This is a genomic window from Aquabacter sediminis (assembly GCF_028863665.1).
Lineage (GTDB): Bacteria > Pseudomonadota > Alphaproteobacteria > Rhizobiales > Xanthobacteraceae > L1I39.
The window spans coordinates 1-57671 of sequence record NZ_JARBFX010000011.1; the positions used below are offsets into that span (position 1 = coordinate 1).

Annotated in this window: 47 protein-coding genes and 1 pseudogene (1 of these 48 running past the window's edge); 22 read left to right on the forward strand and 26 right to left on the reverse strand. The window is 69.0% G+C overall.

Translation table 11 applies throughout. The annotated features are described in order from the left end of the window. Window positions 1-122: 122 nt before the first annotated feature. From PV781_RS24135 to PV781_RS19610, 16 genes are all read right to left on the reverse strand, one after another. Complete coding sequence (locus tag PV781_RS24135; RefSeq protein ID WP_274777306.1) at window positions 123-3011, reverse strand: Y-family DNA polymerase; 2889 nt, start codon at window positions 3009-3011, stop codon at window positions 123-125. Beyond that, window positions 2914-3792: an ImuA family protein gene (locus PV781_RS19540; RefSeq protein WP_274777307.1), complete on the reverse strand. Its 879-nt coding sequence runs from the start codon at window positions 3790-3792 to the stop codon at window positions 2914-2916. The genes PV781_RS24135 and PV781_RS19540 overlap by 98 nt, the downstream gene beginning before the upstream one ends. A 63-nt stretch (window positions 3793-3855) precedes the next feature. Then, a complete protein-coding gene (locus tag PV781_RS19545) occupies window positions 3856-5133 on the reverse strand; it encodes an MFS transporter (protein WP_274777308.1) in 1278 nt (425 codons plus the stop codon). A gap of 117 nt (window positions 5134-5250) precedes the next feature. Then, entirely contained in the window at window positions 5251-5538 is a 288-nt protein-coding gene (locus PV781_RS19550) for a hypothetical protein (protein ID WP_274777309.1), read from the reverse strand. A gap of 8 nt (window positions 5539-5546) precedes the next feature. Further along, entirely contained in the window at window positions 5547-6092 is a 546-nt protein-coding gene (locus PV781_RS19555; RefSeq protein ID WP_274777310.1) for an ADP-ribosyltransferase domain-containing protein, read from the reverse strand. A gap of 62 nt (window positions 6093-6154) precedes the next feature. Next, complete coding sequence (locus PV781_RS19560) at window positions 6155-7174, reverse strand: peptidoglycan -binding protein (protein ID WP_274777311.1); 1020 nt, start codon at window positions 7172-7174, stop codon at window positions 6155-6157. A gap of 3 nt (window positions 7175-7177) precedes the next feature. Next, the gene (locus PV781_RS19565) at window positions 7178-8263 is read right to left on the reverse strand and encodes a flagellar motor protein MotA (protein ID WP_274777312.1); all 1086 of its coding nucleotides are present in this window, start codon (window positions 8261-8263) and stop codon (window positions 7178-7180) included. A 282-nt stretch (window positions 8264-8545) separates the two neighbouring features. Beyond that, window positions 8546-9334 carry an inositol monophosphatase family protein gene (locus PV781_RS19570; protein ID WP_274777313.1) on the reverse strand — a complete coding sequence of 263 codons (789 nt, stop codon included), beginning with the start codon at window positions 9332-9334 and terminating at the stop codon, window positions 8546-8548. Between the two features lie 186 nt (window positions 9335-9520). Then, entirely contained in the window at window positions 9521-11881 is a 2361-nt protein-coding gene (locus PV781_RS19575; protein ID WP_274777314.1) for a Tex family protein, read from the reverse strand. A 96-nt stretch (window positions 11882-11977) separates the two neighbouring features. Next, window positions 11978-13183, reverse strand: a complete 1206-nt coding sequence (gene gltS, locus PV781_RS19580; protein ID WP_274777315.1) for a sodium/glutamate symporter — start codon at window positions 13181-13183, stop codon at window positions 11978-11980. Between the two features lie 33 nt (window positions 13184-13216). Beyond that, window positions 13217-13849, reverse strand: coding sequence for an alpha/beta fold hydrolase (locus PV781_RS19585; protein ID WP_274777316.1), 633 nt, complete (start codon window positions 13847-13849; stop codon window positions 13217-13219). Continuing rightward, on the reverse strand, window positions 13846-14364 hold the full coding sequence (locus PV781_RS19590; RefSeq protein ID WP_274777317.1) for a YqhA family protein: 519 nt from the start codon (window positions 14362-14364) through the stop codon (window positions 13846-13848). Before PV781_RS19590 ends, PV781_RS19585 begins: the two co-directional genes overlap by 4 nt. A gap of 19 nt (window positions 14365-14383) precedes the next feature. Next, on the reverse strand, window positions 14384-15850 hold the full coding sequence (locus tag PV781_RS19595; RefSeq protein WP_274777402.1) for a GntP family permease: 1467 nt from the start codon (window positions 15848-15850) through the stop codon (window positions 14384-14386). A 2-nt stretch (window positions 15851-15852) separates the two neighbouring features. Continuing rightward, window positions 15853-16902 carry a patatin-like phospholipase family protein gene (locus PV781_RS19600; RefSeq protein WP_274777318.1) on the reverse strand — a complete coding sequence of 350 codons (1050 nt, stop codon included), beginning with the start codon at window positions 16900-16902 and terminating at the stop codon, window positions 15853-15855. A 111-nt stretch (window positions 16903-17013) separates the two neighbouring features. Further along, a complete protein-coding gene (locus PV781_RS19605; RefSeq protein WP_274777319.1) occupies window positions 17014-20103 on the reverse strand; it encodes an efflux RND transporter permease subunit in 3090 nt (1029 codons plus the stop codon). After that, window positions 20100-21170, reverse strand: a complete 1071-nt coding sequence (locus PV781_RS19610; protein WP_274777320.1) for an efflux RND transporter periplasmic adaptor subunit — start codon at window positions 21168-21170, stop codon at window positions 20100-20102. Before PV781_RS19610 ends, PV781_RS19605 begins: the two co-directional genes overlap by 4 nt. Window positions 21171-21673: 503 nt before the next feature. Here PV781_RS19610 and PV781_RS19615 point away from each other — a divergent pair. The 10 genes and pseudogenes from PV781_RS19615 (at window position 21674) to PV781_RS19655 (ending at window position 36168) form a co-directional block, all read left to right on the forward strand. Then, on the forward strand, window positions 21674-24232 hold the full coding sequence (locus PV781_RS19615) for an alpha/beta hydrolase (protein ID WP_274777321.1): 2559 nt from the start codon (window positions 21674-21676) through the stop codon (window positions 24230-24232). Window positions 24233-24488: 256 nt separating this feature from the next. Continuing rightward, window positions 24489-25349, forward strand: a complete 861-nt coding sequence (locus PV781_RS19620) for an alpha/beta fold hydrolase (protein ID WP_274777322.1) — start codon at window positions 24489-24491, stop codon at window positions 25347-25349. 682 nt (window positions 25350-26031) lie between these two features. Continuing rightward, complete coding sequence (locus PV781_RS19625) at window positions 26032-26778, forward strand: ABC transporter ATP-binding protein (protein WP_274777323.1); 747 nt, start codon at window positions 26032-26034, stop codon at window positions 26776-26778. Next, window positions 26771-27472: an ABC transporter ATP-binding protein gene (locus PV781_RS19630; RefSeq protein WP_274777324.1), complete on the forward strand. Its 702-nt coding sequence runs from the start codon at window positions 26771-26773 to the stop codon at window positions 27470-27472. Before PV781_RS19625 ends, PV781_RS19630 begins: the two co-directional genes overlap by 8 nt. Window positions 27473-27482: 10 nt before the next feature. Continuing rightward, window positions 27483-28358 (forward strand): annotated as a pseudogene (locus PV781_RS24065) (branched-chain amino acid ABC transporter permease); the annotation flags it as partial. A gap of 150 nt (window positions 28359-28508) precedes the next feature. After that, window positions 28509-29375 carry a branched-chain amino acid ABC transporter permease gene (locus PV781_RS24070; protein WP_425532437.1) on the forward strand — a complete coding sequence of 289 codons (867 nt, stop codon included), beginning with the start codon at window positions 28509-28511 and terminating at the stop codon, window positions 29373-29375. 98 nt (window positions 29376-29473) lie between these two features. Next, on the forward strand, window positions 29474-30685 hold the full coding sequence (locus tag PV781_RS19640) for an ABC transporter substrate-binding protein (protein ID WP_425532438.1): 1212 nt from the start codon (window positions 29474-29476) through the stop codon (window positions 30683-30685). A 336-nt stretch (window positions 30686-31021) separates the two neighbouring features. Further along, on the forward strand, window positions 31022-31798 hold the full coding sequence (locus PV781_RS19645) for a helix-turn-helix domain-containing protein (RefSeq protein WP_274777326.1): 777 nt from the start codon (window positions 31022-31024) through the stop codon (window positions 31796-31798). A gap of 36 nt (window positions 31799-31834) precedes the next feature. Further along, entirely contained in the window at window positions 31835-32800 is a 966-nt protein-coding gene (lhpI, locus tag PV781_RS19650; protein ID WP_274777327.1) for a bifunctional Delta(1)-pyrroline-2-carboxylate/Delta(1)-piperideine-2-carboxylate reductase, read from the forward strand. A 44-nt stretch (window positions 32801-32844) separates the two neighbouring features. After that, a complete protein-coding gene (locus tag PV781_RS19655) occupies window positions 32845-36168 on the forward strand; it encodes a molybdopterin-dependent oxidoreductase (RefSeq protein WP_274777328.1) in 3324 nt (1107 codons plus the stop codon). Between the two features lie 41 nt (window positions 36169-36209). On the opposite strand, the gene PV781_RS19660 is transcribed toward PV781_RS19655, so the two are convergent. The 3 genes from PV781_RS19660 to kdsA are packed head-to-tail and all read right to left on the reverse strand — an operon-like array spanning window position 36210 to window position 38827. Beyond that, a complete protein-coding gene (locus PV781_RS19660) occupies window positions 36210-37202 on the reverse strand; it encodes a KpsF/GutQ family sugar-phosphate isomerase (protein WP_274777329.1) in 993 nt (330 codons plus the stop codon). Continuing rightward, window positions 37203-37940 carry a 3-deoxy-manno-octulosonate cytidylyltransferase gene (locus tag PV781_RS19665; RefSeq protein WP_274777330.1) on the reverse strand — a complete coding sequence of 246 codons (738 nt, stop codon included), beginning with the start codon at window positions 37938-37940 and terminating at the stop codon, window positions 37203-37205. Beyond that, entirely contained in the window at window positions 37937-38827 is an 891-nt protein-coding gene (kdsA, locus tag PV781_RS19670) for a 3-deoxy-8-phosphooctulonate synthase (protein WP_425532429.1), read from the reverse strand. The genes PV781_RS19665 and kdsA overlap by 4 nt, the downstream gene beginning before the upstream one ends. Before the next feature lie 246 nt (window positions 38828-39073). Here kdsA and PV781_RS19675 point away from each other — a divergent pair, with 246 nt between their 5' ends. After that, window positions 39074-39901, forward strand: coding sequence for a glutaminyl-peptide cyclotransferase (locus PV781_RS19675; protein ID WP_274777332.1), 828 nt, complete (start codon window positions 39074-39076; stop codon window positions 39899-39901). A 15-nt stretch (window positions 39902-39916) separates the two neighbouring features. On the opposite strand, the gene PV781_RS19680 is transcribed toward PV781_RS19675, so the two are convergent. Continuing rightward, the gene (locus PV781_RS19680; RefSeq protein WP_274777333.1) at window positions 39917-40576 is read right to left on the reverse strand and encodes a GntR family transcriptional regulator; all 660 of its coding nucleotides are present in this window, start codon (window positions 40574-40576) and stop codon (window positions 39917-39919) included. A 111-nt stretch (window positions 40577-40687) separates the two neighbouring features. On the opposite strand from PV781_RS19680, the gene PV781_RS19685 reads away from it, so the two are divergent. From PV781_RS19685 to PV781_RS19700, 4 genes are read left to right on the forward strand one after another with little or no spacing between them, the layout of a single operon-like run. Beyond that, window positions 40688-41308 carry a TRAP transporter small permease gene (locus PV781_RS19685; RefSeq protein WP_425532430.1) on the forward strand — a complete coding sequence of 207 codons (621 nt, stop codon included), beginning with the start codon at window positions 40688-40690 and terminating at the stop codon, window positions 41306-41308. Window position 41309: 1 nt separating this feature from the next. Then, window positions 41310-42575, forward strand: a complete 1266-nt coding sequence (locus PV781_RS19690; protein WP_274777334.1) for a TRAP transporter large permease — start codon at window positions 41310-41312, stop codon at window positions 42573-42575. Between the two features lie 28 nt (window positions 42576-42603). Then, window positions 42604-43602, forward strand: a complete 999-nt coding sequence (locus PV781_RS19695; RefSeq protein WP_209104080.1) for a TRAP transporter substrate-binding protein — start codon at window positions 42604-42606, stop codon at window positions 43600-43602. A 56-nt stretch (window positions 43603-43658) separates the two neighbouring features. Further along, window positions 43659-44588: a dihydrodipicolinate synthase family protein gene (locus PV781_RS19700; protein ID WP_274777335.1), complete on the forward strand. Its 930-nt coding sequence runs from the start codon at window positions 43659-43661 to the stop codon at window positions 44586-44588. A 63-nt stretch (window positions 44589-44651) separates the two neighbouring features. Here the strand turns inward: PV781_RS19700 and PV781_RS19705 are convergent, their stop codons facing one another. Then, window positions 44652-45623, reverse strand: a complete 972-nt coding sequence (locus tag PV781_RS19705; RefSeq protein ID WP_274777336.1) for a tripartite tricarboxylate transporter substrate-binding protein — start codon at window positions 45621-45623, stop codon at window positions 44652-44654. A 337-nt stretch (window positions 45624-45960) separates the two neighbouring features. On the opposite strand from PV781_RS19705, the gene PV781_RS19710 reads away from it, so the two are divergent. Together PV781_RS19710 and PV781_RS19715 are read left to right on the forward strand one after the other, a co-directional pair. Further along, window positions 45961-46248 (forward strand): UxaA family hydrolase, encoded by a 288-nt coding sequence (locus PV781_RS19710; RefSeq protein ID WP_209104083.1) that lies wholly within the window; start codon window positions 45961-45963, stop codon window positions 46246-46248. A 7-nt stretch (window positions 46249-46255) separates the two neighbouring features. Continuing rightward, window positions 46256-47530 (forward strand): UxaA family hydrolase, encoded by a 1275-nt coding sequence (locus PV781_RS19715; protein ID WP_247658150.1) that lies wholly within the window; start codon window positions 46256-46258, stop codon window positions 47528-47530. Between the two features lie 64 nt (window positions 47531-47594). On the opposite strand, the gene PV781_RS19720 is transcribed toward PV781_RS19715, so the two are convergent. The 4 genes from PV781_RS19720 to PV781_RS19735 all read right to left on the reverse strand — a co-directional run bounded on the left by PV781_RS19720 (window position 47595) and on the right by PV781_RS19735 (window position 50572). Continuing rightward, a complete protein-coding gene (locus PV781_RS19720) occupies window positions 47595-48077 on the reverse strand; it encodes an RES family NAD+ phosphorylase (protein ID WP_274777337.1) in 483 nt (160 codons plus the stop codon). After that, window positions 48074-48517 carry an antitoxin Xre-like helix-turn-helix domain-containing protein gene (locus tag PV781_RS19725; protein WP_274777405.1) on the reverse strand — a complete coding sequence of 148 codons (444 nt, stop codon included), beginning with the start codon at window positions 48515-48517 and terminating at the stop codon, window positions 48074-48076. Before PV781_RS19725 ends, PV781_RS19720 begins: the two co-directional genes overlap by 4 nt. Window positions 48518-48635: 118 nt before the next feature. After that, window positions 48636-49640 carry an Ldh family oxidoreductase gene (locus PV781_RS19730; protein ID WP_274777338.1) on the reverse strand — a complete coding sequence of 335 codons (1005 nt, stop codon included), beginning with the start codon at window positions 49638-49640 and terminating at the stop codon, window positions 48636-48638. Next, window positions 49637-50572: a hydroxyacid dehydrogenase gene (locus PV781_RS19735; protein WP_274777339.1), complete on the reverse strand. Its 936-nt coding sequence runs from the start codon at window positions 50570-50572 to the stop codon at window positions 49637-49639. Before PV781_RS19735 ends, PV781_RS19730 begins: the two co-directional genes overlap by 4 nt. A 248-nt stretch (window positions 50573-50820) precedes the next feature. Here PV781_RS19735 and PV781_RS19740 point away from each other — a divergent pair, with 248 nt between their 5' ends. From PV781_RS19740 to PV781_RS19760, 5 genes are all read left to right on the forward strand, one after another. Next, window positions 50821-51579: a GntR family transcriptional regulator gene (locus PV781_RS19740; RefSeq protein WP_274777340.1), complete on the forward strand. Its 759-nt coding sequence runs from the start codon at window positions 50821-50823 to the stop codon at window positions 51577-51579. 95 nt (window positions 51580-51674) lie between these two features. Then, window positions 51675-53177 (forward strand): carboxypeptidase M32, encoded by a 1503-nt coding sequence (locus tag PV781_RS19745; RefSeq protein WP_274777341.1) that lies wholly within the window; start codon window positions 51675-51677, stop codon window positions 53175-53177. A gap of 178 nt (window positions 53178-53355) precedes the next feature. After that, entirely contained in the window at window positions 53356-54150 is a 795-nt protein-coding gene (locus tag PV781_RS19750) for an SDR family NAD(P)-dependent oxidoreductase (protein ID WP_274777342.1), read from the forward strand. Window positions 54151-54294: 144 nt separating this feature from the next. Beyond that, window positions 54295-55524: an MFS transporter gene (locus tag PV781_RS19755; RefSeq protein WP_274777343.1), complete on the forward strand. Its 1230-nt coding sequence runs from the start codon at window positions 54295-54297 to the stop codon at window positions 55522-55524. 191 nt (window positions 55525-55715) lie between these two features. Next, on the forward strand, window positions 55716-56861 hold the full coding sequence (locus PV781_RS19760; RefSeq protein ID WP_274777344.1) for a DUF2778 domain-containing protein: 1146 nt from the start codon (window positions 55716-55718) through the stop codon (window positions 56859-56861). A gap of 19 nt (window positions 56862-56880) precedes the next feature. Here the strand turns inward: PV781_RS19760 and PV781_RS19765 are convergent, their stop codons facing one another. Beyond that, on the reverse strand, window positions 56881-57671 hold the 3' portion of the coding sequence (locus PV781_RS19765; RefSeq protein ID WP_274777345.1) for an HpcH/HpaI aldolase/citrate lyase family protein. Its footprint extends 127 nt past the window's final position; the window shows 791 of its 918 coding nt (coding positions 128-918); its start codon lies off the right edge, out of view; it ends in the stop codon at window positions 56881-56883.

A 57671-nucleotide genomic window follows, 5' to 3' on the forward strand; every position in this document is an offset into this window, starting at 1 on the left:
CGGGCGCGGGCGCGGGCGTGGCGGGGGTGGGGGTGGGGGTGGGGGTGGGGGCCCCTTGAGGTCGGACAGCGACGCCGGGCGCCCGGCACGCGAGGCGAGGGAACAGGTCCATGGCCGCCGCCTCAGCCGAACTGGCCGTGCACATACCAGGCCGGCAGATGGGGGCCGGTGCCGTAGAGGCCGGCGCGGAACAGCCAGAAGCGGTGGCCCTCCACCGTCTCCACGCGGAAATAGTCGCGGGTGGGGGAGAGGCCATCCTCCCGCCACCAGGGGGCGGCGATGCGCTCGGGGCCTTCCGCCCGCAGCACCAGATGCGTCACCCGGCGCCAGCGGAAGCGCAAGGGCGGCCCATCCGGCACCTCCGCCACAGCTTCCGCCGGCTCGGGATAATCGAGCAGCCGCAAGGGACGGGCGGGGCCGGTAAGATCGGCGCGGGAGGCATCCGGCGGACCCTCCGCACGCGCCGCCGCCGCATGAGCCCCACCGCGAGGCGGGGCGCTGGATGCTCTGCCGTTGCTCGTGGGAGGCCGAGGGCCGGTGCTGGATGCAAGAGGAGAAGCCCTCTCCTCCCGCCCGGACGGCGGGGTCACCGCAGGAGCGGACGGGGAATTCTCCAGGCGCGGATGCACCGCCCCTTCGCCAGCGGCGGACGGGCCTCCCTTCAGGCTTTCCTGCTCCCGCCCGGCGCGCCCGGCCGCAAGAGGAGAGGGCACCTCACCCGACCCGGACAGTGGGGTGAAGGCGAGAGGAGAAGGCACCTCTCCCAGCCCGGAAGAAGGGTGAAGGAAAAAAGGAGATAGCGCCCCTGCCCGGCTGGGCGGAGAGGGGACGGCGAGAGCGGAAAGAGTCTTCTCCGAGCAAAGGGGCGGCGCCCCCTGTCCTTCCCCCTGCAGCGCGCCCTGCACCGCCCTTTCCCGAGCGGCGGACGGGGCGCCAGTTGCCTCCGCCCTCCCCTGCGCGCGCCCCTGCGCGCACGCCTGCGCCTGCCCGGCGAGCCCGGCCGCGAGAGGGGAGGGCGTCTCCTCCCGGTTGGACGGCGAGCAGAAGGCAAAAGGAGAGGCAGTCCCTTCCCGCCCGGAGGAAGGGGGGACAGCGGGAGCGGACGCCACCTCTTCCGGGCGCCCCGTCAGCCCGACCTGAAGGTCCGGGAAAGACGGGGCGATCACCCGTGTTCCCTCGCGGCGGCTGGCACCCGGCAAGCCGGCGGTGGCGGCAAGGGAAGAGGACCTTTCTCCAGGTCCGGGGGGCAGGCGGAGGGCGGGGGGAGAGGCCGCGCCGGCCTGTTCGGACGGTGAGGGGACGGCAGAAGCGGACGCCACCTCTTCCGGCCCCCCCGTCAGCCCGGCCTGAAAGCCCGGAAGAAGGGGGGCGATCACCGGCGCTCCCTCGTTGCCCACCTGGCCCGACAGGCTCGCGCGAGACGCGACAGAAGAGGCCGCCTCTTCCGGCTCGGACGGCGGGCGGAGGGAGAAAGGAGAGGCCGTCCCTGCCCGCCCGGACGGAGGGGGGACGGCGGGAGCAGGCGGGATATTCTCCGGGCGCGCGTGCTGCGCCCCTTGCTGCGCCCCTTGCTGCGCCCCTTGGAGCCTCCCTGCAGCTTGCAGCCTCCCTTGCCCTGCCCCTGCCCCTTGTTCTGCCCCTTGTTCTGCCCCTTCGCCAGCGGCGGAGGGGGCGGCCCTTCCCGCCGCCCTCCCCTGCGCCGGGGCGGCGCGTTCGGCCGCGTGCGCTGGCTCAGCCGGCACGGGCGGAGCGCGGAAGGCGCGGGCGGCGCCGGCCTGCCGGGCATAGTCCTGGGCGGGGACGAGGCGGCCGGCGGCCTCGGGCATGTGGGCGTCGGCGCAGGCGGGCACCAGCACCTGCCCCCGGCCGAAACGGGCGGCGAGGCGATCCAGCAGCCGGTCCACCGCCTCCTCCGCCTCCCGCTGCGCATCGAACCCGTCCTGCCGGGCGTCCATGGGCTCGGCCAGCGGCGCGGACAGGCGGATGAGGTCGAAGCCGAAGCCGGCATCCAGGCTGGAAAGCTGCGCCACCTTCTCGGCGAACAGGCGCTGGACGAGGGCGGGGTCGCGCAGCGGCCGGCCGGTGCCCACATGGAGGCGCGTCACCTTGCCGTCCACGCGGAACAAGGCAAGGTCCAGCCGCCGGGCGCCGAGGCCGTGGCGCTCCATGAGGCCGGCGAGCGAGCCGGCCAGATGCCGGGCAAGGCCCAGCACGTCCTCCACCCGCTCCACCGGCTCGGCCAGCGCCTTGTCCACGCTGAAGCGCGGCGGGGGAAAGCGATAGGTGAGCGCCGCCCGCCCGCTGACGAGCGCGCCATCCAGCCGGTCCATCATGTCGGCGCCGAAGCGGGCGGCAAGCGGAGCGCGGGGCTTGTCCAGGAGGTCGCCAATGCGGGCAAGGCCGAGGCGCGCCAGGCTTGCCAGCAAAGCCGGCGCCAGGCGCAAGGCGGCCAGCGGCAAGGGCGCGAGGAGGGGGCCCAGCTCCGTTCCCTCCGGCACGATGAGGCTGCGGCGGCCGCCGAACCGGGCGAGCGCGGCGGCGCCACCGGGCGTGGCGACGATGGCAGCGCGGGCGGAAAGGCCCACGCCCGCCACGCGGGCGAGCAGGTCCCGCGCCAGCCCCGCCTCGCCGCCAAACAGATGGGCGCAGCCGGAAATATCCAGGATCAGCCCGTCCGGCCCGTCCAGCGCCACCAAAGGCGTATAGCGGGCGCAGGCCTCGGCAAGGTCCTCCAGCAACCTCTGGTCGGCCTCCGGGTCGTGCGGTTCCACCACGAGGGCGGGATAGCGGGCGCGGGCATCGGCCAGGGAGAGGCCGGCGCCAAGGCCAAGCGCGGCGGCCGGCGCATTAAGGGCGGCCAGGCGCAGGGCGCTTTTTTCCACGCTCACGGTGACCCGTGGCAAGGCGCGCTGGTCAGGCGACAGAGGCCGTTCCAGTCGGTCCGTGGGCAGGCGCTCCAGCCAGAGCGCCAGATAGCGCCGGCCGGGGGAGGGGTTCGCGCTGGAGGTCATGCCGCACCTCCCCCTCCGGCCCGGCGAGGCGGAAGCCGGCGGCATTCAGTTCCAGCGTCCAGGCGCCGGGCGGGCCCAGGCGATTGCGCACCAAGGCGGCGGAAAGGCAGGGCGGCCCAAGCCCGCCATAGGCATCCGGCCGGCTGGGGGCGGGGGCGAGCGTCCAGCGGGTGCGGGCGGCGCAGGGCTCCGTGGTGCGCACGGGGCGCAGCAGCAGGCCGAGCGTGCCTCCCGCCTGCGCGGCGAGCGCCAGGCGCCGGGTGGCGGTGAGGGCCTCCGGCAGGGGGGAGGCCACCTCGCCCAGAATGGCTGACAATCCCGCGCATTTCAGAGCCTCCTCCATCACCAGCAAGGCATCCTGCGCCTTGCGCACGCGCACCAGGATGAGGCTGCCTTCCGGCAGCCCCCGTTCGGCAAGGCCGGGCCCGTAGAGGGTGCCGGCCTCGAGCATGGCAAGGTCCTGCTGGACCACCAGGACCGGCCGCCGCAGCTGCCGCCCGGCCCGGGCGGCCACCGCCAGGGCAAAAGCCATGAGCGCCCCCTCCCCGCGCGGCGCGCGGACGGAGGCCTCGTGCAGGGCGCCGAGCGTGAGCCCGCCGCCGAGGCACGCATCCACCTCCGGCACGCCCAGCGGCAGGCATGCCTCCCCGGCCGGGGCGCACAGCCCCTCCCGGGAGGGGGAGGGGCCGGACCCCGGGCGTGTCAGGGTGCCACCCCGCTCGAGCGCGGCAATGCGCTGCCGCAGGCCCGCAATCTCCATTGCGTCCGAAGGAGCCATCATCCGGCCAGTGCTGTTTGCGTGTTCTCTATTTGTTCTTATAGATTCCGAAAGCCGGCGCGGGAGTCAAGCCGCTCCCGCCGCCCCCGTCCCCTCCCGGTGGGCCACGTCCTCCATGCGATCCAGGCGCCGCAAGGGCGGGCACAGGAGAAAGCCGGCCGCCGTCACACCCAGGATAAAGAGCCCGCCCGCCGCCACCGCCGGCACCGCGCCCATCAGCCCACCCATGAGGCCGGCGCGGAAATCGCCCAACTCATTGGAGGCGCTGATGATCACCTGATTCACCGCATTCACGCGGCCCTGCATGGCGTTGGGGGTGGCCAATTGGACCACGGTGGTGCGCACCACCACGCTCACCATGTCGGTCGCCCCCGCCACCGCCAGAGCGAGGCAGGAGAGCGCCAGATTCGTCGACAGGCCGAAGGCCAGGATCGCCACGCCATGCAGCGCCACCGCCGCGAAGAAGATCGGCCCCGCATGGCGCGCCAGCGGCCGGCGGGCGAGCAGCAGCGCCACCAGAACCGCCCCCACGGCGGGCGCCGCCCGCAGCAGGCCGAGCCCCACCGGGCCGGCATGGAGGATGTCCTTGGCGAAGACCGGCAGCAGGGCAACCACCCCGCCCAGCAGCACCGCGAACAGATCCAGCAGGATGGCGCCGAGAATCAGCGGCTGGCTGCGCACGAAGGCGATGCCGGCGAGGACGCGGGAGGCCATGGTGACGCCATGGAGGCCGGTCTCGCTGGGAATAGCAGGGGGAATGTGCATGCGCGCCCACACCAGCGCCGAGCCAAGGCCGAGGAGCGCCACCGTGCCATAGGCCACGTCCCGGCCGGCCAGCAGCAGCAGCCCCGCCGCCGCCGGCCCGGCGATCACCGCGAACTGGCTGATGGTGGAGGCCCAGGCCACCCCGCCCGCCAATTGCTCGGGCGGCAGGATCTGCGGCAGCAAAGCCGGCAGCGCCACCCGGTTGAAGGCCACGCCCACGCCGAACAAAGCGGTGAGCCCGATATAGGGCGCCACCCGCTCCACCCCTTGAAGCCCCAGCAGCAGGAAGCCGAAGGAGGCGCCGCACATGATGATGGAGGAGACGGTGAGCAGGCGCGCGCGGCTCACCCGGTCCGCCCAATCGCCGATGACGAGGCCCAGCAGCACCATGGGCACGAACATGGCGAGGCCCACATAGCCGAGCGCCACCGGGTCGCCGGAAAACTCATAAATGTGCCAGCCCACCACCACCGCCTGCATGCGGGTGACCAGATTGCTGCCGAGCCGCCCCGCCAGATAGGCGCGAAACCGCGCATCACGCAGCGCATCGGGGCGGGCGGGGGCGGGATCGGCGCTCAAGGGGAAACCTGCGAGACGGTGGGCGGCACGGGGCCGTGCCCTCGCGTTTACGCCCTTCTGGGGCCGGGCACAATTTGGGGGAGGGGCGCGCGCCAAGCGCCTGTGATGGCGGGCGGCTCAGAAGCCGCTTTGCATCTTCTTGTGAAGGCGCGTCTTGGCCTCGCCCCCGCCTTCGGCCAGGAAACGGCGGGCGATGGCTTCTTCCTCTGGCGTGAGGGTGGGAGGAGAAGAAGGGGCGTGGCGGGGCGTGCCGGTGGCAAACACCTTGCGATAAAGCAAAACCAATTCCTGGTATGTGGCGGTTTCCATGCCCGCCACAGCATGGCCAGCCTTCACGCGGCCCTGAGAGGTGGCTTCCTCTCCCACGCCCCCTACCTTCCAGGTCTGCTGACGATGCGGCTCCATGCGCGCCTTCATAGCACTTCTCGCAAAAGTATCACATAGCCCTTCTCACCGACCCAGCCACCATCGCTGACGAAAGGTGTGCCCGGCAGAAAGAGGACTTTCTGCTCCAAGGGATCATCCGAGTACATCATGATCGGTCGACCTGTCAGGGACGACATCAGCATCAAAACGTTGCCAGCATAGGCCGCCTGGATATCCAAAGACGTGCTGGTGAACGATTCTAGTCTATGCACGGTTCCTTGTGCGAACCGCTCCGGCACTGGCCCCAAGCCTCCATCGTCCCGCACACCGCGATAGACGCGCTGTTGAATGGGAGGGATCTTCTCAAGAGCGTCCGTCAGGAGCCGGCAGAACCCGCGCTCCGCCTCCGTGATCGGCACTCCCTTGCGCAAGCGCGCATTCATTTCTCCGACAGGATAGGCGGACACGGACCAAACCCATACCGCGAGCCGCTCATAGGGCGTGAGACCATAAGGATCAGACGGGCGATCAAAGCCGCACCGCTGCTTCGCGGCGCTCAGGTCGTCCACCAGCCCGACGAACAGATGATCCACCGCCCAACCCAGGATTGCGCCAAGCCCAAGCTAAGCGCACCACGTCGCCTGCGGCAATCCCCTCACCGCTCCGTCAGCTTCAACTCAATGCGCCGGTTCCGCGAGAGCGCGTCGTCGGTGGTGCCGCTGTCGAGGGGCTGGTATTCGCCGAAGCCGGCGGCGATGAGGTGCTGGGGCTGCACGCCCTTGGCGATGAGATATTGCACCACCGCGATGGCGCGGGCGGCGGACAATTCCCAGTTGGAGGGGAATTGCGGGGTGGAGATGGGGCGGCTGTCGGTGTGGCCATCCACCCGCAGGGCCCAGTTGATGTCCGGCGGGATCTTCTTTTCCAGCTCCAGAATGGCCGAGGCCAATTGGTCGAGGGCGGCGAGCGCCTCGGGACGGGGGGTGGCCGAGCCGCGGTCGAAGAAGATTTCCGACTGGAACACGAAGCGGTCGCCGACGATGCGCACGTCCGGCCGGTTGCCCAATATCTCCCGCAGCCGGCCGAAGAATTCCGAGCGGAAGCGGCCGAGTTCCTGCACGCGCTGGGCCAGCGCCACGTTCAGGCGGCGGCCGAGATCGGCAATCTTGGTCTGGCTTTCCTGGTCGCGCTTCTCGGAGACGTTGAGCGCCTCCTCCAGCGCCGCCATCTGCCGGCGCAAGGCGGCGATCTGCTGGTTGAGAAGCTCCACCTGGGAGAGCGCGCGCGCCGCCGCGTCGCGCTGCATGTCCACCTCGCGGGAGAGCGCCTGCTCGCGGGAGGGGTCGGGCGCGCCGGGGGCGGTGGCGATCTGGCCGCGCAGCCGGTCGCGTTCCGCCTCGGTGGCGGCAAGGCTGGCGCGCAGCGTGCTCAATTCCCCTTCCGCGCCCTGGCTGGCGGCCCGCTCCAGGGACAAAAGCTCGGTCAATTGCCGGATCTGGGATTGCAGGCGCTGGAGCACCGTGTCCTTGCCCGACATTTCCTGCGTCAGGAAGAACTGGGTGATCATGAAGACGGAGAGCAGGAAGATGAAGACCAGCAGCAGGGTGGACAAGGCGTCCACGAAGCCGGGCCAATAATCGATGGTGCGGTCGCGGCCGCGCCGTCCGAGCGCCATGGCTCAGGCCCCCCTCTTGCCCTGCGTCTCGTTCTCGAACGCCTCCATGCTCTGGTCCAGCCGGTCCACCACCCGGCGCAATTCCTGCTGCTGGGCGCCTTGTACCTCGATCATCTGCTTGAGCAGCGCCTGTTCGGAGCGCATGTGGGTGACAAGGCCCTGGAGGCTCTCGGCCAGATGCGCCATGGCGGTGGTGACGCGCTGGGAGCCGGCTTCCGTCATGGTGCGCTCCAGCCGCTCGATGGCCACCACGAGCGGCTCCACATCAAGGGCGGGCGGCGGCGGCAAAGCAAGGGTGGGCAGTTCGGGATGGGCGAGCACCGCCTCGCGCACCATGGGCACGGGAACGGGCGGGCCGGCCGGGCCATCGCCAATGTCGCGCACGGTGGTGGAGAGCCAGTCTTCCAGGTCCGTATAGAAGCGGTTCTGCGCCTGGCCCGCCTGGAGGTCCAGGAAGCCCAGCACCAGCGAGCCGGCCAACCCGAAGAGGGAGGACGAGAAGGAGATGCCCATGCCGCCCAAGGGCGCGGCGAGGCCCCGCTTGATCTCCTCGAACACCGAGCCGCTGTCCGGCTGGATCTCCAGCGCGCCGATCACCCCGCCGATGGAGGAGACGGTCTCCAGCAAGCCCCAGAAGGTGCCGAGCAGGCCGAGAAAGACCAGGAGGCCAGTGAGATAGCGCGCCGTGTCCCGCGCCTCGTCGAGGCGGGTGCCGATGGAATCCAGGATGGAGCGCATGGTGGCCTGGGAAATGGCCATGCGGCCCATGCGGTCGCCGAGCAGCGCCGCCATGGGCGCGAGCAAGGTGGGCGCGCGGGAGACGGCAAGTCCGGGATCGGCGAGGCGGAAGGAATTGACCCATTCCACCTCGGGAAACAGCCGCGACACCTGCCGGATGGCCAGGATGATGCCGATGGCCAGCACGCCGAAAATGACGCCGTTGAGGCCCGGATTGTTCATGAAGGCGTCGAGGATCTGCCGGTAGAGCACCGCCGCCAAGGCCACGCAGAGCGCCAGGAAGACCAGCATGCGCACCAGGAAGATGCGCGGGGAGGAGACCTTGAGGAAAGGATCGACGTTGCGCGCCATGGATGCTCCCGCGTCCTTCCAGCCCTGAAATCCCGATCCGCGCGCCGCCGGCGCAAGGCGCGCGGCGGGGCCGGACCTCCCCCAGACCATAAGGCCGGAGGGCGGCCAAGGTTCCGCCCGCGACGGCAGAACCTGGACCCGGGACGATCATGTTCGGGGGGGACTATGGCACACGCGGTCCCAAAAGGAACCCGTGGCGGGCACACAGATGCGCGGTGCGCCGCCGCTTTGGAACGCCCTTAAAGAGGGGAAGCGCCGGGCGAAGGCGCCCGGCGGCACGTCTCAGGCGGCCTTGAGGAGCGCCAGCAGGTCGCGGTGGATCACCTCATTGCCGGCGATCACGCTGCCCTTTTCCAGCACCTTGTCGCCGCCGTCGAGGTCATAGACATAGCCGCCCGCCTCGCGCACCAGGATCATGCCGGCCGCCATGTCCCAAGGCGAGAGGTCGCGCTCCCAGAAGGCATCGAAGCGGCCGGAGGCCACCCAGGCGAGATCCAGCGCGGCGGCGCCGGTGCGGCGCAGGCCCGCCACCTGCGTCTGCACGGCGGCCAGTTCGCGGTTGAACTGGCGGTGATCGCCCCGGCCCAGATGCGGCAGGCCGCAGCAGATGACCGATTCCCGCAGCAGGCGCCGGCCCGCCACCCGCAGGCGGCGGTCGTTGAGATAGGCGCCCTGGCCCTTCTCGGCGATGTAGAGCTCGTCGGTGACGGGGTTGAAGATGACGCCCGCATAGGGAACGCCATTGCGCACCAGCGCCACGGAGATGGCGAAGAGCGGGATGCCGTGCAGGAAGTTGGTGGTGCCGTCGAGGGGGTCGATGACCCACTCATTCAGGGGGTCCGTGCCCTCCACCCGGCCGCGCTCCTCCATGAGGAAGCCATAGCCGGGGCGGGCGCGGGAGAGTTCCGCATAAAGCGTGTCCTCGGCCTTGCGGTCCGCGGCCGAGACGAAATTGGCGGGGCCCTTGGCGGAGACCTGGAGATTCTCCACCTCGCCGAAATCGCGGACGAGGGCGCGGCCGGCCTTGCGGACGGCCTGGACCATGACGGTGATGAGCGGAGTGCGGATCATGTGCTTTTCCTGCCGCGGACGCGGGCGAAGGCCGCATGCGGCAGCCGGGAACGTTTGGGTTGCGCTCCGTGTGCCCGTCCGCCGCCGCGCCGTCAAGGCGCCGCCGGCGGGGGGCAGCCCTGCTCCCGCCGCGAATCGGGGCGCGGGGCACTGCCAACGCTCCCGCCGCACCGGGCCACCGCCAGGCTATTTCTGCCGGCGCTTCATGGCCTCTGCCATCGCGGCCGCGAGCGCGCCGCCTGCCGGTTCCGCGCCCCGCCCCGGCGCACCCGCGGGCGGGCGGCCCTTGCCAGGCCCGCCGGAGGGACCGCCCGAACCACCCTTGGGTGGCATGGGCCGCTCGCCCCCGCGCGCGCCACCGGGGGCGGGACGGGTGCCGTCCTCCTTGCGCATGGACAAGGCGATGCGCTTCCTCTGCGCATCCACCTCCACCACCCGCACCTTCACCACGTCGCCGGCCTTGACCACCTCATGGGGGTCCTTCACGAAGCGGTCCGCCAGGGCGGAGATGTGCACCAGCCCGTCCTGGTGGACGCCGATATCCACGAAGGCGCCGAAGGCGGCGACGTTCGTCACCGTGCCTTCCAGCACCATGCCAGGGCGCAGATCGGAGATCTTCTCCACCCCCTCGGCGAAGGTGGCGGTCTTGAATTGCGGGCGCGGGTCGCGGCCGGGCTTTTCCAGTTCGCGCAGGATGTCCTTCACCGTGGGCAGGCCGAAGCGGTCATCCACGAAGACGGCAGGGTCCAGCGCCTGGAGGGTGGAGGCATCGCCCATGAGGGTGCGCAAGTCCCGCCCGCAGGCGGCGACGATCTTCTTGGCCAGCCCATAGGCCTCGGGATGGACCGAGGAGGCGTCCAGCGGCTCGGCGCCATCGGGAATGCGCAGGAAGCCGGCGGACAATTCGAACGTGCGGGCGCCCAAACGCGGCACGTCCATCAATTGCTTGCGGGTGCGGAAGGGGCCATTGGCGTTGCGATGGGCGACGATGGCCTCCGCCAGGGCCGTGCCGAGGCCGGAAATGCGCGCCAGCAGCGAGGCCGAAGCGGTGTTGAGGTCGACGCCCACCGCATTCACCGCATCCTCCACCACGGCGTCCAGCGCCTTGGCGAGGCGGGACTGGTCCACGTCGTGCTGGTATTGGCCGACCCCGATGGATTTCGGCTCGATCTTCACCAGTTCCGCCAGCGGGTCCTGGAGGCGGCGGGCGATGGAGACCGCGCCGCGCAGCGACACGTCGATATCCGGCATTTCCGCCGCCGCCACGGCGGAGGCGGAATAGACCGAGGCGCCGGCCTCGCTCACCACCACCTTCAAAGGCTTGGGTGGGGGCAGCAGGCCCAGGAGGTCGGCGGTGAGCTTCTCGGTCTCGCGGCTGGCCGTGCCGTTGCCGATGGCGATCAGCTCCACATTATGGGCACGGATGAGCCGCACCAGTTCCGCCTGCGCGCCCGCCACATCGTTGCGCGGCTGGAAGGGATAGATGGTGGAAGTGGCCACCAGCTTGCCGGTGCCGTCCACCACCGCCACCTTCACGCCGGTGCGGATGCCGGGGTCCAGGCCCATGGTGGCGCGCGAGCCGGCGGGGGCGGCCAGCAGCAGATCCTTGAGGTTGCGGGCGAAGACGCGGATGGCCTCCTCTTCCGCCCGCTCGGTCATCTCGCCCATGAGTTCGACCGACAGATGCAGGGAGAGCTTCACCCGCCAGGCCCAGCGGGCCACATCGCGCAGGAAGGCATCGCCCGGCCCGCCGGCGGGCGCGATGCCCACCACCTGGGCGATGATGCGCTCCACCGGCTTCACCGGCGAGGGATCGTCCGCATCCACCTCCAGATCGAGGGTGAGCATCTCCTCATTGCGCCCGCGCAGCATGGCGAGCGCCCGGTGGCTGGGGACGGCGGACCAGCGCTCGGAATGGTCGAAATAGTCGCGGAACTTGGCGCCCGCCTCTTCCTTGCCGGCGATCACCTTGGCGCGCAGCACGGCCTTGGCCTTCATATGGGCGCGCAGGCGGCCCACCAGATCGGCATTTTCCGAAAACCGCTCCACCAATATGTCGCGGGCGCCCTCCAGCGCCGCCTTGGCGTCCGCCACCTCTTCGCAGAGATAGGCGGCGGCGAGCTCCGCCGGCACCTTGGCGCGGTCGGCGAGGATGGCGTCGGCCAGCGGCTCAAGGCCGCGCTCGCGGGCGATCTGCGCCTTGGTGCGCCGCTTGGGCTTGAAGGGGAGGTAGAGGTCCTCCAGCTCCGCCTTGGTGGTGGCGCCGGCGATGCGGGCGGAAAGGTCGTCGGTGAGCTTGCCCTGGCTGTCGATGGAATTGCGCACGCTCGCCCGCCGCGCCTCCAGCTCGCGCAGATAGGACAGGCGCTCCTCCAGGGTGCGCAGCTGGGTGTCATCGAGGCCGCCGGTGACTTCCTTGCGATAGCGGGCGATGAAGGGCACGGTGGCGCCCTCGTCCAAGAGCCCCACCGCCGCATTCACCTGGGCCGGCGTGGCGCCGATCTCCTGAGCGATGGTGCGGGCGATCTGGACGGGTTCTGCGGCCATGGAAACCTCTCACAAAGGGGCATGTCTTATGCCCCAAAGGGGAGGTGCGGGCAAAATCGGGCCGATCCGGGGCGCGCGCCCTTCTCTTCCCCAGGCTCAGCGCACCATGAAGCCGATGGCGAGCGCGTTGGCGATGTCGATGAAGAAGGCCGACACCAAAGGCAGGATGATGAAGGCGGTGGGCGCCGGGCCGTGCACCTTGGTCACCGCCGTCATGTTGGCGATGGCGGTCGGGGTGGCGCCGAGGCTGATGCCGGTGAAGCCAGCCGAGATCACCGCCGCCTGGTAGTTCCGCCCCATGGCGGGGAACACCACGAGGAGGATGTAGACCACCGACACCAGCGTCTGCAGGCCCAGCACCAGCACCAAGGCGAGGCCCAGTCCGCTCAGGGTCCACAATTGCAGGCTCATGAGCGACATGGCCAGGAACACGTTCAGCGACAGGTCGGACACCAGCGCCAGCGCCGCCGTGCGCGTCGGCCAGGGCAGGCGCGGCAGGGCGCGGGGCACCAAATTGGTGAGCACGATGGCCACCAGCAGGCACACCACGAACATGGGCAGCTTCAGCCCCGTGGCCTCCACCGCCTCCTCCAGCGCGAAGGCGATGAGGATGGCGATGTTGAGCACCAGGAGGGTGCTCAGCACGTCCACATGGGTGATGGGCGGCTTGGGCGCGGCCTTTTCGGTCGACAGTCCCATCACTGGACCGCCATCGGCCTCGCCCTTCAGACGGAAGCGGTTGATGAGGAAGCCGGCAATGGGGCCGCCCACGAGGCTCGCCAGCACGAGGCCCAGCGTGGCGCTGGCAATGCCGAGCTCCAGCGCGTTGGTGAGACCGAAGCGCTCCGTGAGCAGCGGCGCCCAGGCGATGGTGGTGCCGTGGCCGCCAATGAGCGACACCGAGCCCAAGAGCGGCGCCACGCCCTCCGGCAGGCCGAGCACGGCGGAGGCACCGAGCGCGGTGGCGTTCTGGAGGCCGAGATAGACGAGGGTGAGCAGAAGCAGGATCACCAGCGGCCGCCCGCCGGCGATGAGGTCCGCAAAGCGCGCGTTGAGGCCGATGCCGGTGAAGAAATAAAGCAGCAGCATGTCGCGGGCCTGGAGATCGAAGGTCACCGCCACCCCCACCACCCGGTAGGCGAGAAGGGTCACCACCGCCACCAGGAGGCCGCCCGTGACCGCTTCCGGAATGTTCCAGCGCCGCAGCGGCGGGATCGCCCTGTTGAGCCCGGCGCCGAGAAAATAGACCACGATGGCCAGCGTGAAGGTGAGGAGGCCCGACACCTCTAGAATGACCGGCATGTCGCCCCTCTTTGTGCTGCCAACGCCTTTCCCTTAGCCGCAATCGGCGGCTGTGGCCAATCCGGCGGGGCGCAACGCTGCCATGAGGTGGGCCTTGATCTCCTGCCCCACCATCGACGCGTGGGTCTGCGCCAGGTCATGATCGCCGCCCGCCAGCACCCGCAGGCGCGCCTGCGGCAGCAGCGCCGCCAGCCGCGCGCCCACCGCAACCGGGCTGATGGGATCGGCATCGCCCCACAGGAGCAAGGCCGGCGCGGAGATGGCGGGGATCTGCGCCGAGAGATCCGGCACCGGATCGGCGATCCAGCGCGCGGCATTGGGAAAGGCGGCGAAATAGGCCGGCCGCCAGTCCGAGCCGCCGAGATCGGCCACCGGCACGCCGCCGGACGTCACCGCCAGCACCAGCCCCTTCACCAGATGGGGGAAGGCGAGCGCCAGCCTGATGGCCACCACCCCGCCCATGGACTGGGCGATCAGAACCACCGGCTCGGTGATTTCGCGCGCCGCGAGGGCCACGAGGTCGTCCAGCCCCCCTATCCCCGGCGCGGGCGGCTCGGCGCCCAGCCCCGGCCAGGAGAGGAACACGCCTTCCACGCCCGCCGCCTCGGCGGCCGCACGCCAGAAGGACGCGGCACCGGAGGCACCGGGCAGGAAAAGCGTCTTCATCCCTGCTCTCCCCCGCGGGTGAAGCGGTCGGTGAGCGCCAGCACCGCATAGCCGGCGATGAAGACCATGTTGGCCACCACCAGCCATTTGACCTGCGTTTCGCTGACCGAGGTCTCCAGCCGCATCATGGCTTTCAGCAAGGTGATGGAGGTGATGGCCATGAGGGAAGCAAACAGCTTCAGCTTGAGGCCGGAGAAGGTGATGCGGGTCATCCAGTCCGGCCAGCCGGTGGCGCCGTCCGGGCCTGTCTTTTCCACATCGATCTTCTCGACGAAATTCTCGTAGCCCGAGGAGATGACGATCACCAGCAGCCCGCCCACCAAGGCCAGATCGATGAGGGTGAGCAGGGCCATGATGACCTGCGTGTCCGTCAGGGACGGCAAGGCCCACGCAAACTGCCAGAGCTGGAGCGCGAAGGCGACCACCAGCAAGCCGAGCCCGGCGATGAGGCCCATGAAGAGGGGCACCATGGCCCAGCGGCTCAGCAGCACGAGGCGCACGATCAGCTTGCGCATGGCCCCCCTCCCCGCGGGTTCAGAAACTGCCGAACACGGTGCCGAGCCCGATCACCACCGCCAGCGCCAGCACCGCGCCCACGATGGCGGCCATGACGATGTCGAGGTAGCCCTCCTTGTGGGTCACCCCGCACACGGACAGCAGCGTCACCACGGCGCCATTGTGGGGCAGGCTGTCCAGCGTGCCCGAGCCGATCACCGCCACCCGGTGCAGCAAGGACGGGTCCATGCCGATGGCGGCGGCAAGCTTCATATAAGTGGGGCCGAGCGCATCGAGGGCGATGGTCAGGCCGCCCGAGGCGGAGCCGGTGAGCGCAGCCAGGATGTTTGTGGCCACCGCCAGCGACACCAGCGGCCCGCCGCCGATGGAGAGCACCCAGTCCCGCACGTCGGCGAAGGCCGGCAAGGCGGCGACGATGGCGCCGAAGCCGACGAGGCTCGCCACCGAGAAGATGGGCAGCACGGAGGCGTTGGAGCCCGCGCTCATGGTGGCCCGCAATTCCGGCACCGAGCGGAAGTTGAGCGCCACCACCACCACGATGGCGCACAGCAGCGCCACCATCACCGACCACACGCCCCCCACCGCCGAGAGCGAGGTGGCACCCCAGCGCTCCTGCACCAGGAAGTCCACATTCATCCGCGGCAGGATGACGAAGGACATGAGCAGGTTGACCACGATCACCACCACGATGGGCAAAGCCGCGAACAGGATGGGCGGCTCCTTCAAGGCGTGGTCGGAGGCGTGGATCTCGGAGGGATCGAACTCCCGCGCCGTGGTGGCGCGCTCGCGGATGATGGGGTCCTCCACCGCCCGTTCGGCGGAGGCGTCATCGGGCGCCAGGGTCGTGGGGCCGAAGCCCTCGCCCTTGGCCCGCGCGGCATTCTCCGCCCGCTTCAGCCACCACATGCCGAAGGCCAGCATCACAGCCGAGGCGATGATGCCGAGCCCCGGCGCCGCGAACGGCGTGGTGCCGAAGAAGGGCATGGGAATGGCATTCTGGATGGAGGGCGTGCCGGGCATGGCCGACATGGTGAAGGTGGAGGTGCCGAGCGCGATGGCCGCCGGCATCAGCCGGCGCGGCACGCCGGAGGCGCGGAACAAAGCGGTGGCCATGGGCGCCAGCACGAAGAAGGCGACGAACAGGCTGACGCCGCCATAGGTCACCACCGCCCCGGCCAGCACCACGGCCAAGATCGCCCGCTGCGGCCCAAGCTTGCCCGTCATATAGGTGGCGATGGAGGCGACCGAGCCGGAATCCTCCATCAGCTTGCCGAACAGGGCGCCCAGCAGGAACAGCGGCATGAACTGGGCCACGAAGCCCGCCGCCGTCAGCATGAAGGTCTGCGTCCAGGAGGCGAGCAGCGGCTCGCCGGAAAAGGCTGCCGCCACAAGCCCCGATATGGGCGCCAGGAGCAGGATGCTCCAGCCCCGGAAGGCGAGGAAGATGAGAAGGCCGAGGCCGGCCAGGATGCCGAGAAGTCCCACGCTCACACCCCTTCCAGCAGCTTGTCGATGTCCAGGGTGGAGCGCACGCCCACATCCATGCCGAAGGTGCGCAGGAAGGTGTCCGCCGCCCGCCGGCCTTCTTCCTTCAGCATGGCCAGGAAGGCCCATTCGGCGTTCAGCTTGGAGGAATAGCCGAGCGTGCCCATGATGTCGTTGCGCACCATGTGGATGCGCAGCGCCGCCCACCAGCGGCCCTCGTCGCTGCCGGGGTCCGCCGCCTTGCGCAGCAAGGCCGCCATGCGCAATTCCTTCAGCGCCACGGAATTGAACGACACCTCGTTGAGGCGGTTCAGGATGTCCCGCGCGGTCTGGGGCGTGCCGGGCCGTTCGATGGGATTGATGGGGATGATGAGCGTGTCCGGCGAATGGCACTCGCGCACCAGCGGCGTGAGCGTGGGATTTCCCGAATAGCCGCCATCCCAATAGCTCTCGCCGTCGATCTCCACCGCCTGGAACAAGGTGGGCAGGCAGGCGGAGGCGAGCAGCGCCTCGGGGGTGAGGTCCCCATTGCGGAACAGGCGCACCCGGCCGGTGCGCACATTGGTGGCGGTGATGAAGAGCTTCAAAGGCGCGGCCTTCACCCGCTCGAAGTCGATCATCTCCTCCAGGATGTCCCGCAGCGGATTGGTGCCGGCGGGGTTGAGATCATAGGGGGAGAACAGCCGGGACATCATGTCCATGGCGATGAAGAGGGGGGAATTGTCCAGCGTCCAGCGGCCCATGGCGATGTCGAGCGGGGTGCGCTGGAAGGGGCTGAAGCGCGCCGCCTCGGCCACCCGCCGCCAATAGCGCTCCAGCGCCGCCCGGGCGCCTTCCGCGCCGCCCGCGGCAAAGCCGTCGGCCATCACGGCCGCATTCATGGCCCCGGCGGAGGTGCCGGAAATGCCGTCGAAGCTGAGCCAGGGCTCCTCCAGCAGGCGGTCCAGCACGCCCCAGGTGAAGGCCCCGTGCGAGCCGCCGCCCTGGAGCGCCAGGGAGACCACGGCGGGCGGCCGGTCCAGCGGCGGGCTGAAGGTGTAAGCGTCTGGCATGTCGAACCCTTTCCCGGCGATGGCGCGACCCTTCCCGGCCCGGCCTTCCCCTGCCCTGCGCCCTCGGCTCTGGCCGTTTCCCCCCGGACGTTGCCGGTCTGATGGATTGGATCAGGCGCCGGCGGGCGCCTGACCGGATGCCTCACCCGGCGTCGTGTCCGGCCCCCGGTCGGGGCCGAACCAGAGCACATAGAAGGCCGGCAGGAAGATCAGGGTCAGCAGCGTGCCCACCAGCAGGCCGCCCATGATGGCGAACGCCATGGGCCCCCAGAAGACGGTGGGCGCGATGGGGATCATGCCCAGCACCGTGGACACGGCGGTGAGTAATATGGGCCGGAAGCGCGAGCAGCTGGCCGCCGTCACCGCCTCCCGCACGCTCTTGCCGGCGGCCCGCTCCGCCTCGATCTGGCCGATCAGGATCACCGCATTCTTGGTGATCATGCCCACCAGCGCCAGCACGCCCAGGATCGCGACGAAGCCCAGCGGCTTGCCGGAGGCCAGCAGCGCCGCCACCACGCCGATAAGGCCGAGCGGGGCCACCGAGAGCACCAGGATGAGGCGCTGGAAGCCCTGGAGCTGGAACATGAGCACGGTGAGCATGATGAAGATCATCAGCGGCACCACCGCCACCACGGAGGCCTGCGACTTGGCGCTCTCCTCCACCGTGCCGCCCACCACGATGTGGTAGCCGCGCGGCAGGCTCTTGGTGAGGGTGGAGACCTTGGCGCCGAGCGCCGCCACCACCTCGTCGGGCAGGGCGCCGGGCACCACGTCCGCCTGGACGGTGAGGGTGGGCACCCGGTCGCGCCGCCACACCACCGGATAGTCCTGCACATATTCGAAGCTGGCGAGCTGGCTCAGCGGCACGGTGCGCCCGCTGGGCAGCGGCACCTGGAGGGTGGAGAGGTTGGCGAGCGAGACACGCTGCTCGTCGGTGGCGCGCAGCACCACGTCCACCAGATAGATGTCGTCGCGCACCTGCGTCACCGGGCGGCCGGACATGACGGTGTTGAGCACCCCCGCCAGCGCCTGGGTGTTGAGGCCGAGAATGCGCGCCTGGTCCTGGTCCACCACGATGCGGACCTCGCGGGTGGGCTCGATCCAGTCGAAATTCACCCGCTCGGCGCGCGGTTCGGAGGCGATGACGCGGGCAAGCTCGAACGAGATGGCGCGCACCTTCTCGATGTCCGGTCCGCTCACCCGATACTGCACCGGCCAGCCCACGGGCGGCCCCAGCTCCAGCGGATAGACGCGGCCCACCACCTGCGGGAAGTCGGTGTCGAGCACCCGCTCGAGCTTCGCCCGCAGGCGCTCGCGCGATTCCACGTCCTTGGCCACGATCACCGCCTGGGCGAAGAAGTCGTTGGGCAATTGCACGTTGAGGGGCAGGTAGAAGCGGATGGCGCCGCGCCCCACATAGGTGCTCCAGCGCTCCACATCCGGATCGCCTTCCAGGATCTCGTCGAATTTCTCCGCCAGGGTCTGGCTGGCATAGATGGAGGCATTCTGCGGCAGGCGCAGGTCGACCAGCAGTTCCGGCCGGTCGGACGAGGGGAAGAACTGGCGCGGCACCAGCGGCAGGGCCAGCACGGAGAGGACGAACAGCGCCACCGTGCCGCCCACCGTCACCACGCGGAAGCGCAAGGCGAGGTCGAGGAGGCGCGCATAGACGCCCATCAGGCCACGCGGCGGCCCCTCCACGGGCTTGGCCGCCTTCGGCGCCTTCAGGATGGCGACCCCCAGGAGCGGCGCGAACAGGGTCGCCACGATCCAGGACACCAGGAGCGCGATGGTCACCACCGCGAACAGGGAGAAGGTGTATTCGCCCGCCGAGCTGGCGGCGAAACCGATGGGGACGAAGCCCGCCACCGTCACCAGCGTGCCCGCCAGCATGGCGATGGCATAGGTGCGGAAGGCAAAGGTGGCCGCCGCCTCCTTGCTGTCGCCGGCGGCGAGGCGGTTCAGCATGGCGTCGGTGGTCGTCATGGCATCGTCCACCATGAGCGCCAGGGCGATGATGAGGGCGCCCAGCGAGATGCGCTGCATGTCGATGTTCACGAGATCCATCACCGCGAACACCACCGCCAAGGTGAGCGGGATGGACAGCGCCACCACCAGCCCCGGACGCACGCCGAGACTGAGGAAGCTGATGACCAGGATGATGCCGATGGCCTGCCAGAGCGACGACATGAAGTCGTCGATGGACTCGTCCACCGTCACCGCCTGGTCGGCCACCAAGGTGGGCTCGATGCCGATGGGCAAATCCGCCGTGATGTCCGCCATGGCCTTCGTGATGTTGCGGCCAAGCGCCAGGATGTCGCCGCCATCGCGCATGGCGATGCCGAGGCCGATGGCGGGCACGCCATTCACCCGGAACAACGGCTGGGGCGGATCGGCAAAGCCGCGCCGGACGGTGGCGATGTCGCGCAGGCGCAGCAGGCGGCCATTGGCGACGAAGTTCACGTCCGCAATGTCCTGCTCGCTGGCAAAGCCGCCGGAGACGCGCAGCGAGATGATCTCGTCGCCGGTCTCCATGGTGCCTGCCGGCTGCACCACATTCTGCGCCTGGAGCGCGGCGATGACGGCGCTGCGGTCGATGCCGAGGCTTGCCAGTTCCTGGACGTTGAACTCGATGAAGATGCGCTCGTCCTGCGCGCCCATCACCTCGATCTTGGAGACGTCGGGCACGTTGAGGAGCTTGGAGCGGATGTCCTCCACATAGTCGCGCAATTCGCGCTGGGTGAAGCCGTCGGCGGTAAATCCATAGATGATGCCGAACGTGTCGCCGAACTCGTCATTGAAGCCGGGCCCGATGACGCCGGCCGGCAAGGTATGCCGGATGTCGCCGATGGACTTGCGCACCTGGTACCAGATGTCCGGCACCTCGGCGCCGGTGGCGGAGCCCTTCAGGTTGACGAAGATGGTGGTCATGCCGGCGCTGGTATAGGAGCGCAGGAAGTCGAGCTTCGGCACCTCCTGGAGCTTGCGCTCCAGGCGCTCGGTCACCTGCTTCAGCGTCTCTTCCACCGAGGCGCCGGGCCAGGCGGCCTGAACCACCATGGTCTTGATGATGAAGGTCGGGTCCTCGCCGCGCCCCAGGCGCTGGTAGGACAGGAGGCCGGCCACCACCGCCACCGCCATGAAATAGATCACGACGGACCGGTGCCGCAGGGCCCATTCGGAGAGGTTGAAGCCCTTCACAGGCCGGCTCCCAGCAGGCGGACCTTCTGGCCCGGATGCAGCGCCTGGACGCCCGCCGTCACCACGATCTCATTGTCCTTGAGGCCGCCCACCACGCTCACCTTGGCCGGCGAATAGCGCATCACCTCGATGGGCCGCAGCGCCACCGTGCGGGCGGAGGGGTCCACGATCCACACCGCCGGCTTGCCGTCGATGCGGGTCAGGGCGCTGGCCGGGATCTCGATCACCGGGCCGGTCTCCACCTGCACCGTGCCGATGACGGTGGCACCGAGGCGCATGGCGGGGGGCGGGTCGATGAGACCCACCCGCACCGCGAAGGTGCGCGTCACCGGGTCCGCCTGGGGCGCGATCTCGCGCACCCGGCCATGGGCCTTGATGGCGGTGTCGCTCGCCAGCGTCACGAGAACGTCGGGGTCGCCCGGCACGGCGGCGAGCAGATTGGCGGGCACGTCGAACACCGCGTCGCGGCCATCCTTGCGGGCGACGGTGACGATGGGCTGGCCCGCCTGCACCACCTCGCCGGGCTCGGCGCGGCGGGCGGTCACGACGCCTTCCGAATCCGCCTTCAGCTCGGTGAAGCCCAGCTGGTCCTGCGCGATCTGGAGGCGCGCCTGGGCGTCCTCAAGCTGGGAGCGGGCGGCAAGGAAAGCCTGCTCGGCCTGCTCATACTGGGCGCGGGGCGTGAAGCCGCGCGCGAGAAGCGAGCGCTGGCGCTCATAGGCGTTGCGCGCGACGGAGGCCTGACCATCGGCGGCGGCCACCGCCGCCTCGGCCGAGCGCACCGCATTGGCCTCGTTCTGGGAATCCAGCCGCGCCAGCACCTGGCCGGGCTTGACCGTGTCCCCCACATTGACCAGCCGCTCCACCATGCGCCCGCCGATGCGGAAGCCGTAGGCGGCCTCGTTCATGGCCTCCACATGGCCAGTCAGGGTGAGGGCATCCACGGCGCCGCGCGTGGTGGTGGTGATGGTGCGGACCGGGCGCGCGTCGGGCGCGCTCGCCTGTGGGCTCTCGCCGCAACCGGCCAGAACCAGGGGCGCGAGCGCCGCAGCCACAACCCAACGCATCCGCCCCATCATCGCCCACCCCTTCGCGGCCCGCCGGCCGCCTGTCCCGCGTGACGCATCGCACAATGCATCGGCGGCGTCACCTTGGCCTTGCGGCTAATATCACAGAACGCGCCACAGCGTTGCCATTGGATTCGCCAGACCTTCGCTGACGCGCCGGGCTTGATGCCGAGTGCATCGCACAATTCTTCATTCGCCAGTGCAGCGAAATTCAGTGTCACGAAAGGATTATGCATCCGTGCGAAGGGCCTTGACGCAGATCAACGGCCCGGCTTGGCTTTGGCGGCAGGTTTGCCGCTTCGGAAGCGGACGACAATACCTCAACCCGCTTGGAAGGACGCTGGAAGGACAGGCCCCACCGCAGACGGCGCTCCCCTTCCCTGATTCGCCGGGGCGGGCGCGGCGCTCCCACGTGACGCGTAATGTTTGACCGGAATGGCCCGCAGCCCCGTTGCGGGACCCGAGCGCTCCCCCCGCCCCGCGGGGGCATCAGGAGAGACCATATGGGACGCACCCTCTGGGCCGCCGCCCTTCTGCTGGCGTCGGCGACGCTGGCCACAGCCCAATCCAACCCGCCGGCCACGCCGGGCGCCAATGCCGCGACGTCGCCCGCCACCGCCCCGGCGCAGCCGCTGAAGATCACGGGCCAGTGCTCGCAGGCTCGCCTGTGCGACCTGAAGAAGTATTACGAGGTGCCAAATTTCCGCATCGGCGGCACCTATGACCTCGCCAATCCCACCAAGTGGGAAAATGGCGGGGAAGGCGGCACCACGCTGGAATCCCTGGGCGCCGGCCCGCTCAAGACCGCCTATATCGCGCTCGGCACCCCCCGCCGGAATGCCGCTGGCGAGATCACCAATGCGGTCATCGTCAACACCTTCTATTCGGGTGATTCCACCGACATGTACGCCCAGTGGGTGGAGGGCTCGGCCCTGTCGGGGGGATCGGTCATCGGCCCGAACCGCGCCATCGACACCAACCAATATTATGTGGTGCTGCTGGACGGCCTCGGCCTGTGGGGCGCCAGCAAGCCCTCGGACGGGCTGGGCCAGAAGTTTCCCCAATATGGCTACATGGACCTCGTCCAGTCCAATTACCGCATGCTGCGCGACCATCTGAAGATCGGCCGCGCCGCCTTGGTGACGGGCGTCTCCATGGGCGCCACCCAGACCTATGTCTGGGGCGTCATGCATCCCGATTTCATGAACGGCCTCATGCCCATCGGCGGCACCACCCAGTCCGACGGCGAGGACCCGGTGGGCAACTGGACCTTCCAGCTCATGTCGGCGGCCATCGAATCCGACCCGCAATGGCGCGCCACGGGCGGCAATTACTACAATCTGCCCAAGGACAAGCACCCCAACCAGGGCGTCGCCTTCGGCTGGTCCATCCTGCTGATGACCGGCTTTTCCTTCGACTTCCGCTCGCAGCAGCCCTGGGACAAGGTGCAGCCGGATGTCTTCTACTGGAACCCGCCCAACCCGAAGGCCGGCTCCTCCGTCAATGCCCGCGCGTTGCTGTTCGACGCGGTGGACCTGTTGTGGCGCAACCGGGCGGGCGAGACCTACAACATCAATGCCGATCTCGGGCGCATCAAGGCCCGCACCCTGGTCATGCATATCGACAACGACCAGTGGCTGACCTTCGACCGCGCCAAGCGCACGGTCGCCCGCGTGCCTGGCGCCGACTTCGTGCATGAGCCGAGCCCGGTGGCCCATTACGGCGTGTTCTCGATCCTCAAGAACAAGCAGTTCGACCCCACGGTGAACGGCTTCCTGGGCGATGTGGCGCGCCTCACCCGCAACCAGGCGCTCACCGCCACCACCTACACCACCCCCTCGGTGGCCAAGGACATCACGCCCGACAAGTCGTTCTGGAACACCTATGTGAAGTATCCCTTCCCGGTGAAGAAGACCAAGGTGAAGGACGGCCAGGGTGTCGAGTGGGACATCGGCTATATGGATGAATATGCCGGCACCTCGCCCAATCCCGACGTGCTGGTGATCGTCCACGGCAAGGGCGCGTTCGGTGGCCATTACGGCAACATCATGCGCATCGCGCTGGAGCGCGGGCTGCGGGTGATCGTGCCCGATCTGCCCCATTACGGCATGTCCGGCCCCGGCAATCTGGACAAGAGCCCCGCCCGCACCATGGAGGACATGCGCCAGGTGGTGCATGGCCTGGTGGTGGACCAGCTGGGCGTGAAGAAGGCCGCCTATCTCGGCCATTCCATGGGCGGGCAATTGGTGATGGGCTATGCCCTCTCCTATCCCGACGCGGTCACCAAGCTGATTCTGGAAGCCCCCGCCGGGCTTGAGGAATATCCCCGCGAGGTCACGGTGGGGCCAGGCAAGAAGCTGGACCTCTTCAACCCCGCTTATGCCCGTGACTTCAAGGCCTGGGCCGCCACCTGGGACCAGACGGGCCTGCGCGACCGGGAAAAGAACCTGACCGCCCAGCAGGTGGACGACTTCTTCCACTTCCGCACCCGCGACCCCGTCACGGGCGTCGTGACGCCCTCCAAGTCCGGCTATTTCCTTCGCGACAGCGAATATGCCCGGCTCCACACCGACCAGCGCATCGGCATGATCAAGGGCGATCCGCGCGAATTGCAGCAATGGGTGGATGTGTTCGTGTTCGACATCTACACCATGGCCTCGGAATCCTTGGAGAGCGACCCGAAAAGCCTCTACAAGCGCCTTACCGAGATCAAGGTGCCGATCTTCCTGGCCTTCGGCAACAAGGAGCCGTTCATCCCGAGCGCGCCCTTCAACGGCCGCACCGATCTCAGCCGCCAGGCCATCCTGCCCTTCATGACGCGCATGGAGGCGGCGGGCCGTGACGTGCAGGTGAAGATCTATCCGGACACCGCCCACTTCATCCACACGGATGACCCGGTAGAGTTCGCCGAGGACGTGGTGGACTTCGTGAAGTCCGGCCAGGTGGAAACCACCTCGCAGGTGATCGTGGACCGCCTCATCAACGGCGCGCCCGGCCAGGCGGCCGCAGCCCCCGCGGCCAGCCCCGCCACCGCCGCCACGCCCAAGGGGCTCAACAAGTAAGAGCCCTGAAACGGGCGCTCCCATAGGGGCGCCCGCCGGCGCCTCGTGGGTTGGCGCCTCTCCCTTCGCGCGTCATGGCCGGGCTCGTCCCGGCCATCCACGGAAAGGGGCACCGGTCCCGCCAGCGGATGGCCGTGGATGCCCGGGTCAAGCCCGGGCATGACGGTCTTGAGAGGTGTATAAATCAGAACCTTTGATCGGGCTTCGTCACGTCCGGCCGTCCCGCCAGCCGCCGCACCGCAACCAGGAGAAAGCCATGACGCATGTGGACATCGGGGGCCTCAAGCTGGGCCTGCGGACCTGGGGCGAAGGGGACGTGCCCGTGGTCTTCATCCATGGCAACCTCGCCAGCAAGGACTGGATCGAGCTGGCCGCCCCCCTCTTTCCCCCCGGCCTGAAGACCATCGGCATCGACTGGCGCGGCTGCGGCGACAGCGACCGGCCGGCGGCGGACGCGGACTTTGCCAATTATTCCATCGCCCAGCACGCGGCCGATATGATCGCGGCCCTTGATGCGCTGGGAATCTCCTTCTGCCACCTGGCCACCCATTCCACCGGCGGCATCATCGCGGCGCGCATGCTGCTGGCCCAGCCGGAGCGCTTCGGGCGGGTGCTGCATCTGGACCCGGTGGCGCCGCGCTCCATCGTGCTGCCGGAACAGGCCATCAAGGGCTTCGCCGCCATGAAGGCCCACAAGGCCGCCACCCGCGCCGGCATGGCCTGGGCGGCCTCTTCTTTGTTCGTGCCCGAGAGCCTCACCTCGCCGGAAGGCCCTCAATTGGTGGCCGATGCGGGGGCGCGGGGCGTGCTGTTCGAGAAGATCGTGGACCAGACCTTTTCGGTCTCCGACGGCATCTGGTCCGGCACGCCGGTGGGGCTGGAGCGGGAATTCAAGCTGGGCGAGCTGGCGGCGCGCATGGGCGAGATGCGTCAGCCGCAACTGATCCTATGGGGGGAGCAGGACGTCATCCTCACCCTCGCCGACGCGCAGGACATGTGCGCCGGCCTGCCCGAGTGCCGCCTGGAGCTCCTCCCAGGCATCGGCCATTCCGCCAATCTGGAAGCCCCGGAGCTTTACGCCAAGGCGTTCGGCGACTGGTTCCTCGCCGGGCGTTGACGGGAAGACGTTTCCTTTAGGAGAAATCGCCCAGCGTCTTGCCTCCCTCCAGCCTCTCGCCTCCCAACGCCGCGTCATGCGCGGGCTTGTCCCGCGCATCCGCGGCCAACCACCTGGAGGAACATCGGGGCGTTTCAGGCCGGGGCCCGTGGATGGCCGGGACGAGCCCGGCCATGACCAGATTGGAAATGTCGCCCCACGCCAAACGCACCGTCGTGCGCGGGCTTGTCCCGCGTATCCACGGCCAACCGCCGGGAGGAACATCGAGGCGTTCCGGGCCGGCGCCCGTGGATGGCCGGGACGAGCCCGGCCATGACCAGGGGAGTGGCGCGCGCCTTCGCGCTGACCTTTTACGACACGCCGCCATCCTGCCCCGCACCCCCTCCCCCGTCGCTGCCCCCGCCACCCCCGCGGGCACGCGTGCGGCGAAAATTCGGGCAGGCGCATCAATTTTCGCCACTGATGAAGAAATAAGTTTCCGATATTGAACTTACGAAACTTTCGGCTAGTCTGATCCCCAGAACCCGCTCCGCCGCCATTGACGAGAGCGGGACACCTTCCATCCCGAGGCCCAGCCGCGCGGGGCGCACCGCCCTTGCCGAACGACCGGCCTCGCCACTTGCTGAAGCCGTGCCCGCAGCGCCCCCGGCGCCGATGGCGCGCGCCTTCGAGGGGGACGGCCGTGTACGTTCTGGAAGCACGCGGGCTCAGTCGGGACTTCGGCGGCTTCAAAGCCGTGGCGAACGTGGATTTCGGCCTCGTGGAAGGCTCCATCCACGCCGTCATCGGCCCCAATGGCGCCGGCAAGACCACGCTGTTCAACCTGCTCACCAAATTCCTGCCCCCCACCGGCGGCACCATCCTGCACAAGGGCGAGGACGTCACCCGCCTCTCGCCGCCCGCCATGGCCCGGCGCGGGGTGGTGCGCTCGTTCCAGATCTCGGCGGTGTTTGCCGGCCTCACCGTGCGCGAGAATGTGGAACTGGCGCTTCTGAACGCCCATGGCCTCGCCTGGAGCCTCTTCGGCTCGCTTGCCCGCCGCCCGGCCCTCAAGCGCGCGGCGGAAGAGATGATCGAGCGCTTCGGCCTGTCCACCTATCTGGAAGCCCGCGCCGGCAACCTCCCCTATGGCCGCAAGCGCGCGCTCGAACTTGCCACCACGCTCGCCCTCGATCCTGCCGTGCTGCTGCTGGACGAGCCCATGGCGGGCCTTGGCCATGAGGACATCGACAAGGTCTCCAGCCTGGTGCGCGAGGCGGGGCGCGGGCGCACCATTCTGCTCGTGGAGCACAATATGCGCGTGGTCTCCGACCTCGCCGACACCATCACCGTCATGGTGCGCGGCGAGAAACTGGCAGAAGGCACCTATGACGAGGTCTCCGCCCGCCCCGACGTGATCGCCGCCTATACGGGAGGGGCTCATGTCTGAGGCCCTGCGCACCGCCGACCTGAAGGCCTGGTACGGCGAAAGCCAGGCGCTGCACGGCATGACGTTCTCCGTGCGCGAGGGCGAGGTGGTCACCCTCATCGGCCGCAACGGCGCCGGCAAGACCACCACGCTGCGCGCCCTCATGGGCCTGATTGCCACCCGCACCGGCTCCATCCGCCTCGGCGCCGACGAGATCGTCGCCGCCCGCCCGCACCAGATCGCCCGCAAGGGCATGGCGCTGTGCCCGGAGGAGCGCGGCATCTTCGCCAGCCTGAACGTGGAGGAAAATCTCCTCCTGCCGCCGCAAGTGCGGCCTGGCGGCATGAGCGTGCCAGACATATTGAAGCTGTTCCCGAACCTGAAGGAACGGCTGAAAAGCCAGGGCACCAAGCTCTCCGGCGGCGAGCAGCAGATGCTGGCGCTCGCCCGCATCCTGCGCACCGGCGCGCGCCTCCTGCTGCTGGACGAGCCCACCGAGGGCCTCGCACCGGTCATCATCGCGCAGATCGGCGACACCATCCGCACCTTGAAGGAGATGGGCTTCACCATCCTCCTGGTGGAGCAGAACGTCGCCTTCGCGGCGGGGCTGGCCGACCGGCATTATGTGGTGGAGCTGGGCCGCGTGGTGGACGAGATCCCCGCCGCCGCCTTCGCCGACCGCCTGCCCTCCCTGAAAACCTATCTCGGCGTGTGAGCGGGGATCCATGACCACACTCTTCGGCATCCCCACCGCGGTCCTGTTTGGCCAGCTTCTGCTCGGGCTCATCAACGGCGCCTTCTACGCCATGCTGAGCCTGGGCCTTGCCGTCATCTTCGGCATGATGAACATCGTCAACTTCGCCCATGGCGCCTTCTACATGCTGGGGGCGCTGGGGGCCTGGGTGCTGCTGACCTATTTCGGCCTGTCCTATTGGTGGGGGCTCCTCATCGCGCCCCTGGTGGTGGGCGCCCTCGGCATGGTGGTGGAGCGCACCCTTCTGCGCCCGCTCTACAAGCTCGACCATCTCTACGGCATGCTGCTCACCTTCGGCCTGGCGCTGGTGCTGCAAGGCGTGCTGCGGGATGTGTTCGGCTCCTCCGGCCAGCCTTATGCCATCCCCGCTTTGCTGAAGGGCGGCACCAATCTGGGCTTCATGTTCCTGCCCACCTACCGGGCCTGGGTCATCGTCGCCTCGCTGGTGGTGTGCCTGGCCACATGGTTCGTCATCGAGCACACCAAGCTCGGCTCCTACCTGCGGGCGGCCACCGAGAATCCCATGCTGGTGCAGGCGTTTGGCATCGACGTGCCGCGCATGGTCATGCTCACCTTCGGCGCGGGCGTGGGGCTGGCGGCGCTGGCCGGCGTGCTGGCGGCGCCCATCTATCAGGTGAGCCCGCTCATGGGGGCGGACATCATCATCGTGGTGTTCGCGGTGGTGGTGATCGGCGGCATGGGCTCCATCATGGGCTCCATCGTCACCGGCTTCCTGGTGGGGCTGGTGGAGGGCCTCACCCGCACCTTCTATCCGCAGGGTTCGAGCACGGTGGTGTTCGTGATGATGGCCATCATCCTGCTGGTGCGCCCGGCGGGCCTGTTCGGCTCCAAGCCGGAAGCGGCGGCCGGCGCCCATGAGGCGCTCGATGCCCCGGCCGCCTCGCCCCGCACCGACATGGCGGCCTTCCTCGCCATGGCCGGCATCCTGGCGGTGGCCCCGGCGCTCATCTATCCGGGCTTCCTCATGAAGGGGATGATGTTCGCCCTCTTCGCCTGCGCCTTCAACCTCATCGCCGGCTATGGCCGCCTCGTCTCCTTCGGCCATGCCATGTTCCTGGGCTCGGCGGGCTATGTGTGCGGCCATGCGGCCAAAAGCCTTGGCCTCACCCCCGAACTGTCGATCCTCGCCGGCACCGGCGCGGCGGCGCTGCTGGGCCTCGTCTCCGGCTGGCTCGCCATCCGCCGCACCGGCATCTATTTCGCCATGGTCACTTTGGCCTTTGCCCAGATGGTCTATTTCGTCGCCCTCCAGGCGCCCTTCACCGGCGGCGAGGACGGCTTGCAGAACGTGCCGCGCGGCAGGCTGTTCGGCCTCATCGACCTCAATGACCACACCAACCTCTATGCCTTCGTGCTGGTGGTGTTCCTGGCCGGCTTCTTCCTCATCATGCGGCTTGCCCGCTCGCCCTTCGGGCAGGTGCTGAAGGCCATTCGCGAGCACGAGCCCCGCGCCCAGTCGCTGGGCTTTGCCACCGACCGCTACAAGCTCCTTGCCTTCACCCTCTCGGCGGCGCTCTCGGGGCTGGCCGGCTCCACCAAGGCCATCGTGGTGCAACTGGCATCGCTCACGGACGTGCACTGGTCCATGTCGGGCGAGGTGCTGCTCATGACCTTCCTCGGCGGGGTGGGCACCCTGTTCGGGCCGGTGGTGGGCGCCTTCCTGGTGGTGGCCATGCAGAACTACCTGACCGAACTCGGCCAGTGGGTCACGGTGATCCACGGCCTCATCTTCATCCTGTGCGTGCTGGCCTTCCGGCGCGGCATCGTGGGCGAGTTCCTCGCCCGCCTGCCCCGCCGCGCCGCCCCTTCCGTCACGCCCAAGCCGGCGGCGGAGCACGCCTGATGTTTCGCAAAGGAAACAGGGGCACCGGGCATCGCCCGGCAAGCCCGATCCAGAACCAGCAGAAGGGAACCACCAATATGTCCGCCCGAACCTCGACCCTGAAGGGCGCGCTTTTCGCGCTCGGACTGTCCACCGCCCTCGCCGCCGCCACCGCGCCCGCCTCCGCCCAGGTGAGCGACGACGTGGTGAAGATCGGCGTCCTCACCGACCTGTCCGGCCAGTGGTCGGACATGAACGGCCCCGGCTCCGTCACCGCGGCGGAAATGGCCATCGCCGATTTCGGCGGCACCGTGCTCGGCAAGCCCATCAAGCTCATCAGCGCCGACCACCAGCACAAGACGGACGTGGGCGTCTCCATCGCCCGGCGCTGGATCGAGAACGAGCAGGTGGACGCCATCTCGGACGTGACCAATTCCGCCATCGCGCTGGCGGTCCAGCAGCTCACCCGCGACACCAACCGCGTGGCGCTGTTCTCCTCCCCCGGCACCACGGACCTCACCGGCAAGCAGTGCTCGCCCACCGGCTTCCAGTGGGTCTATGACAATTATTCCAACGCGGTCGCGCCCGTGAAGGGCCTCATCAAGCAGGGCAAGAAGAGCTGGTACTTCGTGACCGCCGACTTCGCCTTCGGCCATTCGCTGGAAAAGATCGGCATGGCCGAGGTGAAGGAGCTGGGCGGCACGGTGGTGGGGTCCATCCGCAATCCCTTCAATTCCGCCGACATGTCGCCCTATCTGCTGCCCGCCCAGGCCTCGGGCGCGCAGGTGATCTTCCTCGCCAATGCCGGCAAGGACCTGACCACCGCCATCAAGCAGGCCCATGAATTCGGCATCGTGCAGGGCGGCCAGACGCTGGCGGCGCCCATCATGTTCATCACGGACGTGCATTCGCTGGGGCTTGAGATTGCCCAGGGCACCTCGTTCGTGGAGGGCTATTACTGGAACTATAATGACGAGACCCGCGCCTTCGCCAAGCGCTTCTATGACAAGCGCGGCGCCATGCCCACCGCCCTCCAGGCCGGCGTCTATTCCTCCATCTCCCATTATCTGAAGGCGATCCAGGCCGCCGGCACGGACGAGGCCAAGGCGGTGGCCGCCAAGATGCGCGAACTGCCGGTGAACGACTTCTTCGCCAAGAACGGCGTGGTGCGGGCCGATGGCCGCATGGTCCACGACATGTATCTGGTGAAGGTCAAGAAGCCCTCCGAATCCAAGGCTCCCTGGGACTATTACGATGTCCTGGAGACCATTCCCGGCGACCAGGCCTTCCTGCCCCTCGCGCAGAGCGAGTGCCCGCTGGTAAAGAAGTGACCTGACGTTGCGGCGGGCGGGGCTTTCGCCCTCAGCTGGACCGTCGACCTTAGTTCGCTTGGCCCCTCTTCAACGAACCACCGTCATGGCCGGGCTTGTCCCGGCCATCCACGGGGCTCCGCAAGAACAGGCTCAGCGGACAGCCGTGGATGCCCGGGACAAGCCCGGGCATGACGGAGAAGAGGTAGCGCCTTGTTTCAGGATCGATCGGCTCCGCCCTTCTGCGGTCTTACGCAATGGCACCGGGCCGGTTTAATGGCAGGATAGGACCCGGCCCGGGAGACATCGGGTCGGCGCGCGGCGGGACCGTCCCGCGCCATCCCAGGGAGTGACGTGGTGAAGGACACGGTTTCCAATGCCAGACGCGCGGCGGCCGAGGCGGCGCCCGCCCGCACCCGGCGCAAGGCCGCGCCCACGAACGGGGTCGCGCCCGATGCGCCCGTCGCCCCTGGCGCGCCGCAAATCGTCTCGGACAGTGCCGAGGCGCGCCCCGTCATCCCCGCCCGCTTCGCCGCCGCCCCGCGCCCTGCGCGGGAGGACCGGGTGGATCTGGGCCTGAAGCTCAAGCGCATGCGCAATGAGCGCGGCTGGACCCTGGACGATGTGAGCCAGCGCACCGGGGTCGCCCGCTCCACGCTCTCAAAGATCGAGAACGGGCAGATGTCGCCCACCTATGACGTGCTCCAGAAGATCACGCACGGCATGGCCCTCGACATCGTGGAACTGTTCGACGTGCGCAGCCAGGCCGCCCCCTTCGGGCGCCGCTCGCTCACCCGCAAGAACGAGGGGAAGCACCACCCCACCAGCACCTATGTCTATGAGGTGCTGGCCACCGATCTCTCGCAGAAGCGCATCCTGCCCTTCAAGGCCAAGATCCGCGCCCGAAGCCTGGATGATTTCGACGGCTGGGTGCGGCACGAGGGGGAGGAGTTCCTCTGCGTGCTCTCCGGCCGCGTGCAGGTTTTCACCGAATTCTACGCCCCCGCCATTCTGGAGCCGGGGGACAGCACCTATTTCGACAGCAATATGGGCCATGCCCTGGTCTCGCTGTCGCAAGAGGACGCCGAAGTGCTCTGGATCTGCACCGGCGCCGTCAAGCTGGGGGCGGACTAGCCGCCCTTATTGGTCCGTGTTCTGGAGTTGTTATCCATGCCGCGCATGTTTGGCGCAGAAGAAGTCGAAGCCGCCCTCACCTATCCGCGCCTGGTGGAGGCGCTGCGCGCCGCCTTCCGGGAGGAGGGCGAGCCGATGCCCGTGCGCCAGTCCTATCCCGTGGGCACGGAGGCCGCCCCCGGCCATCTCCTGCTCATGCCCGCCTGGAAGCGCGGCAGCGCCATCGGCACCAAGCTCGTTACCGTCTTTCCCGGCAATGCGGCGCGCGGGCTCGGCTCGGTGGCCTCGCTCTATGTGCTGATGGACGGGGAGACCGGCCAGCCCCGAGCCATCATCGAGGGCGACGCGCTGACCAACCGCCGCACGGCGGCGGCCTCCGCGCTCGCCTCCTCCTATCTTTCGCGCCCCGACAGCCGGACACTCGCCATCATCGGCACCGGCCATGTGGCTGCCCATCTCATGGAAGCGCACTGCGCCATCCGGCCCATCGATCGCATCCTGGTGTTCGGCCGCAACCGCGAGCGCGCCGCCGCTCTGGTGGAGCGGGCGCGCACGCATCTGAAGGTTCAGGCGGAGGTGATGTCCGAACTCGACGCCATGGTCGGCATGGCGGATATCGTCGCCTGCGGCACCACCTCGGTGGAGCCCTTGGTGCGCGGCGCCCTGGTGCGCCCCGGCACCCATGTGGACCTGGTGGGCGCCTTCACCCCCAAGATGCGCGAGAGCGACGATGCCCTCATCGCCCACGCCGACATCTATGTGGACACCCGCGCCGGCGCCCTCGCCGAGGCGGGCGACCTGCTCCAGCCCATCGCCGCCGGCGCCTGGAGCGCGGATCGCCTGAAGGGCGACCTGCACGATTTGACCGCCGGCCGTGTGCCGGGACGCACCGATACCGCCGCCATCACCGTCTTCAAGTCGGTGGGCGCGGCGCTGGAGGATCTGGTGGCCGCCCAGCTGCTCGTGGACACGGGCACCCCGCCCTTGCGCGCCGCCTCGTGAGAGGCTGAGGGCGCGGGCGGAGGAAACAAGAAGAGGAGACCGGAATGCGGATCGAGGACAAGCCGGGCTTCTGCACGCTCTGCCGCTCGCGCTGCGGCACCACCGTCACGGTTGCCGGGGGGCGGCTCGTTTCCGTGCGGCCGAACCCGGCGCATCCCACCGGCAAGGCCATGTGCCCCAAGGGGCGCGCGGCCCCGGAAATCGCCCATTCCGCCCGCCGCCTCACCACCCCCTTGCGCCGCACCACGCCGCGCGGGGCGGCCCACCCCGCCTTCAAGCCCATTTCCTGGGATGAGGCGCTGGACGAGATCGCGGAAAAGCTCAACGCCATCCGCGCCGAGAGCGGGCCGGAGGCGGTGGCCTTCGCGGTGACTTCGGGCTCGTCCTCCTCCATGTCGGATGCCCTCGACTGGGTGCAGCGGCTCATCCGCAGCTTCGGCAGCCCCAACACCATCTTCGCCACCGAGGTGTGCAACTGGCACAAGGACCATGCCCACGCCTTCACCTTCGGCTGCGGCATTCCCACCGCCGACTATTTGAATTCAGACCTCATCCTCCTGTGGGGCCACAACCCCGCCAATGTCTGGCTGGCCCAGGCGGAAGCGGTGGGCACCGCGCGGGCGCGCGGCGCCAAGGTGGTGGTGATCGACCCCCGCCAGACGGGCATGGCCCGCGACGCGGACCTCTGGCTGCGGGTGCGGCCCGGCACCGACGCGGCCCTGGCGCTGGGCGTGGCGCGGGCGCTGATCGCGCGGGGCGGCTATGACCGGGACTTCGTGGAGGGCTGGACCAACGGCCCCCTCCTGGTGCGCACGGACACCGGCCGCTTCCTGCGCGGCGCCGAGGTGGGGCTTGAGGATGACGCGGCCTATGTGATGTGGGACGAGGCCGCCGGCCGGCCCGTCTCCAGCGAGGACCGCAGCGGACGGCCGCGCCTTTCCGGCGGCCTCACCCTCAACACCGCCTTCGGCCCCATCGCCTGCCGCACCGCCTTCGACTTCTATGAGGAGGCGCTCGCCCCCTATGATCCGGCCACCGTGGAAGCCATCACCGGCGTCCCGGCGGGGGATGTGGAGGCGTTCGCAGACCTGATCGCGGCGGCGGGTTCGGTCGCCTACCACGCCTGGACCGGCCTCGGCCAGCACACCAACGCCACCCAGACCGAGCGGGCGGTGGCGAGCCTCTATGCCCTCACCGGCTCCTTCGACATTCCCGGCGGCAATGTGCGCCGCGCCGCGCATCCGGTGCCCGCGCTCCATTCCATGGCCATGATCGAGCCTGCCACCCGTGCCAAGGCGCTGGGGCTCTCCGACCGCCCGCTCGGGCCCCCGGTGGATGGCTGGATCACGTCCACCGATTTTTACGACGCGGTGCTGGAGGGCAAGCCCTATCCCATCCGCGCCTTGATGACCTTCGGCTCCAACTTGCTGGTCTCCCATCCCGAGCCGGAGCGGGGCGCACGGGCCCTGGATGCGCTGGAGTTCCAGGTCCATTGCGACCTGTTCCTGAACCCGACGGCCGAACATGCGGACATCGTGCTGCCGGTGACCAGTTCCTACGAGCACGAGGCGCTGCGGGTGGGCTTCGAGATCACCCATGCGGCCCAGGAACTGGTGCAGTTGCGTCCGCAAATGATTCCCCGCCAGGGCGACACCCGCTCGGACCAGGAGATCGTCTTCGCCCTCGCCCCGCGTCTCGGGCTGGGGGAGGCGTTCTTTGGCGGCGATGTGGATGCCGGCTGGAACCACATGCTGGCCCCGCTGGGCCTTGATGTGGCGCAGTTGCGCCAGCATCCCGAAGGCATCAGCCTGCCCCTCAAGGAGACCTATCGCAAGTATCGCGACACCGGCTTTGCCACCCAGACCCGGCGGGTGGAGCTCTACAGCGAACTCTTCCTGCGCCATGGCTACGATCCTCTGCCGCGCTTCGTGCCGCCCGCGCGCACGCCGGATGGGGATTTCCCCCTCGTCCTGTTCTCCGCCAATAACGGCTATTTCTGCCACAGCCAGCAGCGCGGCATCACCGCGCTCCGCAAGAAGCGGGGCGAGCCACTGGCGGAGATCCATCCCGACACCGCCGCCGCCCGCGGCATCGCGGAGGGCGATGCCATGCGCGTGCGCACGCCGCGCGGCGCCATCTCGGTGAAAGCCAAGCTCAACGCGACGCTCGCCCCCGATACGGTGGCCTGCGACTATGGCTGGTGGCAAGGCGCGCCCGATCTCGGCCTGCCGGCCTTCGCCATCTCAGCCGGCGCGCCGGGGGCTGCGAGCTATAATGCGGTCATTCCCGAAGCCGACCGCGACCCGGTGAGCGGCTCGCTGCCCTTGCGCTCCTATGTGTGCGAGGTGGAGCTGGACGCCGCCGTCCTAGCCCGCCGCTGGCCGGGCTGGCGCACCTTCCGTGTGGCCGCGCGCCGGGACGAGCCGGGGGAGGTGGCCGCCCTCACCCTCGTGCCGGAAGACGGCGGGCTGCTCCCCCCCTTCCGGCCGGGCCAGTTCGTGACCGTGCGGGTGGATGGCCTCACCCGCTCCTATTCGCTCACCGGCCCCGTCGAGGCCGCGCCCACCGCCTATTCCATCGCCGTGCGGCGGTTGCCGGGCGGGGTGGTGTCGGAGGCGATTTTCGCGGGGTTGAAGGAGGGCGCGCGCCTCGACCTCCAGGCCCCGGCGGGCAACTTCGTCATGCCGCTGGAGAATGAATTCCCGGTGGTGCTGATCGCCGGCGGCATCGGCATCACGCCCTTCCTGTCCTATCTGGAGAGCCTGGAGGGCAAGCCAGGCGAGCCGCAGATTGATCTCCATTATGGCTGCCGCAGCGCCGCCGAGCAGCCGTTTGCCGCACGGCTTGCCGCGCTCGCCCAGCGCCTGCCCAACCTGAAGGTCACCACCTATCTCACCCGCCCCGAAGCGGGGGCGCGCTGCGACGTGGAAGGCCGCTTCTGCGCGGCGGACCTGCCGCAGGCGCTCATCGACGCCCGCGCCCGCTTCTATCTGTGCGGCTCGGACGCCATGATGGACGAAGCCGTGGCGCTGCTGAAGGGCCGGGGCGTGCCGGCCTTCGAGATCTTCCGCGAGCGGTTCCGTTCTCCCGTCGGGGTGCCGGAAGGCGACCTTTCCCCCCGCACCCTCACCTTCGCCCGCTCCGGTCGCACGCTCACCTGGACGCCGGAGGCCGGCGCTGTGCTGGCCTGCGCCGAAAAGGCAGGACTCACCTTGCCCAGCGGCTGCCGCACCGGCCAGTGCGAGAGCTGCAAGGTCCCCGTGGTGTCAGGGCAGGTGCTGCATCTGGTGCCGGTGGAGGACGAGGAAGAGGGCGCGTGCCTCGCCTGCCAGGCGGTGCCGCTCACCGATCTGGTGCTGGACGCCTGAGCTGGCGCCCACACGCGGCGCCAGGCAGCGGCCGCCGGGGATCACATCACCCCGGCGCGCAGCAGATCGTGGATGTGGACGATGCCCACCGGTCGGCCGGCCTCCACCACGAAGACCGAGGTGATGGACACGGAATTCAGGAGCGCCAGCACCTGCTGGGCCAGCATGTCCGGCCCCACGGTGCGCGGCGCGCGGGTCATCACCTCGTCCACCGGCCGGTCCACGAAGCCGCCCCGGAAGGCGCGGCGCAGGTCGCCGTCGGTGACGACGCCGGCGAGGCGCCCGTCCTTGTCCACCACGCCCGTCACGCCGAACCGCTTGGAGGTCATTTCCACGATGGCCTGAGAGAGCGGCAGGCCGAGCGGCACGAGGGGCACGTCCTCGCCCGCATGCATGAGGTCGGACGCCTTGCGCAGCCGCGCGCCCAGCTTGCCGCCGGGATGGAATTCCCGGAAATCCTGCGCCGTGAAGCCGCGCAGCGACAGGAGCGCCACCGCGATGGCATCGCCCATGGCCATCTGCATCACCGTGGAGGTGGTGGGGGCAAGGCCATTGGGGCAGGCCTCGGGCATGACGGGCAGCACAAGGGCAATGTCGGCCGCCGTGCCGAGCGCGCTTTCCGCCCGCGCCGTGATCGCCACCAGCGGCACCTGGAAGCGGCGGGTATAGACGATGATGTCCGCCAATTCCGGCGCTTCGCCCGACCAGGACAAAGCCAGCACCAGATCCTCGGTGCCGATCATGCCGAGATCGCCATGGCTCGCCTCGCCCGGATGGACGAAATAGGCCTGGGTGCCCGTGGAGGCCAAGGTGGCGGCGATCTTGCGCGCCACATGGCCGGACTTGCCCATGCCGGTGACGATCACCCGGCCATTCTTGGCCCGGGCGGCGCGGATGGCGGCGCAGGTCTCTTCCACCGCCGCGCCGAGCGGCCCGTCCATGGCGGCGCGCAGCGCGTTCAGGCCGTCGCTCTCCAGTTCGAGCGTGCGGCGGGCCTCGTCGCGGGCGGTGAGGGTGTGGGTCGCGTCGGTCATTCAGATCCCTCGGGCCGCCAGCATCTCGCGCGCCCGCTCCAGGTCCTCGGGCGTGTCGACGCCCAGCGGCACCTCGGCCACTTCCATGGCGTCGATGCGCATCCCCGCCTCCAGCGCCCGCAGCTGCTCCAGCTTCTCGCGCTGCTCCAGCACCGAGGGCGGCAAGGCCACGAAGCGCGCGAGCGCCGCGCGGCGCCAGGCATATAGGCCGATATGGTGATAGAGCGGCCCCTCGCCCCAGGGCGCGCGGGCGCGGGTGAAATAGAGCGCCCGGAAGCGACCGCCGCCCAGCGGCGATCCCACCATCTTCACCACGCTGGAGGCCTCTTTCTCCTCGGCGCGGGTGATGAGGGCCACCGCCGTGCCGATGGCCACCTCCGAATCCGCAAGCGGGAGCGCGGCGGCACGGAGCGTGTCGGGGGCAACGGTGGGCAGGTCGCCCTGCACATTGATCACGGCGTCATAGCGCCCGTCCGGATCGAGCCGGCCCAGCGCCTCGAAGATGCGGTCGGAGCCGGAGGCGTGGTCGGCGGCGGTCATCACCGCCTCGCCCCCCACGGCGCGGATGGCGTCGGCGATCTCCACCGTGTCGGTGGCGACGCAGACCGGGGCGACATCCGCCTCCAGCGCCCGGCGCCACACCGCCACGATCATGGGCTCGCCATTCAAGTCCGCCAAAGGCTTGCCCGGCAGGCGGGTGGAGGCCATGCGGGCGGGAATGAGGACGACGGGCCTCATGCGGCCCCCGAAAGCTGCGCCTTGCTCAGGGAATCCAGCGCCATCAACTGCCGCAGCAGCGGCTCGAATTCCTTCAGCGGCACCATATTGGGGCCATCGGAGGGGGCATGGTCGGGATCGGGATGGGTCTCGATGAAGAGGCCGGCGACCCCCACCGCCACCGCCGCGCGGGAGAGCACCGGCACGAATTCCCGCTGGCCGCCGGAACTGGTGCCCTGCCCGCCCGGCTGCTGCACGGAATGGGTGGCATCGAAGATCACCGGCGCGCCGGTGCGGGCCATGATGGGCAGGCCACGGAAATCGGACACCAGGGTGTTGTAGCCGAACGAGGTGCCGCGATCGGTGAGCAGCACATTGGGATTACCGCCGCCCACGATCTTGTCGAGCACATTGGCCATGTCCCAGGGGGCGAGGAACTGGCCCTTCTTCACATTCACCACCCGCCCGGTGGCGGCGGCGGCGAGCAAGAGGTCGGTCTGCCGGCACAGGAAGGCGGGGATCTGGAGCACGTCCACCGCCTGCGCCACGGCGGCGCACTGGGCGGCGTCATGCACGTCGGTGAGGACGGGCAGGCCCAGGCTCTCGCGGATCTCGGCGAAGATGGGCAGGGATTTTTCAAGGCCCAGCCCGCGCTGCGCGCCCGCGCTGGTGCGGTTGGCCTTGTCGAAGGAGGTTTTATAGACGAGCCCGATGCCGAGGCGGTCCGCGATCTCCTTCAGCGCGCCCGCCACTTCCAGGGCATGGGCGCGGCTTTCCAGCTGGCACGGGCCGGCGATCACCGCCAGCGGCAGGTGGTTGCCGAAGCGGACGGGTCCAACGGGCACGACGGAATGGGGGGACAGGGTCAAGGCTCGTTCTCGCTGAGGCGCAGCGTGCGCCGCGCGCATCCTTAACGCTCGCCGCGTGGCAAGGGCAAGGCGGGAGGCGATGGCGGGAGGGGATCACGCGCCCCATGGACAAGCCAGCCAATCCCTGGCGATGATCCGCCAAACGGCCGCGCCGGTACCGAGGGGAGGCACAGCGTGGATGCGGGGAAAATGCAGGGGAGCGAAGAAGGGGCAGGCTCAGGCTCGGGCTTGGGTTCGGGCTTGGGTTCGGGCGTCTCTTCCGGGACCACCCGCCGGAGCCTCCTCGTGGCGGGCGCAGCCGCGCTCCTTGCCGGCGCCGCCCCGCGCCCGGCCGGCGCGCAACACCCCGATGGCCTTCCCAAGGGGCACGATGCCTTTCCACGCGGGCGCATCCACGACCAGACGGCGATCCCGGTCCTCGGCTTCAAGGTCGCGCGGGTCTATCCCCACGATCCCACCGCCTATACGGAAGGGCTGGTGAAAGTGGGCGCCTCCATGTTCGAGGGGACGGGCCTTTATGGCCAGTCCCGCCTGATGGAATGGGATCTGGAGAGCGGACAGGTCCTCCGGCAGGTGGTCCTGGACGCGTCCGAATTCGGCGAGGGCGTCACGGTGATCGGCGACACGGTCTACCAGCTGACCTATCTCTCCAACACCGCCTTCACCTATGACCGTTCGACCCTCACGCGAACCGGCAGCTTCACCTTCGGCGCACAGGGCTGGGGCCTGACCCAGAACGGCACCCATCTCATCATGAGCGATGGCTCGTCCGCGCTCGCCTTTCGGGATCCCGTCACCTTCAAGGAGGTGCGCAAGATCTACGCGCACGACGCGGTCGGCGCGGTGGGCTTCCTCAACGAGCTGGAATATGTGGAGGGCGCGGTCTACGCCAATGTCTGGCAGACGCCCTATATCGCCGTGATCGACCCCGGCACCGGCGCGCTCACCGCCTGGATCGACCTCACCGGCCTCAATCCCGACCCGGCCCGCCTCACCTATCCGCTGGTATTGAACGGCATCGCCTGGAACGCGGAAACCCGCCACCTGCTGGTGACCGGCAAGTGCTGGCCGCAGGTCTGGGAGATTGACCTCATCCCGTTCGGCAAAAGCTGAGGCAGCCGCGGTCCCTCACGGCGTGCGGGCCACCACCCGCAGCAGGTCGGACTGGACTGTCTCGATGTGCGAGGCCAGGAGCGCGCACGCCCCCGCCACGTCCCGCGCCCGGCACAGGGCGATCAGCGCGGCATGCTCGCGGACCGCCACCTCCATGGCCTCCCGGCTGGACAATTGCACCCGCGTGTAGCGGTCCGAGGTCTGGAGCAGGGAGACGACGATGCCCTGGGTGCGGGGCAGCACCGCATGGGCATAGAGGGCGAGGTGGAATTCCGCGTTCAGCACGCCGAAACTGCTGACATCGCGGGCGGTGGTGGCCGCCACGAAGCGGGCCTGGATGTCGTCGAGCTTTGTGAAATCGGCGTCCGTGAAGGCGTCCGCCGAGCGGGCCAGCAGGCGCGGCTCCAGGATGGCGCGCAGCTCGAACACGTCGTTGATCTCGTCCAGCGACAATTCGGAGACGATGGCCCCCTTCTGGGGCACCATCCGCACCAGCCCTTCCGCCTCCAGCTGGAACAGCGCCTCGCGCACCGGAATGCGGCTGACCCCATAGGCCTCCGCCAGCGCATCCTGCCGCAGGGAGGTCCCCGCCGCATAGGCCCCGCCCAGGATGGCGCGACGCAGCTCATCCACGATGGCGGCCGACAGGGTGCGGTGTTTCAGGCGCGGATTCATTGCGGGATCCAGGGAATGAAAAAAGTGCGAAAAAGCCGTTGACGGCGAAAATGTATAAAATCTACATTGATGACGGAAGCCCTATTTTTGGGCCTGACCAGCGAGCGAGCAATGACAGCAGCAACCCAGCCACGGCAGGGGCCGGCGGAGGCATTCCGCTTTGTCACCTGCGCCTCCGAGGCCCTGCTGAAAGTGGAACGCAAGGCGGTGGCCGGGCTCATGATGCTGCTCACCGGTCTGATCATGCTGAACGTGGTGACCCGCTATTCCGGGTTGCCGCTTTATTGGGTGGACGAGGCCTCCATCTACACGGTGGTGTGGCTGACCTTCGTGGGCGCCTCCGCCATGAGCCGGCTTCGGCTCGATTTCTCGGTGACGCTGCTCACCGAGCGTCTTTCCCCGGCCCAGGCCAAGGTGGCGCGGGTCATCTCAACCGGCTTGCTCGTCTTCTTCGGCGGCGCGCTCGCCGCCATGTGCTGGGTGTGGATGGACCCCGTGGGCATCGCGGCGGCCGGCTTTGACGCCCGCGAGCACGCCGCCCAGACCTTCAACTTCCTCTACACCGAGCAGACCCAGACCCTGCGCTGGCCCACCTGGCTGGTGAGCCTGATCATGCCGATCTTCGCGCTCTCGCTGGTGGTGCACGGCCTCGCCAATCTTCTGGAGGACCTGGAATGGGTGACCCCGCCGGTGCGTGAAGCCAACCTCGGCTCGGCGGAAGGGGTGAGCTGACATGATCTCCACCGCCGCCTTCGTCGCGCTCATGCTGGTGGGGCTGCCCATCAGCCTGTGCCTGTGCCTGACCTGCATCGTGTTCATCCAGGCCACCGGCAACCCGCTGCTCTACCAGACCTTTCCGACCCAGTTGTTCGGTGGCGTCGACAGCTACGGCCTCATCGCCATCCCGCTTTTCATCCTCATCGGCGAGCTGATGAATGGCGGCGGCATCACCCGGCGCATCATCGATTTGTCCATGGCGTTCGTGGGCTCCATCAAGGGGGGCCTCGCTTATGTGAACATGGTCGCCAACATGCTGGTGTCCTCGATCCTGGGCTCGGCCACCGCGCAGGTGGCCATCATGTCCCAGATCCTGGTGCCGGAGATGGAGAAGAAGGGCTACGACAAGACCTTCGCCGCCGGATTGACCGCCTATGCGGGCATGCTGGGGCCCATCATCCCGCCCTCCATCATGTTCGTCATCTATTCGGTGATGGCGCAGGTGCCGGTGTCCGACATGCTGGTGGCGGGCATCATTCCCGGTGTGCTCTTGACCGGCCTGTTCTGCATCGTCATCGCGCTCATGGGGTTCGTCTATAATTATCCCCGCGGCGAGAAGATGTCGCTGCGCCAGCGCTTCGCCGTGGTGATCGAGACCGCGCCCACCCTGCTGATCCCGTTCGTCATTGTCGGCTCCATCCTCACCGGCCTTGCCAATGCCACGGAAGCCGCCGTCATCGGCGCGGTCGCCTCGGTTCTGGTGGGCCGCTACTGGATCAAGGAGCTGAAATTCTCGCAGCTGCCGGGCATGTTCCTGCGCGCCGGCATCTATTCGGCGGCGGTGCTGTTCCTGGTGGCGGCGGCGGCGGTGTTCACCTGGGTGCTCATCTACGCCAAGGTGCCGCAGGAAGTGGCCGGCTGGGTGCAGGGCGCGGCGCACGATCCCGTCACCTTCATGCTGCTGCTGAACGTGGTGCTGCTGATCATCGGCACGGTGATCGACGGCGCGCCCGGTCTCATCATGACCGTGCCGATCCTGCTGCCCATCGCCACCGAGGTCTACCACATCGACCCCATCCATTTCGGCGTGGTGGTGGTGATCAATCTGGTGCTGGGCTTCCTCTCGCCCCCGGTCGGCCTGTGCTTCTTCGTGGCCTCGGCGGTGACGGGGGCCAAGCCCGGTAAGATGTTCATCGTCACCTTGCCCTTCTTCTTCGCCGCCTGCGGCCTGCTGGTCCTGTTGTCCGTGTTCCCGGTCCTGTCGACCGCCTTGAGCAAATAACAAACCTGAAACCTTCCAGGAGCCTGTCATGACCCTCGACCGTCGACGCTTCATGCTTGCCGCAGCGGCAGGCGCCGCGCTTCCCCTCGCCGCGCCCGGCATTGCGCGGGCCCAGGCGAAGGATTTCCGCCTCGGCATCATCACGCCTCCGGGCCATCCCTGGAACGAGGCGGCCATCAAGGTGGGCGAGACGCTGAAGAAGGAGACCAATGGTCGCCTCTCCATCACCGTCTTCCCCTCCGGCCAGCTGGGCAATGAAGGCGCCATGCTGCAGCAGATGCAGACCGGCGCCCTCGACATGGGCTTCATCATGACCGCCGAGCTCGGCTCGCGCGTGCCCGCCATCGCCGCCATCAACGCGCCCTGGATCGTGGATTCCACCGCCAAGGTGGCCAAGCTCGTGAAGACGCCGGTGGCCATGAGCCTGTTCGACCTCCTGCCGCGCGAGACCGGCACGGTGGGACTGGCCTGGGGCATCACCACCATGCGCGTGGTGTTCACGGCCAAGCCCATCGAGGGCCTTTCCGACCTCAAGGGCATGAAGCTGCGCATCAATACGACGCCGGCCTACAAGGACTTCTACCAGCTGCTCGGCGCCGCCCCGACCCCCATCCCCACCCCGCAGGTGTTCGATGCCATGAGCAACGGGCAGGTGGACGGCCTGGAGGCGGACCTCGACTTCTCCTGGAACCAGCGCTTCGACAAGGTGTCGAAGACCATGCTGCGCATGAACGCCATCTTCATGCCCTGCGTCGCCCTGGTCTCGGGCCGCGTGTGGCAGGGCCTGTCGGCGGAAGACAAGGCGCTCATCACCAAGGCCACCAAGGCCGCCCTCGACGCCCAGGTGGAAGAGACGGTGGTGAACGAGCCGGTGCTGATCGAGAAGTTCAAGGGCACCGGCATCGCCATGCGCGAGGCCAAGGTGGGCGATGCCGAGACCAAGACCATCATCGCCGAGTACGACAAGATCTGGCTGCCCAAGGCCCCCATCCTCGCCGAGCTGCGCAAGGTCGGCGCGACCCTCTGATCCCCCAACGGGGCGGGCCGCGCCCGCCTCCCATTTCCCGAAGGACCCAACGAGCCATGACGCCCAAGATCACCTGGGAAGGCGTGTTTCCCGCCGTCACCACCCAGTTCCGCGAGGACCTCTCCGTCGACGTGGAAGCCACGGCCGGCGTCATGGACGCCCTCATCAAGGACGGCGTGTCCGGCCTCATCATCTGCGGCACGGTGGGCGAGAATTGCTCGCTGACTACGGCCGAGAAGGTCTCCCTCATGGAGGCCGCCAAGTCCACCGCCGCCGGCCGCGTGCCGGTGATTTGCGGCATCGCGGAATTCACCACCGCGTTTGCCGCCGACACCGCCAAGGAGGCCGCGCGCGTCGGCCTCGACGGCATCATGGTCATGCCGGCTCTGGTCTATTCCTCCAAGCCCCACGAGACCGCCGCCCATTTCCGGGGCGTGGCCAAGGCCACCGACTTGCCGGTCATGGTCTATAACAATCCGCCCATCTACAAGAACGACGTCACCCCCGACATCCTGGCCATGCTGGCAGATGTGGACACCATCGTCTGCTTCAAGGAAAGCTCCGGCGACACGCGCCGCTTCATCGACGTGCGCAACAAGGTGGGCGACCGCTTCGTGATGTTCGCCGGCCTCGACGACGTGGTGGTGGAGAGCATCGCCATGGGCGCGGTGGGCTGGGTGTCCGGCATGTCCAACGCCTTCCCGCGCGAGGGCGAGACGCTGTTCCGCCTGGCCAAGCAGGGCCGCTTCGCCGAGGCCATGTCGCTCTATGAGTGGTTCATGCCGCTCTTGCACCTGGATGCCCGCCCGGACCTCGTCCAGTGCATCAAGCTGTGCGAGCACATCATGGGCCGCGGCACCTGGCGCACCCGCCCGCCGCGCCTGGAGCTGCCCGAGAAGGAAAAGGCCGAGATCGAGGCCCTCATGGCCGCCGCCCTCGCCAAGCGCCCGGCGCTGCCCGAAGTGGGCCTGAAGGTCGCGGCCTGAACGAAAACGCCCGGTCCGCGCGGACCGGGCGTTGCCTTTTTCAGAGGACCGAAGACCCGCGCCTCACTGCACCGGCGTCGGAATGGCCGCCTTCCAGGTGGCCACTTCCGCCTCGAAGCGCTTGCGGTGGGCCTGCGTCGTGCGCTCGGCGGCGGGGAAGACGGAGGTGCCCACGTCCGCGAAGCGCGCCTGGATGGTGGCGTCGTCCAGCGCCTTGTTGAGCGCGCCGTTGAGCTTGGCCACCACGTCCGCCGGCGTGCCCTTGGGCACGTAGAGCGCGTGCCAGATGATGAAGTCGAAGCCCTTCAGCCCGGCCTCCTGGAGGGTGGGAAGGTCCTTCAGCACCGGCAGGCGCTTGTCGGAGGTAACGGCGAAGCCCTTCACGGACTTCGCCAGCACCTGCGGCACGGCGGTGGTGGACTGGTCGCACAATATGTCCACCTGCCCGCCCATGAGGTCGTTCATGGCCGGCCCGGTGCCGCGATAGCCCACTTCGGTGAACTGCACGCCCAGCGCCTTCTGGAGCAGCACGCCGCACAGATAGGCGTTGGACCCCACGCCCGCATGGGCGATGGTGGTCTTGCTGCCTTCCGCCTTCAGCCGCGCGAGCAACTCCACCGCAGTGTTGGCGGGATAGTCCTTCTTGGACAGCACCACCATGGGCCCGTAATTGACGAGGCCGACGGTCTCGAAGGCCCCCAGCGTGTCATAGGGCAGGCTGCGATAGAGCGCGGCCGAGGCGGCGAGCGCCACGTGGTGGATCAGCATGGTGTAGCCGTCCGGCGTCGACTTGGCGACGCGGCCGGCGGCGGTGGTGCCGCCCGCGCCGGCGATATTCTCCACGATCACCTGCTGACCGAGCGTGCCGGACATGGACTGGGCCAGAAGGCGGGCGATCGCATCGCTCGGACCGCCGGCGGCGAACGGCACCACCATGGTGATGGTGCGGCTCGGGAACGTGTCCGCGCTTGCCGCGCCACCGGCCATGGCCAGCCCCATGAGGCCGGCCGCAAGGGTCCTGAAAACTGACTTCATCGTCTTTTCTCCCTGAACGTCCATCCCTGCCGGCAGCCCGTCTGATGCGGGCCTGTCCGGTTTGCGTTCGGGTGCCGGGCATGGCGGCGGACGGCCGCCTTGGAGGAGCCAAGTCCTTCCATCACCGTCCTTTTCCAGCCCGTTCCCACCGCCCCGGAGGGGGCGGCCGGTGTCTTTGTGGCCCGACAATTTTGCGAGCCGCATTGACTCCTATGTCCTATATCTTATAGAAGACTTCACGGTTCGCAACTGGTTCGTCCATCCGGCGATCCGCGGGAACATGCGTCAGGGCGCGGCCTCAAAGACCGGTCCGGCCCTGGAGACTGAGGAGGCAAGCGTGAGTGCGCCGCAACTGTTGGTTCACGAAAAGAAGGACACCGTCGGCGTGGTGGTGGTGGAGGGCCTGAAGGCCGGCACCGACATGCTGTGCGTGGTCACCCACGACAATTCGGCGTTCCACCTGACCGCCAAGATGGATGTTCCCATCGGCCACAAGGTGGCGCTCACCGACATCAAGGCCGGCGACACCATCTGGAAGTACGGCCAGGACATCGGCATCGCCAAGGCGGACATCGCCACCGGCGAGCATGTCCACGTTCATAACGCCAAGACCAAGCGCTGGTGAGGCCGCCATGTCCGAAATGTTCCATGCCCAGACCGCGCCGAACCCCTTCAATGGCGGCGCCCCCGACCAGTTCGTGACCAAGGCCACGCCCACCACCCTCGCCTCCGCCGATTACAAGAATGCGACCTTCTCCGGCTGGCGCCGCGAGAATGGCCGTGTCGGCGTGCGCAACCATGTGGTGATCCTGCCCCTGGACGACCTGTCCAACGCCGCCTGCGAGGCGGTGGCCAACAATGTGAAGGGCACCATGGCCCTTCCCCACGCCTATGGCCGGCTCCAGTTCGGCGAAGACCTGGAAATCCACTTCCGCACCCTCATCGGCATCGGCTCCAACCCCAATGTGGCCGCCGTGGTGGTGATCGGCATCGAGGACCAGTGGACCAACCGCGTGGTGGAAGGCATCGCCAAGACCGGCAAGCCGGTGGTGGGCTTCGGCATCGAGCTGAACGGCGACATCGCCACCATCGCCAAGGCTTCCTACCAGGCCAAGAAGTTCGTGCAGTGGGCGACCGAACTGCCGCGCGAGACCTGCTCCATCTCCGAGCTGTGGGTCTCCACCAAGTGCGGCGAGAGCGACACCACCACGGGCCTCTCCTCCTGCCCCACCGTGGGCAACATGTATGACAAGCTGATCCCGCACGGCATCTATGGCGTGTTCGGCGAGACCTCCGAGATCACCGGTGCCGAGCACCTGTGCAAGGAGCGTGCGGCGACCCCGGAAATCGCCGAAAAGTGGTACAAGATGTGGAAGGCCTACCAGGAGGACGTGATCGAGGCCCACAAGACCGACGATCTGTCCGACAGCCAGCCCACCAAGGGCAACATTGCCGGCGGCCTCACCACCATTGAGGAAAAGGCCCTCGGCAATCTCGAGAAGATCGGCCGCGAGTGCAAATATATCGACGCGCTGGAGCCCGCCGAGGCCCCGGCGAAGGGTCCGGGCCTCTATTACATGGACACCTCCTCGGCCGCGGCTGAGTGCGTGACCTTGATGGCGGCGGCGGGCTATGTGGTTCACACCTTCCCCACCGGGCAGGGCAATGTGATCGGCAATCCCATCGTTCCGGTGATCAAGATCTCCGGCAACCCGCGCACCATCCGCACCATGGGCGAGCATATCGACGTGGACGTGTCCGGCGTGCTCCGCCGCGACATGACCATCCCGCAGGCGGGCGATGCGCTGATCGACATGATCATCCGCACCGCCAATGGCCGCCTTACGGCCGCCGAGAGCCTCGGCCACCGCGAGTTCGTGATGACCAAGCTCTATCGCAGCGCCTGATCCGCGACCGCGCCAGACAAGAGGGCGTCGGCCATCCCGGCCGGCGCCCTTTTTATTTGGTGCTTCAGCCGCCGAACAGCCGCCGGTCCCAATAGACCGGCTGGTGGAGGCTCGCGGTGATGAGATGAAACTCTGGATGGGCCGGATTGATGAGGATGTTGGCGTCGAGCCGCGCCACCATGGAAGGCACAAGCAGGATGGCGCTGCGCCGCTCCTGGCACCAGCGCTCGCCGAAGCGTTTCGCAACGCCCGACGGCAAGGCATCCCATCCGGGATGCACCGGTTCCGAAAACACCTCATAGCTCACGCCACGGGGCACGGTGATGGTGATGAAATGCTGGTTGCGCGGCAAGCGGCCGCTGCCATGGACCAGCTTTTCCAGGAGCGCGGTGGAATAATGCTCGGCCGCATAGATGAGCGGGCTGCCCGGCGTGTTCCAGCGGCCGGGAGCAAGCGTCGAGCCGGTGGCGTCGAAGATGGGAAAGGCGCCATCGGGATCGCCGATCCGGTAGCAGGTCAGTGTCCGATCCAGGATCTGCCCGCTCACGCGGCGGTGCCGTATTTCAGCCGGCCCAGCAGTTCCAGCACCAGCTCGGCGCCGATCTCGCTGCGGATGACGAGGTCGATGGGCCGCTCGTCCTCCAGCATGGCATGGGCGCGGAAGAGGAAGTCCCGCGCCTCCTTCTCGTCCCGCCACACATCCAGCGCCAGCCCCCACACCCGCGCGAGGCGCGCAAGCCGCGTCCCCTCCTCCGCATTGAGGCGGTGGGAGGCCTTGCGGCGCTCATAGGTGGCCTTGGGCACCAGGCGATACTTGAACTGCGCATCGCCCGGCGCCAGCAGAGCCGCCATGCGCTCCAGCGCCCGCAGGGGGAGGCCGACCTCGATCTTCGCCATCAGGTCAAAGGGCGAGGGCACCTGCGCTTCGCGCGCGGGGAGCCCCAGCACCTGCGTCACCGTCTGCGCCGCCGTCTGGGCGCCCTGCATATGGGCGGTCACAATCCACCTCCGGTTCATCCGAGACCAAAAATAGTCTCAGATGAGGCGAATCGCAAGGTGACGCGAAAATGGCGGACCGGCAGGGACACCGCCGACCCGCGATACATCAGGCGCTCGCGCGCGCCCGCAGATCGGCCGCCAGCGCATCCGGCACGGTGATGCCCGCCGCCTCCGCCTTCTTCCGCAGCCCCAGACGCCGGTCGCCCGGCAGGCGCGTGCCCTCCTGCGCCAGGATGGCGGAAAGCAGCACTTCCAGCCGCGCCAGGGCCTCGGGCCCGCCAAGGCGCGCCGGGTCCATCACCAGGAAGAGATGACCGATGGCGGGGGACGGCCCGTCGGCGGTGAAGAAGGAGGAGGCCTCGAAGCCGAACTGCCCGCCAGTCAGCGCCGCCGCCAGCACCTCCACCATCAGCACCAGGGCTGCGCCCTTGGCATCGCCCATGGGCACCATGGTGCCCGCCAATGCCGCCTTGGCGTCAGTGGTCGGCTTGCCGTTCACGTCCAGCGCCCAGTCGTCGGGAATGGGCTCACCCTTCTGGGCGGCCACCATGATCTTGCCGCGCGCCACCTTGCTGAGCGAGGCGTCGATGACCAGCGGCGCGGCGTCCAGGCGCGGCGCGGCGAAGGCCACCGGATTGGTGCCGAAAAGCCCCACCGACCCGCCCCAGGGCGCAATGGCCGATGGCGAATTGGTGAAGGCCAGACAGGCGAGGCCCCGCTGTGCCATGCGCTCCGCATGATGGCCGAGCACGCCCGCATGGTGGGAGCGGAACACGGAGACGGAGGCAAGCCCGGTCTCCGCCACCCGCTCGGCCGCCGCATCCAGCCCGGCGGCGATGGCGGGGAAGGCAAACCCCGTCCCCGCATCCACCCGCAACGCGGCGGAAGCGGTCCAGGTGAGGACGGGCACGGCGGCGCCATCCACTTTGCCGGAGGCCACTTGGTCCGCATAAGCGGGCAGGCGCGAAAGGCCGTGGCTGGCAATGCCGTCCGCCTCCGCCTCCACCAGGGCGTCCGCGACCGCGCGGGCATTGGCGGGGCTGGTGCCGGCCTTTTCCAGCACGGCGACGGCGAGGGCCCGGGCCTCGTCCAGGGTCAGGGAGACGCTCATGAGCGGGGCGCCTCCAGCGCGCGGGCCACATCGCGGGCGATCACGGCGCTGACGCGCACGTTGGATTCCTCGGTCACGCCGGCGATATGGGGCGTGAGGATGAGGTTCGGCACCCCCACCAGCGGGCCGCCGCCGGGCAAGGGCTCGCGGTCGAACACGTCCAGCATGGCGCCGCCCAGGCGCTTGGCCTTCAGCGCGTCGGCCAGCGCCGCCTCGTCCACCACGCCGCCGCGCGCGGCATTGATGAGCACCGCGTCGGCGCGCATGCGGGCGAGCGCGTCGGGGCCGATGAGGCCACGCGTGGCATCGGTCAGTGGCACATGCAGGCTCACGGCATCGCTTTCGGCAAGCAGCACGTCCAGGGAAACGGGGCGCGCCTGGTGCTCGCCGAAGGCGGGATGGTCGGCCTTCAGGAAGGGATCATAGGCCACCACCTGCATGCCCAGCGCCACGGCGCGGCGGGCCACCTCCCGGGCGATGGCGCCGAAGCCGACGAGGCCGAGCGTGCGCCCGCTCGCCTCGCGCCCCATGAGGCGGTTGCGCGGCCAGCCGCCATCGGCCACCTCGGCGGTTGCGAAATAGGCGCCGCGCAGCAGCATCAGCACGCCGCAGATCACATATTCGGCGACGCACAGATCGTTGGCGCCGGTGGCCGGGCATACCTTGATGGAGCGGGCGCGGCAGGCGTCCACGTCGATATTGTCGAGGCCGACCCCGAGCCGCCCCACCACTTCCAGCTTGCCCGCCGCCGCCAGCAGCGCGCCGCGCACCTGGGTCCGGTTGCGCACGATCAGCGCGCGCGCCTGCGGCACCAAGGCGGCGAGATCCGCCGGGCGATCCACGAGGGTGGGGTCATAGACGAGGTCATAGGCGGCGCGCAGCGGCGCGAGCGCGCTCTCATCCATGAATTCGGTGACGACGATATCGGGCATGGACGGTCCGTGCGGATGCAGAACGGGAGGGGGCCGGGGCGCTAATGAAATCGCTGGGAACGGCCGACGAATTTTGCTATCATATATAAGATATAAGATTGGGACAAGACGGGGTTGGACGCGCCGGGCCGGCCACCATCCGCCGGTGACATCTCCGGGCCTGCCAACGGCCTCGGGTGCGGCTCTAGCCTCCACCCAGGGGCGGCGGCTATACACAGTCTTGCAATGTGATTGGGCGGACGGGCGGCGTGGCGAAGACAACGACAAAGACATCGGCGGATGCGGCGCCCCCTGCCCCGGGCCTTGCCCTCAAGCCGCTTTACCGGCAGGTGCGTGACACCCTGATCCGCCGCATGGTGGACGGCATCTGGGCGCCCGGCGAGCCCTTGCCCAGCGAGATGCAGCTCGCCGCCGAGCTGGGGGTCAGCCAGGGCACGGTGCGCAAGGCGCTCGATGAGATGGCGGCTGAAAACCTGGTGGTGCGCCGACAGGGGCGCGGCACCTTCGTGGGCCGCCACGACGAGGACCGCATCCTGTTCCAGTTCTTCAAGCTGGTGGCCGATGACGGAGAGCGCCGCTTTCCAGAAAGCCGGCCGCTCTCGCTCACGCGCGGAAAGGCCAATGCGGCAGAGCGGGCGGCGCTGGAGCTGGGGCCGAACGCGCGGGTGGTGCGCATCCGCCGCCTGCGCGCCTTCGACGAGACCCCGCTCATCTGCGAGACCCTCACCTTGCCGGACGCGCTCTTTCCCGGCCTTGGCGAGGCGCCCATCCCCAACAATCTCTACGGCCTCTATGCCAGCCGCTATGGCGTGACCGTCGCCCGCGCCCGCGAGAAACTGAAGGCGGTGGCCGCCACCGGCGAGGATGCCGTCCATCTGGGCGTTCCTGAAGGCACGCCAGCCCTCCTCATCGACCGGCTCGCCTTGTCGCTGGAAGGCACGCCGGTGGAATGGCGGGTGAGCCTATGCCTCACCAATGGCTTCCACTACCTGGCTGACCTTACCTGATCACGGCACCGCCATAGTCAGGAGGCATCGACGCCCCGGTGCTCCGGTGCCATTGTGCGCCGGCACCCTGCGCGCCAACAGGCAAGGAAACGAACATGGCCGCCTATCGCGAGCTCGCCGCCCATCTCGGGCGGGCGTCCGCCCTCTCCAACGCCATCGGCATCCTCCAGTGGGATAACGACACCATGATGCCGAAGGGCGCGGTGGGCACCCGCTCGGAGAGCCTCGCCTTGCTGCGGGTGCTGCATCATGGGCTCGTCACCGATCCCAAGGTGGGCGACCTGCTCGCCGCCGCCGAGGACAGCGCCGATGCCGACGGCCTCGGCCCCTGGGAGCGCGCCAATCTGCGCGAGGTGCGGCGCATCCACACGGTGGAAACCGCGCTGCCCTCCGACCTGGTGGAAGCCTCCAGCAAGGCGGTCTCGGTCTGCGAGATGGCCTGGCGCACGGCGCGGGCGGAGTCGGACTTTGCCTCCCTCCTGCCCCACCTTGCGGAAGTGCTGCGCCTGCAGCGGGAGATCGGCCGCGCCAAGGGCGAGAAGCTCGGTCTTTCGCCCTATGACGCGCTCCTCAACGATTACGAGCCCGGCGGCCGCTCGGCTGACATCGATGCCCTGTTCGCCGATCTCGCCGCCTTCCTGCCCGGCTTCACCGAGGAGGTGCTGGCCGTGCAGGCCCGCCGGCCGGCCGACCCGATGGCGGAAGGGCCCTTTCCGGTGGAGGCCCAGCGGGCGCTCGGCGTGAAGATGATGGGCGTGCTCGGATATGATTTCGATCGCGGGCGGCTGGACGTCTCCACCCATCCCTTCTGCGGCGGCGCCGACAATGACGTGCGCATCACCACGCGCTACGACACGGCGGACTTCGCCCGCGCCCTCATGGGCGTGATGCACGAGACCGGCCATGCCCTCTACGAGCAGGGCCGTCCGCAGGCGGTTCTGAACCAGCCCGTGAGCGGCGCGCGCGGCATGAGCCTGCATGAGAGCCAGTCCTTGCTGATGGAGATGCAGGCCTGCCGCAGCAAGGAATTCCTGCGCTTTGCCGCCCCGCTCATGCGCGAGGCCTTCGGCGGGTCGGGGCCGGCCTTTGAGCCGGAGGCGCTGTGGCGGCGCTACACCAAGGTGGAGCGCGGCTTCATCCGGGTGGATGCGGACGAGGTCACCTATCCCGCTCATGTGATCCTGCGCTACCGGTTGGAAAAGGCGCTCATCGGCGACGAAATGCCCCTCTCCGAGCTGCCCGCCGCCTGGAACGCCCAGATGCGCGACCTTTTGGGCGTGGTGCCGCCCAATGACCGCCTGGGCTGCCTCCAGGACGTGCACTGGCCGAGCGGGGGCTGGGGCTATTTCCCCACCTATACGCTGGGCGCCATGACCGCCGCCCAGATCTTCGATGCCGCCAAGCGCGCCGAACCGGACGTGCTGCCGGGCATCGCGCGGGGCGATTTTGCGCCGCTGGTGGGCTGGCTGCGCGCCAACATCCATGGCCTCGGCTCGCTCTATGAGAAGGACGAGCTGCTCACCCGCGCCACCGGACGCCCGCTCGATGCAGCGGTGTTCAAGGCCCATCTGCGCCGGCGCTATGTGGACGAGGCCTGAGGCACGGGCCCGTCCTTTCAGGGGAGCGTGACGTGGCAACGTCGCGCTCCCGGAAAGGCCGGCCTTCTGCGTGCAGGCTGCGGCCCGCGCCGGGCCGATGGCCACCCTGTGGGCGGGCGTCTGCGTGATGGGATAGGATCGCGCTCCAATTGAAAGAATCGGACCGGAGACGCCGCCCATGACCGCCCCCTCGTCCTCTCCCCTTCCCGCCGGCATCCATGTGGTGACGGGCGGCGCCAGCGGCATCGGCGCGGCGTGCGCCCGGGCGCTGGCAGCGGCCGGAGCCCGCGTCGCGGTGGCGGACCGGGACCTGGAGCGGGCGCAAGCGGTCGCGCAGGAGATTGGCGGGCGCGCCTTCTCCCTCGACGTGGCGCACGAAGACGACGTGGAGCGCTGCGCCGCCGCCATCGAGGCGGAGTATGGCCCGGTGGACGTGCTGGTGAACAGCGCCGGCATCCTCCAGGTGCCGCTGCGGCCCCACGATCTGCCCATGGAGGCCTGGGACGCAGTCATCAATATCGACCAGCGCGGCACCTATCTGGGCTGCCGGGCCTTCGCCCGGAGCATGCTGAAGCGCCGCGCCGGCTCCATCATCAACATCGCCTCCATCACCGGCTCGCGCTCCGTGCCCATGCATGCCTATGCCCCCGCCAAGGCAGCGGTGATCGCCATCAGCCGGTGCCTGGCCGCCGAATGGGGGCCGGCGGGCGTGCGGGTGAACTCCATCTCGCCCGGCTATACGCTGACCCCCGCCCTCCAGGCGGCCATCGACAAGGGGGAGCGGGATGTCTCCAACCTCGCGGGCAATGCGGCGCTCAATCGTCTGGTGCTGCCGGAAGAGGTGGCGGACGCGGTGATCTTCCTGGCCGGACGCACCTCCAGCGCCATCACCGGCATCGACCTGCCGGTGGATTGCGGATGGCTGGTGGCCACCACCTGGCACACCTATGGCGGCACCCGCCTGCCCGCGTGAGGCCACTCCACGGGCGGATTGACGGGAGCGGCGGGGTCCGCTTTCTTTCCAAGTCTATTGCGGCCAAAGCCGACGGTTTCGTGCACTGTGTCCGTCGCACCCGCCCGGCGCCGCAGCCCATCCTTCCCCTGCCCGGAGCCCTTGATGAAGACCGCTCTGTTCCGGAGCCACGGCCCGCTTTTCCTCGCCGTCTTCCTGGACATCTTCTCCTTCGGCCTGATGTATCCCCTCATCGTGTCCCTGTTCGACGGGCCGGGCTTTGGCGGGCAGGTCACGCCGGAGAACCGCGACACGCTGATGGCGCTGGCCTTCTCGCTCTTCCCCATCGGCGCCTTCTTCGGCTGCTCGCTGCTGGGCGAACTCTCCGACGCCTTCGGCCGGCGGCGGACGCTGGTGGTGTGCATGGGAGGCCTGGCGCTGGCCTATGGGCTCATGTGGCTGGCGCTGGAGGTCAATTGGCTCTGGCTGTTCTTCCTCGGCCGGGTGGTGGCGGGCCTCATGTCCGGCACCGCACCCATCGCCCAGGCCAGCATGGTGGATGCGGTGGCGGAGGAGGAGCGTGGCGCGGCCATGGCGCAGGTCACCGCCGTCAACACGCTGGGCCTTCTGGCGGGGCCGGCCATTGGCGGCGGCCTCGGCCATTTCGACTTCCGGGCTCCGCTCGCTTTCGCGCTGGTCCTGTGCGCGCTCAACACCTGGCTGCTGGCGCGCGCCCGCTTCGGCGAGGAGGCGCCGCGCCGGGCGTTCCAGTTCAGCTGGAGCCAGCCCTTCCTGCTGTTCGCGCGGCTGAAGGACCGGCCTGCGGCGGTGCCGGCGCTCGCCTCCTTCTTCCTGTTCCAGCTGGGCTTCCTGATCTACTACACCTTCATCCTGGTGCTGATGCAGCGCGTCTACGGCTTCGGCACCGCCGGCATCGGCCTGTTCTCCGTGGTGATGGGCGTCGGCTTCATGGCCGGCTCTGCCTTCTTCTATGGCCGGGTGGCCCAATGGCTGAAGGAGGAGCGCAAGATCGCCATTCTCGGCCATGCCATTTGCGGCACGCTGCTCGTCGCTTCCGCCCTGCCGGTGCCAGCCCTCGGGCAGATGGGGCTCGCGGTCTTCATCTGCATCGCCAATGTGTTTGGCTATGTGTCGCTCTTGACCGCCGCCTCCAGCCGGGTGCCGGAGACGGAGCGCGGCTGGGTGCTCGGCCTCTCCGCTGCGGGGGTGGCGGTGTGCGTCTTCCTCTCGGGCTTCCTGACGCGGCTCCTGAGCACCTTGCCGGTGGAGAGCTTCCTGGTGCTGGGCGGGGTCCTGGTGCTCATCGCCATCCTGCCGGCGCTCGCCATCCGCCCGGTGGCGGACGCCCTGCCTTCCGGCGCGGAAAAGGGGTGAGCGGGGAGGCCCGCGCAAGCCTGCGGCGTCAGCTTCGCCCCACCGGGCCCGGCGATTGCCCCATGGTTACGGCGACATAAAGCATATTGTTAGGAAGTTTTTGGCAGCCTGACCTCATCGGCACGTCGCCTCCCCACCCGCTTCGCCGGGCGCGGGGCAAGCCGGAAGCGCCCGGTCGAGCTGCGAGGATCATGACCTATATTTCCTGGACCCATGATGAGGCCCCCGTCCGGGACCGGCGCCGCCGCTCCCGCCAGGGCGCGCCCATCAGCTTCATCGGAGCCCTGGTGATCGCCACCAGCGCCGTCGGTGTGGCCGCGACCATCGCCGTCAACGGGAATCCGTGGGCGGGGGGCGCGCCGGTCACCACCTCGCACCTGTCCCCGCTCTCGCCCATCTCGCGCTTCCTGCCGCCGCGCCCGCCGCGCACCGAGCCCTTCGTCCTCGCCGGCGACGGCCAGGCGATGGCGGAGCCCGCCGGCCTGCCCTCCGCCGGGACCGTGCCGGTGGAGCCGGGCTGGATGACCGCCGCCACTCCCTTCGACCTGCGCGCGGCAAGCCTGGAGCTCGCCCAGGCGGACGTTGAGGAAGCCGCCGCCGACCTGGTGGCCGACGTGGCCACCGCCGGCATCCCCCTGCCCACCCGCAACCCCCTGCTCGCCTTGCGCACGCCCACCGCCGAGGCGCTGGCGGACGCGGCGCAGAAGGACACCATCCGCCTCATCGCCCCGCCCCGGCCGGTGGTCGGCCCACAGCCCCGGCCGGAGCGGCAGCTGGCCTCCCTCGCCCCGGTGGCGCCCGAAGAGGAACGCCAGCCCCGCGTCATCGAACGCGCGCCGGAGCCGGACGAGCCGTCCACGGGCATCACCTTGCCCACCCCCGGCAGCCGCTTCGCGCTCTATGACATTGAGGGCGGCATGGTTTACCTGCCGAGCGGAGAGCGCCTGGAGGCCCATTCGGGCTATGGCGAGAATTTCGACAAGCCCACCAGCGTGCACCGGCGCATGGTCGGCCCGACGCCGCCCAACACCTACAAGCTGACCATGCGCGAGGCGCTGTTCCACGGTGTGGAGGCGATCCGCCTCACCCCCATCGGCGACGGCAAGATGTATGGCCGCGATGGCTTCCTGGTGCACACCTACATGCTGGGCGCGCGCGGGGATTCCAATGGCTGCGTCTCGGTGCGGGACTATCAGCGCTTCCTGTCCGCCTATAAGCGGGGCGACTTCAACCGCCTTGTGGTCGTGCCCCGCCTGCCCCCCTCCGCCGGACAGACGCCCTCGCTCCTGTCGTGGCTCATTCCCAAGGCCAATGCCGCCCCGGCCAAGGACCGCTGATCCCCTCGCGACGGGCGGCTCAGGCGCCGCCCGGCCGCCAGCTTGAAAGCTCCGCCGCCCGCGCGAGGCGCCGCTTGGCGGTAAGATAGCCGGGCACTTCCACAAGCGCCCCGTCCAGTTCCACCCGCGCTTCGCCCTTGTCCCGCGCCGCCTCGAAGGCGCGCACCAGCCGCTCGGCGGCTTCCACCTCCGCCTGCGCAGGCGTGAAGGCGGCGTTGATGACCGGCGCATGGGCCGGATCCACAGCGCTCTTGGCCCGGTAGCCCAGGCGCCGGGCCCAGCGGGCATCGCGGTCCGCGCCGTCACAGTCCGCCCAGGTATAGGGGCAATCCACCGCAACGATGCCGGCCGCCACGCATTCCACCAGGAAGCGCTGGCGCGCATAGGCCAGTTCCAGGCTGTCCGGCTCGCGTTCGGCGCCAAGGTCGGCGGCGAGGTCCTCCGCCGCCAGCAGGCAGGCGGTCACGCGCGGGCTTGCCGCCGCGATGGCGCCAAGCTGCACCAGGCCGCGGGCGAATTCGATATTGGGCAGCAGTGCGGTGCTGCCGGATGGATAGCCATAGGCCTGTTCGAGCCGGCTGACATGAGCATCAAGCTCCGCCACCTGCCGGGGCTCGGCCACCTTGGGCAAGGCCACGATGTCCGGCCGCCCGGCCATCACCGCTTCCAGATCCTCCAAGCCGCCCTCCGCCAGCGGATTGACCCGCACCGCCACGACCGCGCCCGCCGCGCGCCAGCGGGCATAGACCGCAGGGGCCATCTGCCGCGCCTTCGGCCGCAAGGCGGGCGGTGTGAAGTCCTCCAGTTCCT

Excerpts from the sequence above, each read along its gene's own strand:
- PV781_RS19565 (WP_274777312.1), bottom strand. The coding sequence starts at position 8,263 with ATGGCGCGCAACGTCGATCCTTTCCTCAAGGTCTCCTCCCCGCGCATC.
- PV781_RS19600 (WP_274777318.1), bottom strand. The coding sequence starts at position 16,902 with ATGCCAGACGCTTACACCTTCAGCCCGCCGCTGGACCGGCCGCCCGCC.
- PV781_RS19665 (WP_274777330.1), bottom strand. The coding sequence starts at position 37,940 with ATGAGGCCCGTCGTCCTCATTCCCGCCCGCATGGCCTCCACCCGCCTG.
- PV781_RS19620 (WP_274777322.1), top strand. The coding sequence starts at position 24,489 with ATGACGCATGTGGACATCGGGGGCCTCAAGCTGGGCCTGCGGACCTGG.
- PV781_RS24070 (WP_425532437.1), top strand. The coding sequence starts at position 28,509 with ATGTTCGCCCTCTTCGCCTGCGCCTTCAACCTCATCGCCGGCTATGGC.
- lhpI (WP_274777327.1), top strand. The coding sequence starts at position 31,835 with ATGCCGCGCATGTTTGGCGCAGAAGAAGTCGAAGCCGCCCTCACCTAT.
- PV781_RS19590 (WP_274777317.1), bottom strand. The coding sequence starts at position 14,364 with ATGCGCAAGCTGATCGTGCGCCTCGTGCTGCTGAGCCGCTGGGCCATG.
- gltS (WP_274777315.1), bottom strand. The coding sequence starts at position 13,183 with ATGCCGGTCATTCTAGAGGTGTCGGGCCTCCTCACCTTCACGCTGGCC.
- PV781_RS19715 (WP_247658150.1), top strand. The coding sequence starts at position 46,256 with ATGTCCGAAATGTTCCATGCCCAGACCGCGCCGAACCCCTTCAATGGC.
- PV781_RS19585 (WP_274777316.1), bottom strand. The coding sequence starts at position 13,849 with ATGAAGACGCTTTTCCTGCCCGGTGCCTCCGGTGCCGCGTCCTTCTGG.
- PV781_RS19610 (WP_274777320.1), bottom strand. The coding sequence starts at position 21,170 with ATGCGTTGGGTTGTGGCTGCGGCGCTCGCGCCCCTGGTTCTGGCCGGT.
- PV781_RS19550 (WP_274777309.1), bottom strand. The coding sequence starts at position 5,538 with ATGGAGCCGCATCGTCAGCAGACCTGGAAGGTAGGGGGCGTGGGAGAG.
- PV781_RS19680 (WP_274777333.1), bottom strand. The coding sequence starts at position 40,576 with ATGAATCCGCGCCTGAAACACCGCACCCTGTCGGCCGCCATCGTGGAT.
- PV781_RS19560 (WP_274777311.1), bottom strand. The coding sequence starts at position 7,174 with ATGGCGCTCGGACGGCGCGGCCGCGACCGCACCATCGATTATTGGCCC.
- PV781_RS19615 (WP_274777321.1), top strand. The coding sequence starts at position 21,674 with ATGGGACGCACCCTCTGGGCCGCCGCCCTTCTGCTGGCGTCGGCGACG.
- PV781_RS19730 (WP_274777338.1), bottom strand. The coding sequence starts at position 49,640 with ATGAGCGTCTCCCTGACCCTGGACGAGGCCCGGGCCCTCGCCGTCGCC.
- PV781_RS19685 (WP_425532430.1), top strand. The coding sequence starts at position 40,688 with ATGACAGCAGCAACCCAGCCACGGCAGGGGCCGGCGGAGGCATTCCGC.
- PV781_RS19695 (WP_209104080.1), top strand. The coding sequence starts at position 42,604 with ATGACCCTCGACCGTCGACGCTTCATGCTTGCCGCAGCGGCAGGCGCC.
- PV781_RS19705 (WP_274777336.1), bottom strand. The coding sequence starts at position 45,623 with ATGAAGTCAGTTTTCAGGACCCTTGCGGCCGGCCTCATGGGGCTGGCC.
- PV781_RS19735 (WP_274777339.1), bottom strand. The coding sequence starts at position 50,572 with ATGCCCGATATCGTCGTCACCGAATTCATGGATGAGAGCGCGCTCGCG.
- PV781_RS19540 (WP_274777307.1), bottom strand. The coding sequence starts at position 3,792 with ATGATGGCTCCTTCGGACGCAATGGAGATTGCGGGCCTGCGGCAGCGC.
- PV781_RS19690 (WP_274777334.1), top strand. The coding sequence starts at position 41,310 with ATGATCTCCACCGCCGCCTTCGTCGCGCTCATGCTGGTGGGGCTGCCC.
- PV781_RS19700 (WP_274777335.1), top strand. The coding sequence starts at position 43,659 with ATGACGCCCAAGATCACCTGGGAAGGCGTGTTTCCCGCCGTCACCACC.
- PV781_RS19755 (WP_274777343.1), top strand. The coding sequence starts at position 54,295 with ATGAAGACCGCTCTGTTCCGGAGCCACGGCCCGCTTTTCCTCGCCGTC.
- PV781_RS19630 (WP_274777324.1), top strand. The coding sequence starts at position 26,771 with ATGTCTGAGGCCCTGCGCACCGCCGACCTGAAGGCCTGGTACGGCGAA.
- PV781_RS19660 (WP_274777329.1), bottom strand. The coding sequence starts at position 37,202 with ATGACCGACGCGACCCACACCCTCACCGCCCGCGACGAGGCCCGCCGC.
- PV781_RS19570 (WP_274777313.1), bottom strand. The coding sequence starts at position 9,334 with ATGATCCGCACTCCGCTCATCACCGTCATGGTCCAGGCCGTCCGCAAG.
- PV781_RS19575 (WP_274777314.1), bottom strand. The coding sequence starts at position 11,881 with ATGGCCGCAGAACCCGTCCAGATCGCCCGCACCATCGCTCAGGAGATC.
- PV781_RS19655 (WP_274777328.1), top strand. The coding sequence starts at position 32,845 with ATGCGGATCGAGGACAAGCCGGGCTTCTGCACGCTCTGCCGCTCGCGC.
- PV781_RS19760 (WP_274777344.1), top strand. The coding sequence starts at position 55,716 with ATGACCTATATTTCCTGGACCCATGATGAGGCCCCCGTCCGGGACCGG.
- PV781_RS19750 (WP_274777342.1), top strand. The coding sequence starts at position 53,356 with ATGACCGCCCCCTCGTCCTCTCCCCTTCCCGCCGGCATCCATGTGGTG.
- PV781_RS19725 (WP_274777405.1), bottom strand. The coding sequence starts at position 48,517 with ATGCAGGGCGCCCAGACGGCGGCGCAGACGGTGACGCAGGTGCTGGGG.
- PV781_RS19745 (WP_274777341.1), top strand. The coding sequence starts at position 51,675 with ATGGCCGCCTATCGCGAGCTCGCCGCCCATCTCGGGCGGGCGTCCGCC.
- kdsA (WP_425532429.1), bottom strand. The coding sequence starts at position 38,827 with ATGCGCGCGGCGCACGCTGCGCCTCAGCGAGAACGAGCCTTGACCCTG.
- PV781_RS24135 (WP_274777306.1), bottom strand. The coding sequence starts at position 3,011 with ATGACCTCCAGCGCGAACCCCTCCCCCGGCCGGCGCTATCTGGCGCTC.